The sequence below is a fragment of the Serratia ureilytica genome (assembly GCF_013375155.1).
Lineage (GTDB): Bacteria > Pseudomonadota > Gammaproteobacteria > Enterobacterales > Enterobacteriaceae > Serratia > Serratia ureilytica.
In genome coordinates, this window is the sequence record NZ_JABXOF010000014.1 from 56,015 (window position 1) to 112,628 (window position 56,614).

Sequence of the window (56,614 nt, forward strand, 5' to 3'; positions counted from 1 at the left end):
CGTGCAAAAACACCAGATATTGACCGGCATCGACCGGCGGCTGGCTGAGAAAACGCGCGGCGATGGCATAGTCGCCGTAGCTGCCCGGTTTATCGTAGCCGAGGCTTTTGGCGAACAGCTCGCGCGTGCGTTCCACCGCGTGCTGCCGTTTGTCTATCTCATGGCGCACGTTGTAGAACCAGCTGGCGAACGGTTCGCGCGCGCTTTTGCAGTCCGGGCCATGTTTGCTGCCCTTGGCGACGCGCGTGATCAGCGCGGCGCTTTTCATCAGGCCCTGCGCGTCGATCACCACGTCGTAACGGCGTTCTTGCAGCGCGCGCTTGAAGTCGCAGCGCTGCTGTCGGGTGTCGCTGCCGAACCAGTTTTTGCGCCAGCGGCGAATGGCCACCGGGATCACGCGATCCACCGCCGGGTGCCAGGTGGGGATTTGGCTGAAACCTTCTTCCACTACCCAGTCGAAGCGGATATCGGGAATGGCCTGCAGCGCATCGGTCAGGGCGGGCAGCGTATGCAGCACGTCTCCCATCGAGGACGTTTTTACGATTAACACCTGCATGACTATTCCTCGCTGGCGACAAGCAACGGCGTCAGCGCATCCAACACTTGCTGCGGCTGAATATCGATCAAACTTTGGTGATACCCCTGTTCGGCATCGCCCTTACGCACCTTGTGGTAGCCGCTGATCAAGCGAATCACCCGCGCCTTGTCGGAGAGCGGCGGCGTGAAGTCGGGGCTGCTTGGGCCGTACAAGGCTATCAGCGGTTTGTTCAACGCTGCGGCAACGTGCATTAAACCGGAGTCGTTGCTGACCACCGCCCGGCAGGCCGCGATCAGGATCACCGCCTGCTCCAGCTGGGTTTTTCCGGCCAGATTAAGGCAGAAATCGCGCGCGTCGTCCTGCAACGCGGCGCGGATCTGTTCGCCGGCCTCATGGTCTTTTGCCGAACCGAACAGCGCGATTTGATAGCCGCTCTCGATCAGCCGTTGAGCCAGCGCCGCGTAGTGATAGTGCGGCCAGCGCTTGGCGGGGCCGAACTCCGCGCCTGGGCAGAAGCCGACGATCGGGCGGCTGTCGGTCAGGTTGAAGGCCGAGGTGGTTTCGGCGATCTCTTCGTCGCTCACCCGCAGCTGCGGCCACAGCAGCGGCTGCGGCAGATCGTCTGCGCGCTGAACGCGGCCTTTGTCATAGGCCAGCGCCACATAGCGCTGCACCATCAGCGGGAAAGCCGCCTTGTCGAGCACGCGCACGTCGTTCAGCAGGCCGTAGCGCATTTCGCCCCGCCAGCCGGTGCGCTGCGGGATATCGGCGAAGAAAGGCACCAGCGCGGATTTGAACGAGTTGGGCAGAACGTAAGCGCGATCGTAACGGTTGGCGCGCAGAGCGCGCCCCAGGCGGCGGCGCTCGCCGAGCCCCAGCGCGCCGTGGCCCAGCGGCATCGCCAGCGCCTGATTGACTTCCGGCATGCGCGCCAGCAACGGGCGGCACCAGGCCGGCGCCATCACATCGATCTCCGCCGACGGGTATTCGGCCTTCAGGGTGCGATAGAGACTTTGCGACATCATCATGTCGCCAACCCAAGAAGGGCCGATAACCAGTATTTTCATACCCAGCGTTAATTCCTTCAGCTTATGCGGTGCGGTTCAACCAGGCCATGTACTCTTTCACGCCTTCGGCGACCGTTTTGAACGGTGCGTCGTAGCCGGCGGCGCGCAGCTTGGTCAGATCGGCCTGGGTGTACGCCTGATAGCGGCCCTTCAGCTTCTCCGGGAACTCGATGTATTCCACCGCGCCTTGCTGATGGAAGTCCACCACCGCGTCAGCCACCGCCTGGAAGGTTTCCGCCCGACCGGTGCCGCAGTTGAAGATGCCGGATTTGCCGGTTTCCCAGAACCACAGGTTGACCGCCGCCACGTCGCCGACGTAGATGAAGTCACGCTTGAAGTTTTCGCTGCCGGCGAACAGTTTCGGGTTTTCGCCGCGGTTGATCTGGGTGTTCAGGTGGAAGGCGACGCTGGCCATGCTGCCTTTGTGGCCTTCGCGCGGGCCGTAAACGTTGAAGTAGCGGAAGCCGCAGATCTGCGAGTCCGCTTCCGGCAGGATCTCACGCACGTACTGATCGAACAGGAATTTGGAATAGCCGTACACGTTGAGCGGCGCTTCATACTGACGCTCTTCGATAAACTCTTCGCGGCCGCCGTAAGTGGCGGCGGAGGAGGCGTACAGGAACGGAATTTCGCGATCCAGGCAGTAGTGCAGCAGGTCTTTGGAGTACTGATAGTTGTTGTCCATCATGTACTTGCCGTCCCACTCGGTGGTCGCAGAGCAGGCGCCTTCGTGGAACACCGCTTCGATCTCGCCCAGATCGTCGCCGGCCACGATGCTGGCGATAAAGTCTTCTTTATCGATATAGTCGGCGATGTCCAGATCGACCAGGTTGACGAACTTGGTGCCGTCTTTCAGGTTGTCCACCACCAGGATATCGCGATATCCCTTGTCGTTCAGTGCCTTAATGATGTTGCTGCCGATCATGCCGGCGCCGCCAGTAACGATAATCATTGGGTTACCCCTGCTAAGCTGCCTGGTGGGGCACAATGCCCCACGCTCAATGGCGGTTATCATAGCATTTCATGCCGCGGCAAACAGCGGAAGGGCTCCGAATATCCCGCATTGCCATTGAAGTCCGCCGTTTGCCGTGATATCTGCTGCAATTTTAATATTCTCTCCCGCGCATTCTCGTCAGTTTGGTTACAAATCAGTAAAATATGCCGCAATTAGCCCAATCCTGGAGATAACCGAATGTCAGCGTCTTTTTATCAGCAGTTGGAACAACAGCTTGCCGCCACGCGCAGTGAAGGGCTGTTCAAGGAAGAACGCATCATTACCTCCGCGCAACAGGCGGACATCGCCGTCGCCGACGGCAGCCATGTGATCAACTTCTGCGCCAATAACTACCTGGGCCTGGCCAACCATCCGGCGCTGATCGCCGCCGCCAAATCGGGGATGGACAGCCACGGTTTCGGCATGGCGTCGGTGCGCTTCATCTGCGGCACCCAGGACAGCCACAAGCAGCTCGAACAGAAACTGGCGGCCTTTTTGGGCATGGAAGACGCGATCCTGTACTCCTCTTGCTTCGACGCCAACGGCGGGCTGTTCGAAACCCTGCTCGGCCCGGAAGACGCCATTATCTCCGATGCGTTGAACCATGCGTCGATCATCGACGGCGTGCGGCTGTGCAAGGCCAAGCGCTATCGCTACGCCAATAACGACATGGCCGAGCTGGCCGCGCAGCTGAAACAGGCCAAAGCCGACGGCGCGCGCCACATTCTGATCGCCACCGACGGCGTGTTCTCGATGGACGGCGTGATCGCCAACCTGAAAGAGGTTTGCGATCTGGCGGACGAGTATCAGGCGCTGGTGATGGTGGATGACTCCCACGCGGTGGGCTTTGTCGGCGCCAACGGGCGCGGCACCCATGAATACTGCGAAGTGATGGGCCGCGTCGATATCATTACCGGTACGTTAGGCAAGGCGCTGGGCGGCGCGTCCGGCGGCTACACCGCCGCCAAGAAAGAAGTGGTGGAGTGGCTGCGCCAGCGTTCGCGCCCGTACCTGTTCTCCAACTCGCTGGCGCCGGCGATCGTCGCCGCGTCGATCAAAGTGCTGGAACTGTTGGAAGAGGGCGATGCGCTGCGCGATCGCCTGTGGGCCAACGCGCGTCTGTTCCGCGAAAAAATGACCGCCGCCGGCTTCACCCTGGCCGGCGCCGATCACGCCATCATCCCGGTCATGCTGGGGGAGGCGAAGCTGGCGCAGGAATTCGCCAATGCGTTGCTCAAGGAAGGCATCTATGTGACCGGTTTCTTCTATCCGGTGGTGCCGAAAGGCCAGGCGCGCATCCGCACCCAGATGTCCGCCGACCACACCCCGGAGCAAATCGAACGCGCAGTGGCGGCGTTTACACGTATCGGTAAGGATCTTGGCGTTATTGCATAAGGTAAAACCATGAAAGCACTGTCAAAACTGAAAGCGGAAGAAGGGATTTGGATGACCGACGTGCCTCAGCCGGAGCTGGGCCACAACGACATCATGATCAAAATCCGCAAAACCGCGATCTGCGGCACCGATGTGCATATCTACAACTGGGACGAGTGGTCGCAAAAAACCATTCCGGTTCCGATGGTGGTCGGCCATGAATACGTGGGCGAAGTGGTGGCGATCGGTCAGGAAGTCAAAGGCTTCAGCATCGGCGATCGCGTGTCCGGCGAAGGCCACATCACCTGCGGCCACTGCCGCAACTGCCGCGGCGGCCGCACGCACCTGTGCCGCAACACCATCGGCGTGGGCGTGAACCGTCCGGGCAGCTTCGCGGAATATCTGGTGATCCCGGCGTTCAACGCCTTCAAGATCCCGGATAACATCTCCGACGAACTGGCTTCGATCTTCGATCCGTTCGGCAACGCGGTGCATACTGCGCTGTCGTTCGATCTGGTCGGGGAAGACGTGCTGGTGTCCGGCGCCGGTCCGATCGGCATCATGGCGGCGGCGGTGTGCAAACACGTCGGCGCCCGTCATGTGGTGATCACCGACGTTAACGAATACCGTCTGGAACTGGCGCGCAAGATGGGCGTGACCCGCGCGGTGAACGTCAGTAAGGAAAACCTCAACGACGTGATGGCCGAGCTGGGTATGACCGAAGGATTCGACGTCGGTCTGGAAATGTCCGGCGCGCCGCCGGCGTTCCGCACGCTGCTCAATGCCATGAACCACGGCGGACGCATCGCCATGCTGGGCATTCCGCCTTCGGATATGTCGATCGACTGGAACCAGGTCATCTTCAAAGGGCTGTTTATCAAAGGGATTTACGGCCGCGAAATGTTCGAAACCTGGTACAAGATGGCGGCGCTGATCCAGTCCGGCCTGGATTTGACCCCAATCATCACCCACCGTTTCTCGATCGACGAGTTCCAGCAGGGCTTCGACGCCATGCGCTCCGGCAAGTCGGGTAAAGTGGTGCTGAGCTGGGATTAATCTCGGCAGACGTGAAAAAGGCCGGAATTCCGGCCTTTTTTTATGCTTGCGGTTTGGCTTGCGTCCAGTGTTGCCAATGACGCTTGATGAAGGTCACCGGCGGCGAGGTGGCAATGCTGTCGGCGATGACGCCCAGCGCGGTGCCGGCGTTGGCTTTTTCCTTCGGCGGTTTGACCTTGCACTGCTTGATGCCGCCGCTGAACGGATTTTTCGGCTGCGGTTTTTGCGGTTTGACCGGCGGTGGGACGTAGCTGCCGCCGCCGTTGCCCTGTGGTTCGTTCAGCAGCGCGCTCGGTTTGACCAGCACGATATCGGCGGGCAGCGACGGCAGCATCTGCTGCAGCACTTTCACCGTCGCCGGGCGTGGGTGGCCGATGGCGATGGCGGAGCCGTTGCGCCGCGCCAATTCGACCGCGCGGTTGAACTGGCGGCGGATGTCGGCTTCGTTCGCGGTATCGTCGAGGAACACCTTGCGTTTGATCACCTTCACGCCGGTGCCGGCCGCGGCGCGGGTCGCCTGGCTGTTACCGATGGTCATGCTGTCGAGGAAGTACAGGCGGTAGCTTTCGAGCGCCTGCATCACTTTCTGCATGCCCGGCAGGCTGGAGGTCATGGCGCTGCCCATGTGGTTGTTCATGCCGACCGCGTAGGGCACGTTGTTCACCGCGTTGCGGATGATGCGCTGGATCTCGTCGCTGCTCATGGAGGGCTGCAGGGTATCGCGTTCCAGCGGCTGCTTGCTGAGCGGCGCCATCGGCATGTGGATCAAGACTTCGCGGCCCTGGCTGTGGGCGCGGGTGGCCATCAGGCGGGCATGCGGCGCGTTGGGCAATACCGCGACCGAGATCGCCGTCGGCATTTGCAGCACCGCGTTTTCTTCGTGAGGGCGGTAGCCCACGTCGTCGATGACGATGGAGAGTTTCCCTGCCTGCGCAGCGTAAACCTGCAGCAGACAGCCTATTAACAGAGCTGTACGGGTTTTGACATAGCGCAAATCTATCTTCCCAACCACGGCAGTGGGTTAACCGCCTGTCCCTGACGACGGATTTCGAAATAGAGCGACGGCGTTCCCTGGCCGCCGCTGGTGCCGACCAGAGCGATCGGCTGGCCGGCGCGCACCTGCGCCCCGACGTTGACCAACGCGCTTTGGTTATAGCCGTACACGCTCATGTCGCCTTTACCGTGTTCGACCACCACCATCAGGCCATAGCCTTGCAGCCAGTCGGCCAGCAGCACGCGGCCATCGGCGACGGCTTTCACTTCGCTGCCTTCGCGGGCTTCGATCACCATGCCTTTCCAGCGTAGCTCGCCCTGCTGCTGCTCGCCAAAGCCGTGCAGCGTGCGGCCGCGCACCGGCCACATCAGCTGGCCGGCCGGACGGCCGAGGCCGCCGGTTCGCGCCATCAGCGAGCGATCGGCTTCGCTAGGTTTGTAGGTGGTGCCGGTTTTCTTCGCCTGCTGTTCCTTGATGCGCACCTGTTCGCGCACCTTGGCCGCTTCACGCGCTTCGCGTTCGGCGCGCGCACGGGCTTCGCGCTCCGCCCGGGCGATCTTGTCGCGCATGCGGGCTTCGTTTTGGCGCAGTTCCACCAGGCGTTGTTGGTCTTTTTCCAGCGAGGCTTCCAGCGCGGTCAGCGTTTTCTTGCGGGCGCCGCGCGCCTGCTCCAGCTTCTGCTGCTGCGTCTGTTGTTCGCTCAGTAAGGATTTTTGCTGGCCCTGTTTGGCCACCAGCGTGGTTTTTTGCTTCGCTAGCTCGGCGCGGGTCTGTTTCAGCTCTTCGATGGTTTTCTGGCGCGCTTCGTTCAGATAACCGAAATAGGCCAGAATACGTTCGCTGCGCTGGCTTTCTTCACCGCTGAGGATCAGCTGCACGGCGCTGTGCTGCCCTTGCCGGAAGGCGGCGTCGAGCTGTTTGGCGAGGAGGTTTTGCTGGGTCGATTGCTGCTTTTGCAGCTTGGCGATCGAGGCGTTCAGGCCGGAAATGTCCTTGCCCAACTGGGTGAGCGTGCCCTGGGTGTCGCGCAACTGGCGGCTGGCCTGAGCGATGGTTTTTTCCTGCTGCCGCAGCTGATCCTGCAGCGAGCTGCGCTGCTGTTGCTGCTGCTTCACCGCTTTTTCTTTCTCGGCGATGCTCTGCTGAATGTCTTTCAGCTGGGATTTATTGTCTTCCGCCGCCTGGCCGGCGAGCGGCAACAGCAAGACGCCAGCGCAAAATACGCTGGCGCACATGGCGGTGAACGTCCTTGGCGCGGTGCGTTCAGGCAGCGGCCGGCTGCCTGCGTTTGCGCTTCGGGTTACCCTTGATAGTGCAAAAAACGCCTTCTCCCTCATGGAGAAGGATTATTCCACGATGAACAGCGGCTTACCAGTCATCTCTTGCGGGATTTCCATTCCCATCAGCGTTAACAGGGTTGGCGCGATGTCCGAAAGCTTGCCGCCTTCGACCGCCTGCGCCGGTTTGCCGACGTAAATTAGCGGCACCGGCAGGCTGGTGTGTGCGGTATGCGCCTGGCCGGTGGCCGGATCGCGCATCTGCTCGGCGTTGCCGTGATCGGCGGTGATCAGCAACTGACCGTCGACGTCGCGCACCGCGTCAACCACCTGGGCGATGCAGGCGTCCAGCGTTTCCACCGCTTTGACCGCCGCTTCATACACGCCGGTATGCCCCACCATGTCGCCGTTCGGGTAGTTGCAGATAATGGCGTCGTATTTGCCGCTGCGGATGGCGGTCAACAGTTTGTCGGTCAGCTCGGCGGCGCTCATCTCAGGCTGCAGATCGTAGGTGGCGACCTTCGGTGAATTGACCAGCACGCGGTCTTCGCCCTTGAACGGCGCTTCCACGCCGCCGTTATAGAAGAAGGTGACGTGGGCGTATTTTTCGGTTTCCGAGATGCGCAGCTGGGTTTTGTCGTGCTTCATCAGCCATTCGCCGAAGGTGTTGGCCAGCGACGCCGGCGGATAGGCGCAGGCGGTGTCGATGTCGGCGGCGTACTCGGTCAGCATCACGAAATCGCCGAACTGCACCTGTTTGGCGCGTGGGAAACCGTCGAAATCCGCGTTCACGAAGGCGCGGGTGATCTGGCGCGCGCGGTCAGCGCGGAAGTTCATGAAGATCAACGCATCGCCGTCCTGCATCGCGGCATCGGCCTCGCCGGCGGCGCGAATGACGGTCGGTTTGACGAACTCGTCGTTTTCACCGCGCTGGTAGGCGGCCTGCAAACCGGCTACCGCATCGTCGGCCACGTAGTCGCCTTTGGCCGCGGTCAGCAGGTCATAGGCCAGCTGCACGCGATCCCAACGGTTGTCGCGATCCATGGCGTAGTAGCGCCCAATGAGTGAAGCGATGCGCCCGACGCCCAGCGTGGCGAAGGCCTCGCGGCAGCGCTGCAGCGGGGCTTCGGCGCTGCGCGGCGGCGTGTCGCGTCCGTCGAGGAAGGCATGCAGATAGACGGCTTTGGCGCCGCGCCGGGCGGCCAGTTTAATCATGGCCAGGATGTGCTCGTCGTGGCTGTGCACGCCGCCCGGCGACAGCAGGCCCATGATATGCACCGCTTTGCCGGCCGCCACGGCCTTATCGACGGCGGCGGTCAGGACCGGATTGGCGAAGAAGTCGCCGTCGGCGATCGCTTTGTCCAGCCGGGTCAGATCCTGGTATACGATGCGCCCGGCGCCCAGGTTGACGTGGCCGACTTCGGAGTTGCCCATTTGGCCGTCGGGCAGGCCGACATCCAGCCCTGAAGCGGCGATCAGCGTATGCGGCTGTTCCCGCCACAGGCGATCCATCACCGGGGTGCCGGCGTTCAGGATCGCGTTGTCCTGCCGCTCTTCACGGTGGCCGTAACCGTCCAGGATCACCAGTACCATCGGTTTTTTGTTGCTCGACATTGCATTGACCTCTTATGAACTTTTTAAGCTGCGAACAGCCATGCGCCCGCCGGAAGCATGGCTGTTCGCCCTCGAAAAACCGGCTGATTTTACACCGCCGCCGGCGATAAATAGCCCAAAGAGATCAAGGTTGCGGCGAATCGCGCGGGCTTTTATGCTCTGACCTCGGGAATTTCTCAGCGCAGCCCGCAGTTTCTACAATCGCGCTTGCTTATTGGCTGTATTTGCCGCACTCGGCAGGTATACTCTGGAACCTTGACTTATTTATCCCTTAACTGACGGGAGTTGTTACACCCCATGCTGCAAGAAATTATGCCATTCGTAAGCAGACACCCTATTCTGAGCCTGGCTTGGATCGCTCTGCTGGTCGCCGTGATCGTCATGACCTTCAAAAGCCGTTTCTCCAAGGTCAAAGAGATCGCTCGCGGTGAAGCTATCCGCCTGATCAACAAAGAAGATGCCGTGGTGGTCGACACCCGCAGCCGCGACGATTTTCGCCGTGGTCACCTGGCCAGCGCCATCAACCTGACCGCCAGCGAAATCAAAAGCGGCAGCCTGGGCGAGCTGGAAAAACACAAAGCGCAGCCGATCATCGTCGTGTGCGCCAACGGCACCGCCTCCCGCGAGCCCGCGGAGAACCTGAGCAAGGCCGGTTTTGAAAAGGTGACGATGCTGAAAGACGGCATCGCCGGCTGGAGCGGAGAAAACCTGCCGCTGGTGCGCGGCAAGTAACCGTTAAACCTATTTTAGGTGGCAATCCATGGCTAACATTGATATCTACACCAAAGCGACTTGCCCGTTCTGCCATCGCGCCAAGGCGCTGTTGAACAGCAAGGGCGCGGCGTTTAACGAGATCGCCATCGATGGCGATAACGCCAAGCGCGAAGTGATGATCGAGCGCAGCGGGCGCACCACCGTGCCGCAGATTTTCATCGACGGCCGGCATATCGGCGGCTGTGATGATTTATATGAACTCGATGCTCGCGGCGGCCTGGATCCGCTGCTTTAAGCAGCTTGCCGGTTCACCGAGTGTCAATAAGGACGTTTAACCAAGGGTATTACTCACATGTCAGAACAAAACAGCACTGAAATGGCTTTCCAGATCCAACGTATTTATACCAAGGACATCTCCTTCGAAGCGCCGAACGCGCCGCAGGTTTTCCAGCAGGAATGGCAGCCGGAAGTTAAACTTGATCTGGATACCGCGTCCAGCCAACTGGCTGACGAAGTGTATGAAGTGGTACTGCGCGTAACCGTGACGGCGACCCTGGGCGAAGAGACGGCGTTCCTGTGCGAAGTGCAACAGGCGGGCATCTTCTCGGTAGCAGGCATCGAAGGCACGCAGCTGGCGCATTGCCTGGGCGCATACTGCCCGAACATCCTGTTCCCGTATGCGCGCGAGTGCATCACCAGCCTGGTTTCCCGCGGCACATTCCCGCAGCTGAACCTGGCACCGGTCAACTTTGACGCGCTGTTCATGAACTATCTGCAGCAGCAGGCGGAAGGCGAAGGTGCCGCACCACATCAGGATGCCTGATGAACACCGTCAATGCTTCAATGACTGTCATCGGTGCCGGCTCGTACGGCACCGCATTGGCCATCACGCTGGCGCGTAACGGCCACACCGTGGTGTTGTGGGGGCATAACCCCGCGCAAATTCAAACGTTGCAGCGCGATCGCTGCAATCAGGCGTTTCTGCCCGACGTTCCTTTCCCCGATACCCTGCTGCTTGAAGCCGATTTGGCGCGTGCGCTGGCCGCCAGCCGCGACGTGCTGGTGGTGGTGCCGAGCCATGTGTTCGGCGACGTGTTGCGCCAGCTGAAGCCGCATCTGCGCCCGGACGCCCGCATCGTGTGGGCCACCAAGGGATTGGAAGCGGAAACCGGTCGGTTGCTGCAGGACGTGGCGCGTGAGGCGTTGGGCGAGGCGATCCCGCTGGCGGTGCTCTCCGGGCCGACGTTCGCCAAAGAGCTGGCCGCCGGCCTGCCGACGGCGATTGCGCTGGCGGCGACCGATGCGCAGTTCGCCGACGATCTGCAACAGCTGCTGCACTGCGGCAAGAGCTTCCGCGTCTACAGCAATCCCGACTTCATCGGCGTTCAGCTTGGCGGCGCGGTGAAGAACGTGATCGCCATCGGCGCCGGCATGTCCGACGGCATCGGTTTCGGCGCCAACGCCCGCACCGCGTTGATTACGCGTGGGCTGGCGGAAATGAGCCGTCTGGGTTCTGCGCTGGGCGCCGACCCTTCGACGTTCATGGGCATGGCGGGGCTGGGGGATCTGGTGCTAACCTGCACGGACAACCAGTCGCGCAACCGCCGCTTCGGCATTATGCTGGGGCAGGGCAAAGGCGTGCAGGAAGCGCAGGACAGCATCGGTCAGGTGGTCGAGGGCTATCGCAATACCAAAGAGGTGTTGGCGTTGGCGCAGCGGCACGGCGTTGAAATGCCGATCACCGAACAGATCTATCAGGTGCTTTACTGCCACAAGGACGCCCGCGAAGCGGCGCTGAGCCTGCTGGGGCGAGCCCGAAAGGACGAAAAACCCAGCGCGTGACATAAAACGATATGTCGGGGCAGCGGAATGCTGACCCCGCAAATGACCTGGGCCGCTCCGCGCCACCGTGTGAAGCGGCCCGTTTGGCAAGGTAAAGGGGTATGTGATGTCGTCAGAAGAGTTGGAGCAGGTCTGGAACAGCATTAAATCAGAAGCGCGAGCACTGGCTGATTGTGAACCGATGCTGGCCAGCTTTTTCCATGCGACGTTGCTCAAGCATGAGAACCTGGGCAGCGCGCTCAGCTATATGTTGGCCAACAAGCTGGCGACGCCGATCATGCCCGCCATCGCGGTGCGCGAGGTGGTGGAAGAGGCCTACAAGTCCGACAATCAGATGATCGTTTCGGCGGCGCGCGATATTCTCGCGGTGCGGCTGCGCGACCCGGCGGTCGATAAATACTCCACGCCGCTGCTTTACCTGAAAGGGTTCCACGCGCTGCAGGCTTACCGCATCGGCCACTGGCTGTGGCAGCAAGGGCGGCAAGCGCTGGCGATCTACCTGCAAAATCAAATTTCCGTCGCCTTCGGCGTAGACATCCACCCGGCGGCGACCATCGGCTGCGGCATCATGCTCGACCACGCCACCGGCATCGTGATTGGTGAAACGGCGGTGGTGGAAAACAACGTCTCTATTCTGCAGTCGGTCACCCTGGGCGGTACCGGGAAAACCAGCGGTGACCGTCACCCGAAAATTCGCGAAGGGGTGATGATTGGCGCCGGCGCCAAAATTCTCGGCAATATCGAAGTGGGCAAGGGCGCCAAGATCGGCGCGGGCTCGGTGGTCTTGCAGGCGGTGCCGCCGCACACCACCGCCGCCGGCGTACCGGCGCGCATCGTCGGGCGCCCGGAGAGCGATACGCCGTCGATGGATATGGATCAATACTTCAACGGCACCAACCACGGATTCGAGTACGGCGACGGCATCTAAGCCGTGCCTGCGGGTCCATTCAGGGGGAGCTTCGGCTCCCCCTGTGTTTTTCAAGCGGCGGTCAGCCCTGTTTCGGGAACTGGGTGATATCGGTAACGATATCGTCGATCGCCGCCTTGACGTCATCCGCCGTGACCGGCGTGCTGTCGTTGTTGACGGTTTTACCGTAGGCCTTGCGCACCACTTCCATCACCGTTTTACCGGTATCCTGGTCGATCAACTCGCCTTCGATATACAGCGCGGTATTTTGCGTCCGGTGCCCGGTAGCCGCCATGGTGCTGGCAACCACCGCAGCGACCGGCACCACCTCATAGAACTTCATGTCTTCGTTTTCGGCCGAAACGGCGGTGATGGCGAGTTTGGCCACCAGCACGCGCGAGCCCGCCGGGCTTGGCAGAATGGTAAAGCGGTTCTGCAGCGCGGTTTTGATCCGCTGGGTCGCGTAGGCCTTAATCTTGTTCAACGTGTCCTGACTGACGCGCGCCGTGGGTTTCTCCGCCGGGAAATAGACCACCGGTTGGAAATAGATGCCGCGATAGTTGGATTCCTTGTAACTCGGATCTACCCAGCGCAGCGTTTTATGACCGCTGGGCGAGGTGGTTTCCTGCAGTTTGCTGTAATCGGACAAGAAGCCCGAATATTGCGACGTTTGGGTGACTTTGGACGAACAGCCCGCCAGCAACAGGCCCGCTGCCAGAACGGCCATGGCAACGCTCAAGCGTTGTTTTTTCATGTGGTTTCCTATGATGAGTGGTGATTACCCTTACAAAACATAGCGCATTATCTGCGGCGTAGCGGGCATTTTCGGGGCCGGGCGTGCCCTGTCGCGGCCTTTTTTCAGGATCGTGATGCGCCGTCGGTTTTTGTCGCCAGCGCCGGTGATAAGGCGGCGAGTGAGGCATCCGCTCTGGCCAGCGTCAGGCATAGCTCAGCTTGCCACTGTGGCAACAATGGCCAGAGATCCGCCTGATGTTCGGCTTGCAGGCACCAAACCTCCCGGTCGTGCCAATCACCGAGGGCATTTTGCGCCGCTTTCAGGCTCGCCATCGCGGCGGGAGAAAGGGGAAGGCGTTGCGGGTAGGCTTCGGCCGCGTAACGCAGGCGTTTAACCAGCAGCCGCAGACGGTGGCGATCGTAGCCGGTATCAGCCAATGCCCGGCGCAATTGCCGCTGCTGGCGCTGCAGGCGTCGGTTCACACGGTGTTTGGCGGCGCGTTGCGCGGTGCGGCGAAAGCGGTGCGGCCAGGCGTGCAATAGCGAAGGGAAGCTGATGAGCTGCGGGTTGGCGAGCAGTTGGCGGCAGCGGGCCTGAAAATCGCTCTGGCGCACGTTGGCCTGCCAATCCAGATGATGGTGCGCCAGTTCAGCGATCAGCACCTCGAGATCGCGCAGCGGCGTCGTGAGCCTGCCCAATTCGGCGGCGGCCCGATCGAGCCGCGTTGCGCCGGGGCAACCGTGCAACGGGCGCAGCAGGCTGCGGATACGGCGCAGACTGACGCGCAAATCGTGCAGCGCTTCGCTGTCCGGCGCCTGTTGCAGCCGCTGTAGCGCCTCGTTCAGCGCCGACTCGAGCCGGCGAAGCGGGGTGACAATATCCTCGACGAAAGCCATGTGCCGTTCCTGGAGAGAGCATCGCAACGATGCCTCCTTCAGTATGGCGCGTCGTTGCGGATTACGCCTTGATCAGCGCGCCGGCATAGTCCAGCTGCCGCCAGGCTTCATAAACCACCACCGCGACGGCATTCGACAGGTTCATGCTACGGCTTTGCGCCTGCATCGGGATGCGGATTTTTTGCTGCGCGGGCAGCGCATCGAGGATGTCGGCGGGCAACCCGCGCGTTTCCGGGCCGAACAGCAGGTAGTCGCCGGCCTGATAGCTGACGGCGCTGTGCGCCGGCGTGCCTTTGGTCGTGAGAGCAAACAGCCGTTGCGGATCCTCGGCGGCGAGAAAAGCGGCGTAGTCGGCATGACGGCGGACGCGGGTGAACTCATGGTAATCCAGCCCGGCGCGGCGCAGACGCTTGTCGTCCCACGGAAAACCCAGCGGTTCGATCAGATGCAGATTAAAGCCGGTATTGGCGCACAGGCGGATGATATTGCCGGTATTGGGTGGAATCTCGGGTTCAAATAAAACGATGTTCAGCATGTTGCAGGCCCCTCGTGAACGAGGGGCGCAGGATAGCAAACTCTTACTGTTCTGTCTTAGACGATAGGCGTTGATGATGCAGCGGCAGCCACAGCACCAGCCGCAGGCCGCCGAGCGGGCTGTCTTCGGCCTTCACCCAGCCGCGATGCTGATTGACCGCCGCCTCGACGATCGCCAGACCAAGGCCGGTGCCGCCGGACTCACGGTCGCGCGCCTCATCGGTGCGGTAGAACGGGCGGAAAATCTGCTCGCGATCTTCGGCGCTGACGCCGGGGCCGTCGTCGTCAACCTGGATGGTCACGCCCTGATTGTCGGCGCTGAACGCCACGGCGATGCGGGTGTGCGAATAACGCAGGGCGTTGCGCACGATGTTTTCCAACGCGCTGTCCAGCGCGCTCGCGTTGCCGAACAGCGTCCACGGGCCGGGAGGCGCAGCGATCTCCAGCTGCTTGCCCATCTGTTCCGCTTCGAAACGGGCGTTGTCCAGCACGTCGGCCCACAGTTCGTTGGCCTTCAACTGCTCGCGCGCCAGCTCGCCCTTCTGCTGCCCGCGCGACAGCGCCAGCAGATCGTTGATCATCGAATCCAGCCGCTGCGCTTCGGTTTCGATGCGCGCCAGTTCGTGGCCTTCGCCGTGGCGGCGGCGCATCAGCGCGGTGGCCAACTGCAGGCGAGTCAGCGGCGTGCGCAGCTCGTGCGAGATGTCCGAGATCAGCCGCTGCTGCGCGTTCATCATGCGCTCCAGCGCGCTGACCATTTGGTTGAAGCTGGCACCGGTAGCCAGGAACTCCTGCGGACCGGCCTCCAGCTCCGGATGCTGCTTCAGGTTGCCGCGCGCCACGTCATCGGCGGCGTTCTTCAGCTTGCGCGCCGGCTTCGCCAGGCTCCAGGCCAGCCACAGCAGCAGCGGGGCGCTGATCAGCATGGTGACGATCAGCAGCAGCAGCGGCCGGTCGAACATCAGGTTGATGAAATCGGATTGCGGGCTGTTGGCGGGACGGATCAGGTACAGCTGGTAGTTGTCTTCGCCGTCGCGCACCGCGAACGGCCCGACCAGCTCGACGCGGCCGTATTTTTTCTTCTTCGGATGATCCGAGTTATCGGATTGGCCGATGAAGTTGCGGACTATCTGCATTTCGTTGCGCTGCGCGCCGATCACCCGGCCTTCGCTGGTGACCAGCAGCAGGCGTTGGCCCGGCGGTGCCCATTTGTCGATGGCGCGGAACAGGCGGCGCCACCACATCAGATCGTTGGCCGGATCGTTTTGCAGCTCGGCCTCGACGTGCTGTTCCAGCATCAACCCCTGCCGCTGCTCGCTGTCGAGCAGCGAGGTCATTTGGCGGGAGTCGAGCTTGGGCACCATCAGCACCAGCATTAGCACCAGGGCTAACGTGAACCAGAAAATGGCGAAGATGCGTGCCGTCAAACTGTTGATCATGTTGCAGATACCATCAAATAACCACGCCCGCGCAGGGTTTTGAACCACGGATGCCCGTCTTTGCGATCCGGCAGCTTACGCCGCAGGTTGGAGATGTGCATGTCGATAGCGCGATCGAACGGAGTCAGGCGTTTGCCCAGCACTTCCTGGCTCAGCAGTTCGCGCGACACCACCTGGCCGAGATGCTGCGCCAGCAGATACAGCAGGGTGAACTCGGTGCCGGTCAGATCCAGCACCTGGCCGTCGAAGCTGGCCTCCTGGCGGCCGGGGTTCAGCTGCAGGCCATCGACATCCAGCGTCGGGGCGCCGCTGTCGACCTGTTGCTGCTGTTCGCTCCAGTTAGAACGGCGCAGAATGGCGCGAATGCGCGCGACCAGCTCGCGATCGTTGAAGGGTTTCGGCAGGTAATCATCGGCGCCCAGCTCCAGGCCCAGCACGCGGTCCAGCTCGCTGCCGCGCGCGGTCAGCATGATGACCGGCGTTTGGTGATGTTGGCGCAGTTCTTTCAGCGTATCGATGCCGTTTTTCTTCGGCATCATGATGTCGAGCAGCAGCAGATCGACGGAGCTGTCCAGCAGCGACAACGCCTGCTCGCCATCGTGCGCGACGACGATATTAAAACCTTCCATTTCAAGCAGTTCTTTTAACAGCGAGGTCAACTCGCGGTCGTCGTCAACTAACAGAATCTTGTTCATTATGATTTACCTCCAGACGCAAAATACGTCATCAACTGTTGCCATTCCATGACTTTACGTAGTTTTACATGCACTGACGCAGGTTTTCAGGTGTGGCGGTACACTGCTCCTCGTTGATTCGCAAAGTGAGAAAGCTTGAGGAGTTGAAATGCGTAAGGTGACCGCATTAGTTATGGCATCACTGCTGGCAATTGGTTCGACCGCTGCCTTCGCTGCCGACACTATACCGGACACAGCCCAACCTCCCGGCAACGACGCGATGACCCGAATACCCGGCCAGCACCATATGTTCGACGGTGTCAGCCTCAGCGAACAGCAGCGCCAGCAAATGCGCGATTTGATGCGCCAGGCCCGGCACGATCTGCCTGGTGTCAATGTAGCTGAAATGGAAGCCATGCATAAACTGGTGACCGCAGAGAAATTTGACGAAGCCGCCGTGTACGCCCAGGCGGAAAAGATGGCCCAACAGCAGGTCAAGCGCCAGGTCGAAATGGCCCGGGTGCGCAACCAAATGTATAACCTGCTGACGCCAGAGCAAAAAAGTGTTTTAGACCAGAAACATCAGCAGCGCATGCAGCAGATGGAGCAACAAATTTCTGGTTTGCAGCAAGCTTCTGCCCAGAAGTGAAGTACGACTGAGTAGTCCCCTGTTTTTCCTTGCCATAGACACCATCCCTGTCTTCCCCGCCATGATGGCGGGGTTTTTTTTATCCGACATTTCGCTATATTGAGCGCCACACCTTTTGGCCGGGGCCCCTTATGGAACAGCGCTATGCACGCCTGGTAAAGTCCGCCGCGTTGGCCGCAACCGCGCTGGCGTCGTCGCTGCTGTTGATCAAAATCGTCGCCTGGTACCACACCGGTTCGGTCAGCCTGTTGGCGGCGCTGGTGGATTCGTTGGTCGATATCGCCGCCTCGCTGACCAACCTTCTGGTGGTGCGCTATTCGCTACAGCCGGCCGATGCCGAGCACACCTTCGGCCACGGTAAAGCGGAATCGCTGGCGGCGCTGGCGCAGAGCATGTTTATTTCCGGCTCCGCCCTGTTTTTGTTCCTCACCGGCTTCCAGCACTTGTATGCGCCGCAAACGCTGCGCGATCCCGGCGTCGGGGTCGTGGTGACGGTGATCGCGTTGGTCAGCACGCTGATTCTGGTCACCTATCAACGCTGGGTGGTCAGAAAAACGCGCAGTCAGGCCGTACGCGCAGATATGCTGCATTATCAGTCAGATGTCATGATGAATGGTGCTATTCTTATCGCTCTTGGGCTAAGCTGGTACGGCTTCCAACGGGCGGATGCGTTGTTCGCGCTGGGCATCGGCGTTTACATCCTCTATAGCGCGTTGCGCATGGGCTATGAAGCGGTGCAGTCGCTGTTGGATCGGGCGTTGCCGGATGACGAGCGCCAGGCGATTATCGCCGTGGTTTCCTCCTGGCCCGGCGTGAAAGGCGCACACGATCTGCGCACGCGTCAGTCGGGGCCGACGCGTTTCATCCAGCTGCATCTGGAGATGGAGGACACGCTGCCGCTGCGCGAGGCGCACCGGTTGGCCGATCAGGTGGAACAAGCCCTGCGGCAACGTTTTGCGGGGGCGGACGTCATCATTCACCTGGATCCGTGCTCCGTGGTGCCGCCGGGTAGGCAGGGGCATTGGGAGCTATAATCATATAGAGGCATAGCGCAACGTATTATCATGAATATCTGAGTTAGCTCAGCGTGCCATGCGGTGTTTTAACCGTTATATTGCGTGACTTGAATCAATTCAGCTGGGTGTTTTTGATATAATATCCAGCAATAAGCCGTAAAGCTGGTTTTCTGCAGCCGGAGAGGTTTCAAGACGATCGGCGGAGACAGAATTCTTAAGAAATTGCATCTACACAGTTCAGAGGTAGTCATGATCAAGAAAATCGGTGTACTGACGAGCGGCGGTGATTCGCCGGGTATGAACGCTGCAATCCGCGGCGTTGTGCGTTCTGCGCTTTCAGAAGGTCTGGAAGTTTTTGGTATTTACGATGGCTACCTTGGCTTGTACGAAGATCGCATGGAGCAGTTGGACCGCTATAGCGTGTCCGACATGATCAATCGCGGCGGCACCTTCCTCGGCTCTGCCCGCTTCCCGGAATTCAGGGATGAAAACGTGCGCGCCAAGGCGATTGAAAACCTGAAGAATCGCGGTATCGACGCGCTGGTGGTGATCGGCGGCGACGGTTCCTACATGGGCGCCAAACGCCTGACGGAAGAAGGCTTCCCGTGCATCGGCCTGCCAGGCACCATCGATAACGATGTCGCAGGTACCGACTACACCATCGGTTACTTCACCGCGCTGGAAACCGTGGTGGAAGCGATCGACCGCCTGCGCGATACCTCCTCGTCGCACCAGCGCATCTCTATCGTGGAAGTGATGGGCCGTTACTGCGGCGATCTGACGCTGGCGGCGGCGATTGCCGGCGGCTGCGAATTCATCGTGCTGCCTGAAATCGAATTCAATCGCGAAGATCTGGTGTGCGAAATCAAGGCCGGTATCGCCAAGGGCAAAAAGCACGCCATCGTAGCGATCACCGAGCACATCTGCGACATCGATGAGTTGGCGCGCCACATCGAGCAGGAAACCAAGCGTGAAACCCGCGCTACCGTGCTGGGCCACATTCAACGCGGCGGTTCACCGGTCGCCTATGACCGCATCCTGGCCTCGCGCATGGGCGCCTACGCCATCGAACTGCTGCTGCAGGGTTACGGCGGCCGCTGCGTCGGTATCCAGAACGAAAAGATGGTGCATCACGACATCATCGACGCGATCGAAAACATGAAGCGTCCGTTCAAGGGCGACTGGCTGGAAACGGCGAAAAAGCTGTACTGATTCGCCGCTCACCGCGCGCTGAAAGCCTCCGCTTGCGGGGGCTTTTTTATGCTCGCCGGCGACATATTCCAGAATCATCTAGCCCAAAATTTTTTATTCTTTAATTGCCGGGAAAGTTTCTGGCAGGCTCTGATGCTAAATCAACCGATTGAGGTTGCGTTAATTTTCTGGGAGAGCCTGTCGATGCGTAAATGGGGTGTAGGTCTGACATTGGTGCTGTTGGCGTCCGGCGCCATGGCGAAGGATATTCAGTTGCTGAACGTGTCATACGATCCGACGCGCGAGTTCTATCAGGCTTACAACACGGCATTCAGCAAGCACTACCAGGCGGAAACCGGCGACAAGGTGACGGTGCGTCAGTCGCACGGCGGCTCCGGCAAACAGGCGACTTCGGTGATCAACGGCATCGAGGCCGACGTGGTGACGCTGGCGTTGGCCTATGACGTCGACGCCATCGCCGAACGCGGGCGCATTGAGAAAGACTGGATAAAACGCCTGCCGGACAACTCGGCGCCTTACACATCGACCATCGTCTTCCTGGTGCGCAAAGGCAACCCGAAACAAATTCATGACTGGCCTGACTTGATCAAGCCGGGCGTGTCGGTGATCACCCCGAATCCGAAAACCTCCGGCGGCGCCCGCTGGAACTACCTCGCCGCCTGGGGCTACGCGTTGCATCACAACAACAACGATAAGGCCAAGGCGCAGGCGTTCGTCAAAGACCTGTACAAGAACGTAGAAGTGCTGGATTCCGGCGCGCGCGGCTCGACCAACACCTTCGTTGAGCGCGGCATCGGCGACGTGCTGATCGCCTGGGAAAACGAAGCGCTGCTGGCGGAGAAAGAGCTGGGCAAAGACAAGTTCGAGATCATCACCCCGAGCGAATCGATTCTGGCCGAACCGACGGTGTCGGTGGTGGATAAGGTGGTCGATAAACGCGGCACCCGCGACGTGGCGACCGCCTACCTGAAGTATCTGTATTCGCCGGAAGGGCAGACTATCGCGGCGCAGCACTATTATCGCCCGCGCGATGCGGCGGTGGCGGCCAAGTTCGCCGGCCAGTTCCCGCAGCTGAAGCTGTTCACCGTGGATGACACCTTCGGCGGTTGGACCGAAGCGCAGAAGGTGCACTTCGCCACCGGCGGCGTCTTCGACGAGATAAGCAAACGCTGATCCCGTTTGAGCGGCAATAAAAAACCCCGGCTTGCCGGGGTTTTTTTATGGCAAGCCTAAGACAATCAGGCTTTTTTCGCTGCGGCAGCGGCTTTGACGATCACGGCGAAAGCGTCGGCTTTCAGCGAGGCGCCGCCCACCAGCGCGCCGTCGATGTCCGGCTGGGAGAACAGCTCTGCGGCGTTCTTGTCGTTCACCGAACCGCCGTACTGGATGATGATTTCAGCGGCGACCGCGGCATCGTGTTTGGCGATGTGATCGCGGATAAATTTGTGCACGGCCTGCGCTTGCGCAGGGGTGGCGGATTTGCCGGTACCGATGGCCCAGACCGGCTCATAGGCGATCACGGTGCCTTTCATCGCCGGTGCGCCCAGCGTTTTCAGTACGGCGTCGATCTGGCGCGCACACACTTCTTCGGTTTTGCCCGCTGCGTTTTCCGCTTCGGTTTCACCGATGCACAGCACCGGGATCAGACCGGCTTCTTTCAGCACGGCGAATTTCTCGGCGATCACTTCGTCGCTTTCTTTGTGGTAGGTGCGACGCTCGGAGTGGCCGATGATGATGTACTGAGCGCCGACGTCTTTCAGCATGTTGGCGGAAACTTCACCGGTGAAGGCGCCGGACAGGTTAACGTCCACGTTCTGCGCGCCCAGCGCGATGCGGCTGCCGGCCAGCGCGTGCTTGGCCTGATCCAGATACATCACCGGCGGGGCGATGGCGACGCCACAGCCGTCAACGCTGCTCAGCTCATTGCGCAGACCGGCGATCAGTTCGTTGACCATGTGGGTGCTGCCGTTAAGCTTCCAGTTACCCATAACTAATGGATGACGCATGTTTTTTCCTCCAACTAGGGAACGCGAGAGTCGAAATGACAACTGCCGGACCGGCAGTTTACCTGCCCAACAGTATAGAGATCATTAAGCGCGAAGGCTTTGCTTTTCGTCATTAAATGCCGCGCCGTTACGGCTCGGAAAGCGCCAGCTTAATCGGTTCAACCGCGAAGGTGACCCCTTTATCGCCGTTGTCCGAGACGACATAGCGAATGGCGCCGACCTGCTGTTGGTAAAAACGCGAGCCTTTGCCTTTTTCCAGCAGGCTGTTCACCTTGTTCTGACTCTGTTCCACCGTCAGCGCCGGTTCGAACTGACGCATCAGCGCCGCCATGTAGTTGATGGCGATGGCGCGCGCGGCTTTTTCTTCATTGGCCTGCTGCAGCGGCAGATGTGTGATCTGCAACGTTTTGATTTTACCGGTACCTTTCTCCAGTGCGGTGGAGGCGTACAGGTTTTCGTTGAGTTTACTGGCGGCGCGCGTCAGCAGCGGCGAATCGTCTTCGGCGGCGGGAATGGCGCGGAATTCGCCAATCGGCAGCTTCGGGTTATCGCGGTTGTACTTTTCGCGGAATTTAATCACCGTCAGGTCGAACGTCGGCGCGCCGGCCAGCAGGTAAGGCGCGGTCGGTTTCGCTTCGGCGGCGGGCGGTTCGGCCCAGGCGCTGGCGGCGGCCTGCAGCAGGCAGGCGATGGCGAGGGTTTTTCTCAGCATGGCGTATGGCATCAAGGACAAAGATGGCTCCGATTAAAGCGATAACCCGCAGGCCTTGTCAAAGATCCCACGCCATTATCGGTTCGCTGACGAGAAAGCTGTGCGGCGCGCCGCGTTATGCGAGGCGGAAAACTCGGCCCGGCAGCGCCTATGTTACACTGCGGCGCAGAATATGGGCAGGCTTAGAGCGCAGGAATCGATGACGTTACAACAGTGGTGTTTTTCTTTTAAGGGCCGCATCGGGCGGCGCGACTTCTGGATCTGGATGGGGCTGTGGCTGGTGTTGATGGCGGCGGCGTTTACGCTGGCCAACTATCAGCTGATCGCCATCCAATCCATCGCTTTCTTTATCGTGGCGCTGCTGTGGCCGACGGCGGCGGTGCTGGTCAAGCGCCTGCACGATCGCAACAAGGCCGGCTGGTGGGCGCTGCTGCTGATCCTGGCGTGGATGCTGGCGGCGGGGAACTGGCAGATGCTGGCGCCGATCTGGCAATGGGGCGTCGGGCGTTTCATTCCGACGCTGATTATCGTGATGATGATGATCGATTTGGGCGCCTTCGTCGGCACGCCGGGAGACAATCGGTTCGGCCCGGAAGCCGAACCGGTGAAGTTCCGCTGATCCCCGCCGGGTTACCAGTAGTGTTCGCTGGTGATATGGCCCGGCTTGCGGCGCAGGTGCTTGCGCATCTGGTGTTGGTCTTTCAGCGTTTGCTGCGTATCTCGCACCATTTGCGGGTTGCCGCACAGCATCACGTGGCTGGTTTCGGCGTCGATGGTCAAGCCGATCGCCGCTTCCAGTCGGCCGTCCTCGATCAGCGCCGGCACGCGGCCGGTCAGTGAGCCGGGCGTCTCTTCACGGCTGACGACGGTCTGGATACGCAGCTTGCCGTTGTAGCGTTGCTGCAGTTGCTGCATCAGCGGCAGGTAGCTCAGGTCGCGCGCAAAACGCGCGGCGTGCACCAGCACCAGGTTGTTAAAGCGCTCAAGGCCGGCGCCTTGCTGCAGAATCGATAAATAGGGGCCGATGGCGGTGCCGGTCGCCAGCATCCACAGCGTGTCGCAGTCGGGCACCTCGTCCAGCACGAAGAAGCCGGCGGCTTCTTTGGTCACCATCAGGTCCGATCCCGGCTGCAGCTGATTGAGGCGCGGGCTCAGTTTACCTTCCGGCACCGTGACCAGATAGAACTCCAGGTTGGCGTCATCGGGGGCATTGACGTAGGAGTAGGCGCGCTGCACCCGTTCACCGTCGATCTCCAGCGCCAGCTTGGCGAATTGCCCGGCGGTGAAAGGATCGATGGGGGCATTGACCACCAGGCTGAACAGCCCGTCGGTCCATTGTTTTACCTGCGTAACCTTGCCGTTTACCCATTCAGCCATACTCTAAAGCTCCCGTGGTCGAATCAAATAAGCACAATGTCGTGAGCCGGAAATGGCGTGCGCGGTGCGCTCTACCCGGTAGTCGTTGCCGAACAGCCGGTGAAACAGCTGCAGCTCGGAATTGCACAGGCTGCTGCAGTTGGAACCGGCCACGCCGATCGGACAGTGGTTTTCCACCAGCAGCGCACCGTGCGGATGATCGAGCAATTCGGCCATGTAACCGTCGTGTTGCCGCAGGCGAACCAGGCGGATTAGCCGATCCTGATGGCTGCGCTCGGCGGACAGCTCTTCGGCATAGCGCAGATAAAGCTGCTCTTCGCGCGCGGTGAGCAACGGTTCCACGCCGGCACAGCCAAACAGCTGCAGCGCGGATTCCCGCAGTCGCTCCTGATCGTCGGCCGTGTAGGCGTGCCCCCGCTCGGTCAGCGACCAGTAGCGCGTCGGACGGCCGACCTTGCTGCGCGCTTCTTCGTAACAAACCAGCTCACGTTTTTCCAGGGATTGCAGATGTTGTCGGATGCCCATCGGCGTGATGTCCAGACGCTCCGCCAGCATTTTGGCAGAGTGCGGGCCGAGAGCCTTTAACTGCAATAAAATCAGCTCAGGTGTTTTCATGAACCAAATCCCTATGGTGTTATTTTATTTCAAGTTGATGAAAATAATTATCGATTAAATGCTAAAGCGCAGCTACTGCAAACGCGCTAATTTTTACCCCCAAAGCGTTAGACGTACAGTTTAATTTACGAGCCTGGTCGGGTTTGCTGCCAGTGTGACCTGGATCAATATTTGTCTGAAACTCGCTAAAAAAATCAGATTTGATTAGCTTATGCCGCCATAGAGGGCTGCTCGCCGTTCTGGCTGCTGCAACGGCCATACCGGGACGCTGTGACGAGTTGAAACGTTAACGAAGATAATGAGAAAACTAGAGAACTTTCACCTGCTGGTGATGCTTATCCTGTTGGTCGCCGTCGGTCAGATGGCGCAAACCATTTATGTTCCCGTTATTGCTGACATCGCTCACGATCTGTCGGTGCGCACCGGCGCCGTGCAGCGGGTGATGGCGGCGTATTTGCTGACCTACGGTTTCTCCCAGCTGATTTACGGGCCGATATCGGATCGTATCGGGCGCCGTCCGGTGATCCTGACCGGCATGATGATCTTCCTGGTGGGGGCGCTGGGCGCGCTGCTGTCCACCAACCTGACGATGCTGGTCGCCGCCAGCGCCATCCAGGGCATGGGCACCGGCGTGGCGGGCGTGATGGCGCGCACCATGCCGCGCGATTTGTATGCCGGCACCGCGCTGCGCTATGCCAACAGCCTGCTGAATATGGGGATTTTGGTCAGCCCGCTGTTGGCGCCGGTGATCGGCGGCGCGTTGGCGATGGTGTTCGGCTGGCGAGCCTGCTATGCCTTCCTGCTGGCGCTGTGCGCCTGCGTCGCCTTCGCGATGTTCCGCTGGCTGCCGGAGACCCGTCCGGTCCAGACGGAAAAACGCCGCATGCTGGCTAGTTTCCGCCAGCTGCTGAGCGACAGCACCTTCAGCTGCTATCTGGTGATGCTGATCGGCGCGCTGGCGGGGATTGCGGTATTTGAAGCCAGCTGCGGCGTGTTGATGGGCGGTGTGTTGGGGCTGAGCGGCCTGACCGTCAGTATCCTGTTCATTCTGCCGATCCCGGCGGCGTTTTTCGGCGCCTGGTACGCCGGGCGCGACGGCAAGACCTTCCACACCCTGATGTGGCATTCGGTGCTGAGCTGCCTGCTGGCGGGAGCGATGATGTGGATCCCGGGCTGGTTCGGCGTAATGAACATCTGGACGCTGATCGTGCCGGCTGCATTGTTCTTCTTCGGCGCCGGCATGCTGTTCCCGCTGGCGACCACCGGGGCGATGGAGCCGTTCCCCTATCTGGCCGGCGCGGCGGGCGCGTTGGTGGGCGGCATGCAGAACATGGGCTCCGGTCTGGCGACCTGGCTTTCCGCCATGCTGCCGCAAACCGGGCAGTTCAGCCTCGGCTTGCTGATGTTCGCGATGGCGGTGCTGATCCTGCTGTGCTGGTGGCCGCTGTCCAACCGGATGCAGCATCAGGGACACACCGCATAACGACAGGGCGCCATTCGGCGCCCTCATACCGTTGACAAAGGGAAGAAAAAGCGTGGTTTTTCCCCCTTTGCGGGGAGCAGCCGAAAATCAATAAATTGATTTTCCTTGTTTTCTATTCGCTGCTCTCTGCCAACCCGGCAAGGGCATGAGGTTTGTCATCAATCATCAGGGCGCCCTTCGGCGCCCTGTTTCGTTACAGCAGAAACTCGTGCAGCGCCGGGTCCTTGCGATCCAGATAGTGGGTCGAACGGATACGGCGAAGGGTGCGTGACTTGCCGCGGATCAGTAACGTTTCGGTCGTGGCCATGTTGCCCTTGCGGCTGATGCCCTCCAGCAAATCGCCCTTGGTGATGCCGGTGGCGGAGAAGATGACGTTGTCGTTGCGCGCCATCTGGTCCAGGCGCAAGACCTGACCGGCCTCGATGCCCATCTCACGGCAGCGCGCCAGCTCCTGCTCGCCGAGGCGGCGGTTCTCGGGGCTGTCGCCTTTCACTTCATGGCGTGGCAGCAAACGCGCCTGCATGTCGCCGTCCAGCGCGCGGATCACCGCGGCGGAGATCACCCCTTCCGGCGCGCCGCCGATGCCGTACATCACATCGACTTCGCTTTCCGGCATGCAGGTGAGAATGGAGGCCGCCACGTCGCCGTCAGGAATGGCGAACACCCGCACGCCCAACTGCTGCATCTGCGCGATGACGCCGTCGTGGCGCGGTTTGGCCAACACGATGACCGTCAGCTGTGACAAGGGTTTGTCCAGCCGCGCGGCGACGTTTCGCAGGTTCTCCGCCAGCGGCAGATTGAGATCGATGGCGCCGCGCGCCGCCGGGCCGACCACCAGCTTCTCCATATACATGTCCGGCGCGTGCAGGAAGGTGCCGCGATCGCCCACCGCCAAGACCGCCAGCGCGTTGGACTGGCCCATGGCGGTCATGCGGGTGCCCTCGATCGGATCGACCGCGATGTCGACCGCGTCGCCCTGGCCGCTGCCGACCTGCTCGCCGATATACAGCATCGGCGCTTCGTCGATCTCGCCTTCGCCAATCACGATGCGGCCATCGATATCCACCTTGTTGAGCATGATGCGCATGGCGTGGACCGCCGCGCCGTCGGCGGCGTTCTTGTCGCCGCGCCCCAGCCATTTGTAGCCCGCCAGCGCGGCGGCTTCGGTAACGCGGGAAAATTCGATGGCTAATTCACGTTTCATGGCAAACCTGTCTGTGAGAAAGGGAAGAAAATATCGGCAAAGTCTATCACAGCGCGGCGGCGGCGGGGCGGGGCAAAAAAAAGCGCCGCCCGCAGGCAGCGCAATTTGGGGGTAACGGCAAGGCTGGGTTTAATCGTGATCTTCCCACGCCTGCGCGCGAGCCACCGCTTTTTTCCAGCCGCTGTAGCGGTAGTTGCGTTCGGTGGTTTCGATGCTTGGGCGGAATTCACGCTCAATCACCGCTTTGCTCTTCACTTCATCCAGATCGTTCCAGTAGCCGATGGCCAGGCCCGCCAGGAACGCGGCGCCCAACGCCGTCGATTCACGCACTTCAGGGCGCTCTACGCGGGTGCCGAGGATATCGGACTGGAACTGCATCAGGAAGTTGTTGGCGACCGCGCCGCCGTCCACGCGCAGCGATTGCAGGCGGGTGTTGGCGTCGGCCTGCATGGCGTCCAGCACGTCGCGCGTCTGGAAGGCGATGGATTCCAGCGTGGCGCGGATGATGTGGTTACTGTTGGCACCGCGGGTCAGGCCGAAGATGGCGCCGCGGGCATACGGATCCCAGTAGGGCGCGCCCAGGCCGGTGAAGGCCGGCACCACATAGACGCCGTTGCTGTCTTTCACCTTGGTGGCGAAATATTCGGAGTCGGCGGCGTCGCTGATCAGTTTCAGCTCGTCGCGCAGCCACTGGATAGACGCACCGCCGATGAACACCGCGCCTTCCAGCGCATAGTTCACTTCGCCGCGCGGGCCGCAGGCGATGGTGGTCAGCAAACCGTTTTTCGAGCGCACCGCTTCTTTGCCGGTGTTCATCAGCAGGAAGCAGCCGGTGCCGTAGGTGTTCTTCGCCATGCCCGGTTGAACGCACAGCTGGCCGTACAATGCCGCTTGCTGGTCGCCGGCGATACCGGCGATAGGAATACGCGTGCCGCCCTTGCCGCCGATGTTGGTCTGGCCGTATACCTCGGAGGAAGGACGGACTTTCGGCAGCATGGCGCGCGGAATGTCCAGCACTTCCAGCATGCGTTCGTCCCAGTCCAGCTCGTGGATGTTGAACATCATGGTGCGTGAGGCATTGGTGTAATCGGTGACGTGTACGCGCCCCTGGGTCATCTTCCACACCAGCCAGGTATCGACGGTGCCGAACAGCAGTTCGCCGCGCTTGGCACGCTCGCGGGCGCCTTCGACGTTGTCCAGGATCCATTTCACCTTGGTGCCGGAGAAGTAGGGGTCAACCACCAGGCCGGTGTTGTGACGGATGTACTCTTCCAGGCCGTCGCGCTTGAGCTTCTCGCAGATGTCGGCGGTGCGGCGGCACTGCCAGACGATGGCGTTGTAGACCGGCTTGCCGGTCTCTTTTTCCCAGACGATGGTGGTTTCGCGCTGGTTGGTGATGCCGATGCCGGCGATCTGATCGGAATTGATGTCGGCCTTCGCCAGCACTTCTACCAGCGTCGAGCTTTGCGACGCCCAGATCTCCATCGGGTCGTGCTCAACCCAGCCGGCCTTTGGATAGATCTGCGGGAATTCGCGTTGCGATACCGCAACGATGTTGGCGTCGTGATCGAGCACGACGGCGCGTGAGCTGGTGGTCCCTTGGTCGAGTGCGACAATGTATTTTTTTTCTACAGTCATGGTAATTATCCTGCTGTTGTTAACCGTTTAAAACTGCACCCATCACGCTTTACGCTGCTGGGTCTTGGCGTCGGGCTCTTCTTCCGTCACGCAGACGTCGCACGGCAGGTGGCGGCCAATCAGCGCGCGGTAACCGAAAGCGCCCAGGCCACAGCCGACGATAGGGGCGAAGATCGGCACCAGGAAGTACGGGATGTCGCGCGCGCCGGTGAAGGCGACTTTGCCCCAGCCGGCCAGGTAGGCGAACAGTTTCGGCCCGAAGTCACGCGCCGGGTTCAACGCAAAGCCGGTCAATGGTCCCATGGAGGCGCCGATCACGGCAATCAGAATACCGATCAGCAGCGGCGCCAGCGGGCCGCGCGGAATGCCGTTGCCGTCGTCGGTCAGCGCCAGGATCAGGCACATCAGGATCGCAGCGATCACCATTTCTACCAGGAAGGCCTGGCCGACGGAGATGTGCGCGTTAGGGTAAGTCGAGAAGATGCCGGCCAGTTCAAGGCTTTCGTTGCTGCCGCGCACCATATGGTGAGCCGCTTCGAAGTCGAAGAACAGGTTGTAGTACAGCCCGTAGACCAGGGCGGCGGCGCAGAAGGCGCCGGCGATCTGCGCAATGATGTAAGGCACCACTTTGCGCCCGTCGAAGCAGGCGAACAGCCACAGGGCGAGGGTGACCGCCGGGTTGAGATGCGCGCCGGAAATGGCGGCGGTCAGATAGATGGCCATGGCGACGCCGAGGCCCCAAATGATGCTGATTTCCCACTGGCCGAAGCTGGCGCCCGCCAGTTTCAGTGCGGCAACGCAGCCTACGCCAAAGAAGATCAGCAGCGCCGTGCCGAGGAACTCGGCGATGCACTGGCCTTTTAATGTCGGACTGGTGGTTTGGCTCATAATGTTGGTGTCCTGCAAAACGGCGGTTGTTGGTTTATAGGCTCAGCCAGGTATACATCTGACCTATGGGCACAGTTTTTTTCATCTCGTCCAATTATTGAATGAGGACGTGATGTAAATTTATCGTTAACGAACATAAACGAGAAATAGCGAAATCAAAATGTGTGTGGCGCGTCATAAAATTGAGCGATTTCGCGTCGTTCAGTGTTCTTTCTGAGCCATAAAAGTGTGATCTGACCAGTGGTTTGGCGAGGGGCGTTAACAACTCGCGGCGGCGGCGGCGGGGATTTTCAGTTTTTACTGATGGCGAGGGCAGGAAAATTGCAACAGACTGCGCGATGATCCGGTATGTTGCTAGACAGGCGGAGACTGGCTACTTACAATCGTTTTTAACGAGTCGAGACTGGCGCGCCTTCCGTAACGGCGCGCGTCACTGAGCGCGATGCAATATTCGCAGTAGCTGCAGCCGACGTTGCGGCCGCTACTTATAGATGTACGCCTTGCTATCATGAGGGGACTGAAGCATGTCATTTGAAGTATTTGAGAAACTGGAAGCAAAAGTACAGCAGGCGATTGATACCATCACCTTGTTGCAGATGGAAATTGAAGAGCTGAAAGACAAAAACAACTCTCTGTCGCAGGAAGTGCAGGCTGCCTCCGGCAACCACGAAGCGCTGGTGCGCGAAAACCAACAGCTGAAAGAAGAACAGCACGTATGGCAAGATCGCCTGCGCGCGCTGCTGGGCAAAATGGAAGAGGTTTGATTCCTTACGCCATGCAGCAACGAAAAGGGCGCCTGAGGCGCCCTTTTTCATGTCCGAAAATCACTCGATGTCGAGCGGGTCTTCGGAGAGGATGATGCCGGTGTTGTCGGCATACAGGTGGTCGCCGGAGAAGAAGGTGACGCCACCGAAGTTGACGCGGATATCGCTTTCGCCCACGCCTTCGCTTACGGCACCCGCCGGGATCGCCGCCATCGCCTGAATGCCGATGTCGAGCTCTTCCAGATCGTCCACCTGGCGCACCGCGCCGTACACCACGATGCCTTCCCATTCGTTCTGGGCGGCCAGGCGCGCCAGTTCAGCGTTGATCAGCGCCCGGCGTACCGAACCGCCGCCGTCGACCAACAGCACGCGGCCGCGACCGTTTTCTTCAAGCAGATCGAATAACAGGCCGTTATCCTCAAAGCATTTCACCGTGGTGATCTGCCCGCCAAATGAAGTACGCCCGCCAAAATTGGAGAACAGAGGTTCAACAACGTTCACCTCTTCATGATAGATGTCGCAAAGTTCGGAAGTATCGTATTTCATAGGATTTTACGTCTGTTTGCCGCAGGAATGTTCAGTATATCCCTTTATTCGCCCTGTTGGCAAAATCATCAGTTTTTAACTGAGCGCCACGCCGATGGCGAACAGCAGGTTGGCCAGCAACGCCGCCTTGACCATATGCTCCAGCATCGGCCGCATGCCGACCGGCGTCGGATCGCGCAGCACGCGCAGGCCGTGGCGCACCAGCAGCGGGATCGCCAGCACGAACAGCCAACCCCACAGGCTGTGGAGGTTGAACAGCGTAAACAGCGCGAAACACAGCACCGCGCCGCCGAGCAGCAGGGCGTGGTAAATGCGCGCCTTGTGCGGGCCGAGACGCACCGCCAGCGTATTCTTGCCGTTTTCGCGATCGCTTTCGATATCGCGCAGATTGTTGATGTTGAGTACCGCCGTCGCCAGCAGGCCGCAGGCGGTGGCCGGTAGCATCACGACGCTGTCGAAGGTGTGCGTCTGCAAATAGTAGGTGCCGGCCACGCTCAGCCAGCCGAAGAACACCAGCACCGAGATGTCGCCCAGCCCCAAATACCCGTAGGGTTTGTTGCCGACGGTGTAGGTGATGGCCGCCACGATAGACAGCCCGCCCAGCACCAGGAAGCCCACCACGTCGCTGGGTTGCTCGCAGGCGACGGCGATCAGCGAACAGCCGGCGATGGCGATCAGCACTACCGTCACCACCAGCGCCCGTTTCATCTGCGCCTGGGTGATCATGCCCTTTTGCATGCCGCGCAACGGCCCGATGCGATCTTCTTTGTCGCTGCCTTTGACCGCATCGCCGTAGTCATTCGCCAGGTTGGAGAGGATCTGCAGCAGACCGGCGGTCACCAGCGCCAGCAGCGCCACTTCAGGTTTCAGGCTGCCGTGCCAGGCGGCGATCGCCGAGCCGACCACGATGGAGGCAAAGGCCAACGGCAGGGTGCGGGGGCGTAGACTTTCGAGCCATGCGGAAATCGGGGTGGTGGAGGTTGATGAGCTCATGTTTCGCTTCTGTCAGTAAGTTGCGGTGTCCGTTAGAAATAATTGTGGGAGGCAATGCCTCCCACACAGATGACTGACAAGACAATGATTGAGCGATTATAGGATAAAACGACTCAAATCTTCATCCGCCACCAGTTCATCCAGATGACTGCGCACGTAATCCGCATCAATTGTAATGGATTGGCCATTAATTTCACTCGCATCGTAGGAAATATCTTCCATCAGACGCTCCAGCACGGTGTGCAGACGACGCGCGCCGATGTTCTCGGTGCTTTCGTTGACCTGCCACGCGGCTTCGGCGATGCGGCGGATGCCGTCGGCGGTGAACTCGATATTGACGCCTTCGGTGCCCATCAGCGCTTTGTACTGTTCGGTCAGCGACGCGCTCGGCTCGGTCAGGATGCGCTCGAAGTCTTCGGTGGTCAGCGCCTGTAGCTCAACGCGGATCGGCAGACGGCCCTGCAGTTCCGGGATCAGATCCGACGGATTGGCGGTCTGGAACGCGCCGGAAGCGATGAACAGAATGTGGTCGGTTTTCACCATGCCGTGCTTGGTGGACACGGTGCACCCTTCCACCAGCGGCAGCAGATCGCGCTGCACGCCTTCGCGGGAAACGTCCGGGCCGGAGCTTTGGCCGCCGCGCTTACAGATTTTGTCGATCTCATCGATAAACACGATGCCGTGCTGCTCAACCGCTTCGATCGCCTGCTCTTTCAGCTCTTCCGGGTTCACCAGCTTGGCGGCTTCTTCTTCCACCAGCAGCTTGAAGGCTTCTTTGATCTTCAGCTTGCGCGGTTTTTGCTTTTGGCCGCCGAGGTTCTGGAACATCGACTGCAGCTGGTTGGTCATCTCTTCCATGCCCGGAGGCGCCATGATTTCCACGCCCATCGGCGCGGCGGCCAGATCGATTTCGATCTCTTTGTCATCCAGCTGGCCTTCGCGCAGTTTCTTGCGGAATGCCTGGCGGGCGGCGGACGGTTCCTGGCCTTCTTCCGGCTGGCCCCAGTTGTTTTTGGCCGGCGGGATCAGCACGTCGAGAATGCGCTCTTCGGCCAACTCTTCGGCACGGGTGCGATTTTTCTCGATCGACTGCATGCGCACCATTTTGATGGCGGCATCGGTCAGATCGCGAATGATGGAGTCCACTTCTTTGCCCACATAGCCCACTTCGGTGAACTTGGTGGCTTCAACCTTGATGAACGGCGCGTTGGCCAGCTTCGCCAGACGGCGGGCGATTTCGGTTTTACCGACGCCGGTCGGGCCGATCATCAGAATGTTTTTCGGGGTCACTTCGTGACGCAGCATCTCGTTGAGCTGCATCCGGCGCCAGCGGTTGCGCAGGGCAATGGCGACAGCGCGTTTGGCCTTGTTTTGGCCAATGATATAGCTGTCCAGTTCGCTGACGATCTCGCGCGGGGTCATTTCAGACATGGTATTCGATCCTTACGCTTTGGAAGGCAATTCTTCAATGGTGTGGAAATGGTTGGTGTAAATACAGATGTCGCCGGCGATGTTGAGGGATTTCTCAACGATGTCGCGGGCGCTCAGCTCGGTATTTTCCAACATGGCGCGGGCGGCGGCCTGGGCGTACGGGCCGCCGGAGCCGATGGCGATCAGATCGTTTTCCGGCTGCACCACATCGCCGTTGCCGGTGATGATCAGCGAGGCGGTTTCATCGGCGACCGCCAGCAGCGCTTCGAGCTTGCGCAGCATGCGGTCGGTGCGCCAGTCTTTCGCCAGCTCGACGGCGGCTTTCACCAGGTGGCCCTGATGCATTTCCAGTTTGCGTTCAAACAGTTCAAACAGCGTGAAGGCGTCAGCGGTGCCACCGGCGAAACCGGCGATCACTTTGTCGTTATACAGGCGACGCACTTTCTTGACGTTACCCTTCATCACCGTATTACCCAGGGTTGCCTGGCCATCACCACCGATGACGACCTGGCCGTTGCGGCGTACGCTTACAATTGTTGTCACGAGCAGACCCTCGTTAAAGACGGAAAGAAGTCCCCGCAGCGCCTGCTTTCGCAGACGCTACGAGGCATATTGAGAGTATAGATGGGGGGGGATTGACGCTTTTCAACCCCCAACGGAGAGGGGAATGCAACTCGACATGCCGACGCCCTTCAGGCGCGAAAGGGTTTTGTCCGCTGCGGCGCGGCTGCTGTAGGGGCCGAGCACCACGCGATTCCAACCGCCACCGGCGGTGATGCGGCTCTCGATGCCCTCGAACGCCAGGCGCGCACGCACGGATTCAGCCTGATCGGTGGCGCGGAACGAACCGCATTGCACCATCCACTTCTGTTTCGATTCCGGTTTGGTGTCCTGCTTGGCCGTTTCCTGTTTCACTTCCGGTTTGGGCTCCGGCTTCGGTTGCGGCTTCGGCTCAGGCTGTTTCACCTGCGCCGGCGGCGGGGTGACTTGCTTCGGCTGCTGGTGCTGCTGCACCGGCGCGGTGGTGGCCCCGTTGTTGAACGGGTTGCGCGGCGCCTGAGTGACCTGCTGCTGTTGCTGTACCGGCTGCTGCTGCATTTGCGGTTGTTGCATCTGCTGCTGGCGGTTGCCGCGCGCGTTGGCCTGGCCCGGATCGTTATACGGCACTTCATTCAGCTGCGTCGGGCGCTGTTGCATGTCGGCCTGCATCTGCTCCAGCAGTTGCCGTTGTTCGGCGGTCAGCTGAGTTTTGGAATTGAGCTCGCCGCCGGCCGTCGGTTCGGTCGGGGTTTGCACGCCGATCTGTCGGTTTTCCAGCTCTTTGATATAGCGCCAGCGCTCTTCCGGCTTCGGCGGCAGGCCGTTGCCTGGGCGAGTGGTGTGCGCAGGCAACAACGGCGCGTCTTCCGGCTTGTTGTGCGTAATGAAATAGAGGCCACCGACAAAGACAACCAGCAACGCGACGGCTAACGCCAGCACGGTTTTGGAAACCTTCGGAGAACTGCGTTTTTTACGGCTGGGGGTTTTGCGCTTAGCTCCTGCTGCGCGCCCACGGCTTACATAGTCTTTTTGTGCCACTATTATTCCGCTGTGTCCTGATGAGAGGATAAGTCCGTCATGTTACTGAACCCTAAAATATTTGACTAGCGTTTCGGAGCAGCGGTGCTGCCTCTGATAATCAATTCACTGTCCAAGAGTCGGGAGCCGCTGGCCACCGTCTGGCCGTTCAACTGCTCCAACAGCAACAACATCGCCTGCTGGCCGATCTGGAAGCGCGGCTGCGCCACCGTGGTCAGCGGCGGATCGCAATACTGCGCCAGCTTGAGGTCGTCAAAGCCGACGATCGACAGATCCTGCGGTACCCGCAGCCCCATTTTCTTCGCCTGGGACAGCACGCCGATCGCCATGACGTCGCTGTGGCAGAACACCGCCGTCGGCGGTTTCGGCTGAGCCATCAACTGGGTCAGCGCTTGCGCGCCGGCTTCGTAGGTAAAATCACCCCGGGTAATATAGCTGCTTTCGACGGTAATGCCATTACGGCGTAGCGCTTGAACATAACCTTGCAGCCGATAATGGCTCAGCGGCATCTGTTCCGGCCCGGCGACGCAGGCGATCTGCCGGTGGCCCAATTGATGCAAATAATGCACGGCTTCAAAGGCGGCGGTCAGGTTGTCGATATGCACCGTCGGCAGTTCCAGCTCGGGCGCGAACTCATTGGCCATCACCATCGGCGGCAGGTTGCGCTGCTCTTCCTTGCTGGCGTCGAACGGTAGATTAGAGCCCAGCAGCAGCATGCCGTCGATCTGTTTGGTGATGATCAGATTGACGAAGGTGCGTTCTTGCTGGTTCTGCTGCGCGCAGTCGCCGATCAGCACCAGATAGCCTTGTTGGGCGGCGGTCTGTTCGATCCCCTGGATCACATCCGCGAAAAACGGATCGCAGATGTCGGGCACGATCACCAGGATGGTGCGAGATTCGTTGCGTTTGATATTGCGTGACAGAGCATGAGGAGAATAACCCACGGCCAGCACGGCCTGTTCCACTTTCTGACGCGTTGGCGTTGACACCTTTTCCGGATTCATCAGCGCACGCGATACGGTAGCCGTTGAAACGCCCGCCATTTCGGCGACGTCTTTCATGGTCGCCATGGATAACTCTTTCTTGTGTTCCAACGCCTTTCTCCTTGCGTCAGCCCCATGCCGACGCCACTACTGCTGTTTGCTCACAATGTCCGGCATGCGGTGGCGGGATTGTTGTCATTGAGCGCCACTCGCGTTCGAGCACTCCGTCGCGCTGCGATGTGGCGACAAAATTTGCCCTCGCAGACATTCTAAACAGAATACGCCCCGCCTTTGTTACCTAATTTGCATAAAAAATGTGACCTGAGAAGGTTTTTTAGCGTTCACTCGCAATTTAAAGGGTAAACGTTTGCATGACGGCAGCTAAATCGGACTTTTCCGGGATCAGCTGTCGATCGGATCGACATCCAGCGTCCATTTCACCTTGCGCGTTTGCGGCAGGGTGCCGATCAGCGGCAGCGAGCTTTTCATCAGCTGTTGCAGGACGCGCCGTGTCGGATGCTGCAGCAGCAGCTGCCAGCGGAAACGGCCACCGCGTTTGGACTGCAGCGCCGGCACCGGGCCCATCACCCACAGCGAATCGTCCTTAAGCGGACTGGCTTCCAACAGATTGCGCAGCTGCTGCAGGAACAGCGGGGCCTGTTGGTTATCGTGATCTTCGGCGCGCACGATGATGTGGCTGGTGTAGGGCGGTAGAAACACGCTGTTGCGCTCCGCTAGCGTCTGTTTGGCGAAGGCGTCGTAACCTTGTTGCAGCAGCACCTGCAATAACGGGTGCTCCGGGTGGTGGGTTTGCAGCAGCACTTCACCCTGTTTGCCCGCTCGCCCCGCGCGCCCGGAGACCTGGGTATAGAGCTGAGCAAAACGCTCGGCGGAGCGGAAGTCGGCGGAGAACAGCGCGCCGTCCACGTCCAGCAACGCCACCAGCGTGACGTCGGGAAAATGGTGGCCCTTGGCCAGCATTTGCGTGCCGATCAGAATGCGCGCTTCGCCGCGATGAATATCCGCCAGATGCTGCTCCAGCGACCCTTTGCGGCTGGTGGTGTCGCGATCGATGCGGGTGATCGGCGTGTCGGGGAACAGCGGCGCCAGCTCATGTTCCAGCTGTTCGGTGCCGACGCCGACCGATACCAGGTGGGTGGAGCCGCACTGCGGGCATTGGTGCGGCACCGGTCGCTGGCTGTCGCAGTGGTGACAGCGCAGCTGGCGCTGATGCTGGTGGAAGGTGTAATAGTGATCGCAGCGCTGGCACTCGGCGATCCAGCCGCACTCGTGGCACAGCAGCGCCGGGGCGTAACCGCGGCGGTTGAGGAACAGCATCACCTGATTGCCGGCTTTTAAATGGTGCTGCATGCTTTTCAAAAGCGGCTGCGACAGGCCGACCTTCAGCGGCAACCCTTTCAGATCGATCAGATGCTGCGCCGCCGGTTTGGCGTTGCCCGCGCGTTGGGTGAGCTTCAACTGGCGATATTTGCCCAGCTGCACGTTGTGCAGCGTTTCCAGTGCCGGCGTGGCGGAGCCCATCACCATCGGGATATCTTCTTCCCGGGCGCGGAACACCGCCAGATCGCGGGCGTGGTAGCGCCAGCCTTCCTGCTGTTTATAAGAGCTGTCGTGCTCTTCGTCGATGATGATAACGCCCAGTTGCCGGAACGGCGTGAACAGCGCCGAGCGGGTGCCGATGACGATCGCGGCTTCGCCGCTGCGCGCGCGCAGCCAAACCGCCAGCCGTTCGCTGTCGTTCAGCCCGGAGTGCAGCACGTCCACCGGCGCGTTGAAGCGCTCGCGAAAGCGGGCGATGGTTTGCGGCGTCAGGCCGATTTCCGGCACCAGCACCAGCGCCTGCCGGCCTTTGGCCAACACGTTTTCCAGCACGCTGAGATACACCTCGGTCTTGCCGGAGCCGGTGACCCCGGCCAGCAGCCAGGCGGCAAACTGCTCATCTTCGCTTCGGATCGCCCCGACGGCGGTGGCCTGTTCGGTATTCAGCCGCAGCCGCTCGCCGAGCACCGCAAAGTTGGGGCGCCAGTCCTGCGTGGCCGCGACCTGAGCGCGCAGATCGATCAGCCCTTTGGCGCGCAGCGCCTGCAGGGCGCTTTCCGTCAGCTCAAGCTGGCTGACCTGATGGCGATAGACCGGGCGTTGCAACAGCGCCGCCAGCGCCTGCTGCTGTTTCGGCGCGCGTTTCAGGCTTTCGGGCGGCGTGGCGCGCCCCTCTTCGGTGGCGAACCACTGCCACAGCGGCGCGGCCTCGGCCGGTTTGCCTTGGCGCAGCAGGATCGGCAGCGCGTGGAACAGCACTTCGCCGATGGGATAGTGGTAGTAATCGCTGGCCCAGCGCAGGATGCGCCACAGGCTGGGGGAGAACAGCGATTCCGTGTCGATCACGCTGTCGATCGGTTTGAGCTTGTCCAACGGCAGTTCGCTGGTGTCGCTGCAGCCGGTGACGATGCCGATTGCATGCTGCTTGCCCCAGGGCACGCCCACGCGCGCGCCGGCCACCGGCTGCATGCCGGGCGGCAGCAGATAGTCGAAGGTGCGGGCGAGGGGGACCGGCAAAGCAACGTGTACGACGGGCATGATCTCATCCAAATTGAAAAAAAGTGGGCATCAGTTTACACGGCGCATCGGCAAATGTACGGTTCCGATTGCGCGCCCCGACTAATGCTGTATAATTTGCCGCCTTTGGTATAATTCGATACCAAAATTCTATTATCAACCACGTGTGGTGTCTGGCGAAACAGGGCTGGATAGCGACACGGCCTTAACTGAGGTTTCCCATGAAACAAGGTATCCACCCAAAATACGAAGAAGTTACTGCTAACTGCTCTTGCGGTAACGTGATGAAGATCCGCTCCACCGTGGGCCACGATCTGAACCTGGACGTTTGTGGCGCATGCCACCCGTTCTACACTGGCAAGCAGCGTGACGTTGCTACCGGTGGCCGCGTTGACCGCTTCAACAAGCGTTTCAGCGTACCAGGCGCTAAGAAATAAGATTTCTTATCGACCGATGAAAAAGGCGCCCTGGGCGCCTTTTTTCTTTTCTGCCGCCGGCGTTCGCCGGGCGGTTCTCAATATTCCCAGGTATCGGGATCGACACCCAGTTCGCGCATCAACGCTTTTGCGGCTTCCGGGATTTCATCGCTGCGCTCTTTGCGCAGGTCTTCATCGTTCGGCAGCGGCTGGCCGGTAAAGGCATGCAGAAACGCTTCGCACAGAAGTTCGCTGTTGGTGGCGTGGCGCAGGTTGTTCACCTGGCGACGGGTCCGTTCGTCGGTGAGGATTTTCAGGACCTTCAGCGGAATGGATACCGTGATCTTTTTGACTTGCTCGCTTTTTTTACCGTGTTCAGCGTAAGGGCTGACATACTCGCCGTTCCACTCAGCCATGGGACACCTTAACTTTGTCAGAAAAATTACAAAATTCTAAAAACCGGCCAATTATGCCCGATCTTCACTGTTCTCACTAAATAAATGTCAATTTTACGCGACCAGGGTCACTGAATGCCCCGCTTCGGCCAGGCATTGCCGCTTAACATCTTATCGTCATGTCATATCGGCATAATTTTAGCGGGTATTGTGTCATTGCTCAATCTATACGCAAAGAAGTTTAGATGTCCAGATGTATTGACGTCTATCAATCCTGCGATTACTCTTTAGGCCTCATTCACCGAACCGAGAGCCGAGCGAGCCCATGACGCGTAAACCAGCCACGATTGCCGTACGCAGCGGCCTGAACGACGACGAACAGTACGGCTGCGTTGTCCCGCCGATTCATCTGTCCAGCACCTATAACTTTACCGACTTCAATCAACCCCGAGCTCATGACTACTCGCGCCGCGGCAACCCGACGCGCGACGTGGTGCAGCGCGCGTTGGCGGAGCTGGAAGGCGGCGCCGGCGCGGTGATGACCGGCAGCGGGATGTCGGCGATCCATCTGGTGACCACCGTACTGCTGAAGCCCGGCGATCTGCTGGTGGCGCCGCACGACTGTTACGGCGGCAGCTATCGGTTATTCGACAGCCTGAGCAAGCGCGGCGCTTATCGCGTGCTGTTCGTCGATCAAGGCAATGAGGCCGCCCTGCAACAGGCGCTGGCGCAAAAGCCGAAGCTGGTGTTGATAGAAAGCCCCAGCAATCCGCTGCTGCGGGTGGTGGACATCGCGGCGATCTGCGCTGCCGCGCACGCGGCGGGCGCGTTGACGGTGGTGGACAACACGTTCCTCAGCCCGGCCCTGCAACAGCCGATCGAACTCGGTGCCGATCTGGTGGTCCATTCTTGCACCAAATACCTGAACGGGCATTCGGACGTGGTGGCCGGCGCGGTGATCGCCAAAGATCCTGAGCTGGCGGTCGAGCTGGCCTGGTGGGCGAACAACATCGGCGTGACCGGCGGCGCGTTCGACAGCTATCTGTTGCTGCGCGGCATGCGCACGTTGTCGCCACGCATCAAGGCGGCGCAACAAAACGCTGAAGCGATTGTTGACTATTTACAGCAGCAACCGCTGGTGAAAAAGCTGTATCATCCTTCCCTGCCGGAGAATCCGGGGCATGAGATCGCCCGTCGTCAGCAGCGCGGTTTCGGCGCGATGCTGAGTTTTGAACTGGACGGCGATGAAGCGGTGCTGCGCCGTTTTCTCTCTGCCCTTGAGCTGTTTACTCTGGCAGAATCGTTGGGCGGCGTAGAAAGCCTGATCTCGCATGCAGCGACCATGACTCACGCCGGCATGGCGGCGGAGGCGCGGGCAGCGGCCGGCATCTCCGAGAGCCTGCTGCGCATTTCCGTGGGTATTGAAGACAGTGAAGATTTGATTGCCGATCTGGAACGCGCTTTCCAGGCGGCGGCAACGAGGTAAGCATGAATGCAATTGCTGTAGCAGGGCCGGTGAGCGGGCGTCAACTGCACAAGTTTGGCGGCAGCAGTCTGGCGGATGTGAAGTGTTATCTGCGTGTGGCCGGGATTATGGCGGAATACAGCCAGCCGGGCGACATGATGGTGGTATCGGCCGCCGGCAGTACCACCAACCAGTTGATCAACTGGCTGAAGCTCAGCCAGAGCGATCGCCTGTCTGCGCACCAGGTGCAGCAGACGTTGCGTCGTTATCACAGCGATCTTATCAGCGGCCTGTTGCCGCCGGAAAGCGCCGAGCCGCTGATCGCCGAGTTCATTCAGGATCTGGAACGCCTGGCGGCGCTGCTGGACGGCAATGTCGACGAGGTGTGCTACGCCGAAGTGGTCGGGCACGGCGAGATTTGGTCGGCGCGCCTGATGGCGGCGGTGCTCAACCACCTGGACATGCAGGCGGCCTGGCTGGATGCGCGTGACTTCCTGCGCGCCGAGCGCGCCGCGCAGCCGCAGGTGGATGAAGGCCGTTCTTACCCGCTGTTGCAACAATTGATGGCCCAACACCCGGGTAAACGCCTGGTGGTGACCGGGTTCATTTCGCGCAACGACGCCGGGGAAACCGTGCTGTTGGGGCGTAACGGCAGTGACTACTCCGCTACTCAGGTCGGCGCGCTGGCCGGCGCTGCGCGCGTCACCATCTGGAGCGACGTGGCCGGGGTTTACAGCGCCGATCCGCGCAAGGTGAAAGACGCCTGCCTGCTGCCGCTGCTGCGTCTGGACGAAGCCAGCGAGCTGGCGCGTCTGGCTGCGCCGGTGTTGCACACCCGTACCCTGCAGCCGGTCTCCGGTAGCGATATCGATCTTCAGCTGCGCTGCAGCTATCAGCCGGAGCAGGGCTCGACGCGCATTGAGCGCGTATTGGCTTCCGGCACCGGCGCCAAGATTGTCACCAGCCACGACGATGTGTGCCTGATTGAACTGCACGTTGCCGCTCAGCATGACTTCAAACTGGCGCAGAAAGAGTTGGATCTGGTGCTCAAGCGCGCGCAGATCAAACCGCTGGCGGTGGGCATCCACCCAGACCGCAACCTGGTGCAGCTGTGCTACACCTCCGAGGTGGTCAACAGCGCGCTGGCGACGCTGCAGGCCGCGGTGCTGCCAGGCGAGCTGCGCCTGCGCGAAGGGTTGGCGCTGGTGGCGATGGTCGGCGCCGGGGTGTGCAAGAACCCGCTGCACAGCCACCGTTTCTATCAGCAGCTGAAAGATCAGCCGGTCGAGTTTATCTGGCAGGCGGAAGATGGCATCAGCCTGGTGGCGGTATTGCGCCAGGGGCCGACCGCGCTGCTGATCCAGGGGCTGCACCAAAGCCTGTTCCGCGCCGAGAAGCGCATCGGTCTGGTGCTGTTCGGCAAGGGCAATATCGGGTCGCGCTGGCTGGAGCTGTTCGCCCGTGAGCAGACCAATATCTCCGCGCGCAGCGGCTTCGAATTTATCCTGGCGGGGGTGGTGGACAGCCGCCGCAGCCTGCTGAACTATGACGGGCTGGACGCCAGCCGCGCGCTGGCATTCTTTGAGGACGAAGCGCAGGAGCTGGATGAAGAATCGCTGTTCCTGTGGATGCGCGCGCACCCGTTCGACGATCTGGTGGTGCTCGACGTGACCGCCAGCGAAGAGCTGGCCGGGCAGTATCTGGATTTCGCCAGCTACGGTTTCCACGTGATCAGCGCCAACAAGTTGGCGGGGGCCTCGTGCAGCGACAGCTATCGCCAAATACGCGACGCCTTCGCCAAAACCGGCCGCCACTGGCTGTATAACGCCACCGTCGGCGCCGGCCTGCCGGTCAACCACACGGTGCGCGATCTGCGCGACAGCGGCGACAGCATTCTGGCGATCAGCGGCATCTTCTCCGGCACGCTCTCCTGGCTGTTCCTGCAGTATGACGGCACGGTGCCGTTCACCGAGCTGGTGGATCAGGCCTGGCAGCAGGGGCTGACCGAACCGGATCCGCGGGTCGATCTCTCCGGCCAGGACGTGATGCGCAAGCTGGTGATCCTGGCGCGCGAGGCGGGCTACGACATCGAACCGAACCAGGTGCGGGTCGAGTCGCTGGTGCCGGCGGGGTGCGAGCTGGGCTCCGTCGATCAGTTCTTCGAGAACGGTGAGGCGCTGAATCAGCAGATGCAACAGCGCTTTGAGGCCGCCAGCGAAATGGGCCTGGTGCTGCGCCATGTGGCGCGTTTCGACGCCAACGGCAAGGCGCGGGTCGGCGTAGAGGCGGTGCGCCCTGAGCATCCTCTGGCCTCGCTGCTGCCGTGCGACAACGTGTTCGCCATCGAAAGCCGCTGGTATCGCGATAATCCGCTGGTGATCCGCGGGCCGGGCGCCGGCCGCGATGTGACCGCCGGCGCGATCCAGTCAGACCTTAACCGATTGGCGCAGCTGCTTTAATCCTCTGCGGGCGCGGGCTCACCGCGCCCCTTGGCTTTTCCTGCCATACTTATCTTTGTCGCGATCATGAAATTCCCTCGTTGAGCGGGTGAGGATTAATCATCTTATTCCCCTCATTTTCCTGTTGACTCTTTAGCCAACATGCGGCATTTTCTATCTAGACGTCTAAACGTATAGACGCTCATCAAGATGAAATAAAAACAGTGATCGATAAGAGGTGAGCAGGGTATGAGTTTTTTCCACGCAAACCAGCGGGAAGCGCTGAATCAGAGTCTGGCGGAGTTGAACGGCCAGATTAACGTATCATTCGAGTTCTTCCCGCCACGCACCAGCGAGATGGAAGAGACCCTGTGGCAGTCGATCGATCGTCTGAGCATCCTCAAACCTAAATTCGTTTCCGTCACCTACGGCGCCAACTCCGGCGAGCGCGATCGCACCCACAGCATCATCAAAGGGATCAAGGAACGCACCGGCCTGGAGGCGGCGCCGCACCTGACCTGCATCGACGCCAGCCCGGCGCAGCTGCGCGACATCGCGACCGATTACTGGAACAGCGGCATCCGCCATATCGTGGCGCTGCGCGGCGATCTGCCGCCGGGCGGCGGCAAGCCGGAAATGTACGCGACCGATCTGGTGGCGCTGCTGAAAGACGTGGGTGACTTCGACATTTCCGTCGCCGCCTATCCGGAAGTGCACCCGGAGGCGAAGAGCGCCCAGGCCGATTTGATTAACCTGAAACGCAAGATCGATGCTGGCGCCAGTCGCGCGATTACCCAGTTCTTCTTCGACGTTGAGAGCTACCTGCGCTTTCGCGACCGCTGCGTCGCCGCCGGTATCGACGTGGAAATCGTGCCGGGCATTCTGCCGGTGTCCAACTTCAAGCAGCTGCAGCGCTTCGCCACCATGACCAACGTGCGGGTGCCAAGCTGGATGACCAGCATGTTCGAAGGGCTGGACGACGATGCGGAGACCCGCAAAATGGTCGGCGCCAACATCGCCATGGACATGGTGAAGATCCTGAGCCGCGAAGGGGTGAAAGATTTCCACTTCTATACGCTGAACCGCGCCGAGATGAGCTACGCCATCTGCCACACGCTGGGCGTGCGCCCGGTGGCCGCCGCCTGACGGGCTTGCTCCATTGAAAAGGGCGCCGCTTTACCGCGGCGCCCTTTTTTTGTGGGGGAGACATAAAAAAAACGGCCCCGGTAAACGGGGCCGCGATGAGGCTCACTAGCCGGTGTTGCGCATCCCGGCGGCGACGCCGGCGATGGTAACCATCAGCGCCTGCTCCACGCGGGCGTCCGGCTGCTCCTGCTGGCGCGAACGGTGCAGCAATTCGGCCTGCAAGACGTTCAACGGGTCGGTATAGACGTTGCGCAGCGCGATGGATTCGGCGATCCACGGCAGGTCTTCCATCAGGTGCGCATCGTTGGCGATGGTCAGCACCACCTTGATGTCGCTTTCCAACTGATCGCGCAGCTGTTGGCCCAGCGGCCACAGCGATTTATCCACCAGGCGCTGATCGTAGTATTCCGCCAGCCACAGGTCGGCTTTGGCGAACACCATTTCCAGCATGGCGATGCGGGTGGAGAAGAACGGCCAGTCGCGACACATCGCCTCCAGCTCCGCCTGTTTGCCGGCTTTCACCGCTTCCTGCAATCCGGCGCCGGCGCCGAGCCAGGCCGGCAGCATCAGGCGGTTCTGCGTCCAGGCGAAGATCCACGGAATGGCGCGCAGGCTCTCTACGCCGCCGTTCGGCTTGCGCTTGGCCGGGCGTGAGCCCAGCGGCAGTTTGCCCAGCTCCAGCTCCGGCGTGGCCGCGCGGAAGTAAGGCACGAAGTCCGGGTTTTCACGCACGTAGCCGCGATACATTCGGCAGGAGGTCTCGGACAGGTCGTCCATCAGCGCCCGCCATTCTTTCTTCGGTTCCGGCGGCGGCAGCAGGTTGGCCTCGAGGATCGCGCCGGCATACAGCGCCAGGCTGCTGATGGTGACTTCCGGCAGGCCGAACTTGAAGCGGATCATCTCGCCCTGTTCGGTGACGCGCAGGCCGCCCTTCAGGCTGCCCGGCGGCTGCGACAGCAGCGCCGCATGCGCCGGAGCGCCGCCGCGGCCGATGGAACCGCCGCGGCCGTGGAACAGCGTCAGCGCCACGCCGGCCTTTTCACAGGTTTTGATCAGCGCGTCCTGCGCGCGGTACTGCGCCCAGGAAGCGGCCATCACGCCGGCGTCTTTCGCCGAGTCGGAATAGCCGATCATCACCATCTGTTTGCCCTGGATGAAGCCGCGATACCAGTCGATGTTCAGCAACTGGGTCATTACGTCGTCGGCGTTGTTCAGGTCGTCGAGGGTTTCGAACAGCGGGGCGACCGGCAGCGCGAACGGGCAGCCGGCCTCTTTCAGCAGCAGGTGCACCGCCAGCACGTCGGAAGGCGTGCGCGCCATAGAAATCACATAGGCGGCGATCGAGCCCTGCGGCGCTTCGGCAATCACCCGGCAGGTTTCCAGCACTTCCTGCGTGTCGGCGCTCGGTTGCCATTTCAGCGGCACCAGCGGGCGTTTGGAGTTCAGTTCGCGGATCAGGAACGCCTGTTTATCGGCTTCCGACCAGCTTTCATAGTCGCCCAGCCCCAGATAGCGGGTCAGCTCGGCGATGGCTTCGGTATGGCGGGTGCTCTCCTGACGCACGTCGATGCGCACCAGCGGCACGCCGAAGCAGCGCACGCGGCGCAGGGTATCCAGCAGTTGACCATTGGCGATGATGCCCATGCCGCAGGCCTGCAGCGACTGGTAGCAGGCATACAGCGGCTCCCACAGCTGCTCGTTGTTCACCAGCAGGTCGTGCGGTTTCAGCACGCGTTCGCCCTTCAGGCGACCTTCCAGATAAGCCTGGGAACTCATCAGCTGGCTGCGCAGCTGCTTCATGATTTCGCGGTAAGGCTCCTGTACCTCATCGCCGCCGGCGCGGGCGCGCAGCTCAGGGGTGCACTCGGTCATCGACAGCTCGGAGACCAGCACCTGGATGTCGCGGGTAAACAGGTCGCAGGCTTTCCAGCGGCTGAGCAGCAGCACATGGCGGGTAATTTCGGCGGTGACGTTCGGGTTGCCGTCGCGGTCGCCGCCCATCCAGGAGGTGAAGCGCACCGGCACCGCTTCTACCGGCAGGCTGTAATCGATGGAGTTTTCCAGCTGTTCGTTGAATTCGCGCAGGAACGCCGGCACGCCTTCCCACAGGCTGTTTTCCACGACGGCAAAACCCCATTTGGCTTCGTCGATCGGGGAAGGGCGGTGTTTGCGAATTTCATCGGTGTGCCACGACTGGGCTACCAGCTGGCGCAGGCGGCGCATGATCTTGTTGCGCTCGTAGTCGGCCAGATCGTTGTGATCGAGCTGGCTGAGGCAGGTGTTGACCTCCACCAGCTTGTGGATCAGGGTGCGGCGGGTGATCTCCGTCGGGTGCGCCGTCAGCACCAGCTCGATGGAGAGTTGCGACACCGCGTGCTGCAGCTCTTTGTCGCTGAGCTTTTTGTCTTTGAGGCGGCTGAACAGTTGGGCCAGCGCTTCCGGGTTGCTGGCGGCCTCGCCGTTGGGCGAAATGCTGTGATACTGCTCGGCGACGTTGGTCAGGTTGAGGAACTGGCTGAAGGCGCGCGCCACCGGCAGCAGCTCGTCGTTGGACAAGTTCTGCAGGGTAGAAAGCAGCTCCTGGCGATGCGCTTCGTTGCCGGCGCGTGAGGATTTGGAAAGCTTACGGATGGTCTCAACGCGATCGAGAATATGCTCGCCCAGCGCTTCTTTGATGGTATCGCCGAGCAATTTGCCGAGCATACTGACATTACTGCGCATTGCCGAATATTGTTCGTTCATATAACCCCTGACCCAGTTCTGTATGTATGATTTTTATCTTGTAAATAAATTTCACGCGTCAGGCGCAGACCGCCTGCCTGATCCCATCGCGTTCCTGTCCAATCGTCAATTGACACTATTTTTAGCAAAAAAACATCAAAATCGGCGCATTTTCTGAAATTTAATTACGCCGCGTGGGTTATCAGCGTGGCTTATTTCGCTGCTTTCTACTTATTTTGAGTTAGGGGAAGCATAAAGCATTTCCCCTGTTAAATGTCGGGTTTATTGCCGGCAAAAGTGATTGACCAGCTGGCCCAACAGTTTGCGCGTCGGTTCGATAAACGCGGTGTCGATGTATTCGTCCGGCTGGTGGGCCTGATCGATGGAACCGGGGCCGAGCACCAAGGTCGGGCAGACCTGTTGCACGAACGGCGCTTCGGTGCAGTAGTTGACCACCTGCGTGCGGGTGCCCAGCAGCTCCTCGATCACCGCCACCATGCGGTGGTCGGTCGGGCACTCGTAGCCCGGCACCGACGCGTGCAGCTCTTCGATGGTCAGGCGGCCCGGCCAGCGTTGGCTTACCGGCTCCAGCGCCTGATGCATCAGTTCGTTGATGTTGTCGAGCGTCATGCCGGGCAGCGGGCGGATATCCAGGTGCAGTTCGCAACAGGCGCAGATGCGGTTGGCCGCGTCGCCGCCGCTGATATGGCCGAAGTTCATGGTGGGATAAGGCACGGCGAACGCCGGGTTGTTGTAGCGCTCCTGCAGGGTCTTGCGCAGCTCCATCAGGCGGCCGATGGACTCGTGCATCAGATCGATGGCGTTGACGCCGCGCGCCGGATCGCTGGAGTGGCCGGACTGGCCGACGATGCGAATGGCGTTGGCCATGTGGCCCTTGTGCGCGCGCACCGGCTGCAGCGAGGTCGGCTCGCCGATGATGGCGAAATCCGGACGAATGGCGGTAGAGGCGGCGAAGTAACGCGCGCCGGCCATCGTCGTTTCTTCATCTGCGGTGGCTAAAATGTACAACGGCTTGGTCAGCTTGCTCGCGTCGATATCGCGCATCGCATCCAGAATAAAGGCGAAGAAGCCTTTCATGTCGGCGGTGCCCAGCCCGTAGAGCTTGTTGTCGTGCTCGGTCAGGGTGAAGGGATCGCGCGTCCAGCGGCCTTCGTCGTAAGGCACCGTATCGGTGTGGCCGGCCAGCAGCAGGCCGCCGCTGCCTTCGCCGATGCTGGCCAGCAGGTTGAATTTGTGGCGCGACTCCGGCACCGGCTGTACGTCGACGCGAAAGCCCAGGTCGGCAAACCATCCGGCCAGCAAGTTGATTAACGCCTCATTGCTCTGATCGAGGCCGGCATCGGTGGCGCTGATTGACGGAGTGGCGATCAACGCCCGGTACAGCTCAATAAATGGAGGTAATTTCATCTTCACTGTTGACAGCCTTAGGTTAGGATAGTATCAATATTCATGCATTTATTTTGAATAAAAATACAGTAAGCCGAAGCGTAAGGGAACCCGATGCCCGGATGTTTATAAAAGCATCAACGCCTGGCTCCGTGGGTGAACGGCGCAACAACGCTGGCTAGCCCTGTTACCTGGGTCGCAAGCGACCGCACGTCAGTTTAGAAGGTGAAAGGCCACATGTTGAATACGCTGATCGTTGGTGCCAGCGGTTACGCCGGAGCGGAGCTCACGGCTTACCTGAATCGCCACCCACACATGAACATAACCGCTTTAGCGGTTTCAGCGCAAAGTGCAGATGCAGGAAAGTTGCTTTCCGATCTCCATCCCCAGTTGAAAGGCATCGTCGATCTGCCGCTGCAGCCGTTGACTGACGTCGCCAAGGCGGCGCAGGGCATTGACGTGGTGTTCCTCGCCACCGCCCATGAAGTCAGCCACGATATCGCACCGGCTTTCCTGGCGGCGGGCTGCGTGGTGTTCGATCTGTCCGGCGCCTTTCGCGTGCAGGACGCCGGTTTTTATAGCCAGTACTACGGTTTCGAGCATCAGCATGGCGCTCTGCTGGAGCAGGCGGTGTACGGCCTGGCGGAGTGGCAGAGCGACAAGATTAAACAGGCGCAGCTGATCGCGGTGCCGGGCTGTTACCCGACGGCGGCGCAGCTGGCGCTGAAACCGTTGATCGAAAAACAGCTGCTGAATCTGGATCAGTGGCCGGTGATCAACGCCACCAGCGGCGTTAGCGGCGCCGGGCGCAAGGCCAGCATGACCACCAGCTTCTGCGAAGTGAGCCTGCAGCCGTACGGTATTTTCACTCATCGGCACCAGCCGGAGATCGCCGCACACCTGGGCGTGCCGGTCATCTTTACGCCGCACCTGGGCAATTTCCCGCGCGGCATCCTTGAAACCATCACCTGCCGTCTGAAAGCCGGCGTGACCGCGCAGGACGTCGCGGCCGCCTATCATGCCGCCTATGACGACAAGCCGCTGGTGCGGCTGTACGACCAGGGCGTGCCGGCGCTGAAATCGGTGGTGGGGCTGCCGTTCTGCGACATCGGTTTTGCGGTGCAGGGCGAGCATCTGATCGCCGTGGCGGTGGAAGACAATCTGCTGAAAGGCGCGGCGGCGCAGGCGGTGCAATGCCTGAATATCCGTTTCGGCTTCCCGGAAACCCAATCACTCCTTTAAACCAGCGTGAGTAAACAGCAATGAACCCGTTAATTATCAAGTTAGGTGGCGTGTTATTAGACAGTGAAGAAGCGCTGGAGCGTCTGTTTACCGCGTTGGACAGCTATCGGCAGCAGCACCAGCGCCCGCTGGTGATCGTGCACGGCGGCGGCTGCGTGGTGGACGAGCTGATGAAGCAGCTCGCTTTGCCGGTGGTGAAAAAGAACGGCCTGCGGGTCACGCCGGCCGATCAGATCGACATCATCACCGGGGCGCTGGCCGGCACCGCCAACAAAACGCTGCTGGCGTGGGCGATTAAACACCAAATCAACGCCGTCGGCCTGAGCCTGGCGGACGGCGGCAGCGCGGTCGTGACCCCGCTCGATCCGGCATTGGGCCACGTCGGCAACGCGCAGCCCGGTTCGCCCGCGCTGCTCAATACCCTGCTGGGCGCCGGCTACCTGCCGGTTGTCAGCTCCATCGGCATCACCGCCGAAGGGCAGTTAATGAATGTGAACGCCGATCAGGCGGCGACGGCGCTGGCGGCGACGCTGGGGGCGGACCTTATCCTGCTGTCGGACGTCAGCGGCATCCTCGACGGCAAGGGCCAACGCATTGCGGAAATGACGGCGCAAAAAGCGGAACAACTGATCGCGCAAGGCATCATCACCGATGGTATGGTGGTGAAGGTGAATGCGGCGCTCGACGCTGCCCGCACCCTCGGCCGCCCGGTGGATATCGCCAGCTGGCGCCATGCCGATCAGCTTCCTGCTTTGTTTAACGGCGTGTCGATTGGCACCCGGATCCTCGCTTAATTTTAGAATTAGAAAGGAATAGACCATGCAAAACCAAGGCATCAAAAAAATCGTTCTGGCGTACTCCGGCGGCCTGGATACCTCGGCCATCATTCCATGGCTGAAAGAGAACTACGGCGGCTGTGAAGTGGTGGCGTTCGTGGCGGACATCGGCCAGGAGCGCAGCGATCTGGAAGGCGTGGAGCAAAAAGCCCTGCAGTCCGGTGCCTCTGAATGTCACGTGGTCGATCTGCGTGAAGAATTTATCCGCGATTACGTTTATCCAGTGCTGCAGACCGGCGCCCTGTACGAGGGCAGCTACCTGCTGGGCACCTCGATGGCGCGGCCGATCATCGCCAAGGCGCAGGTCGAGCTGGCGTTGAAAGTGGGCGCAGACGCGCTGTGCCACGGCGCGACCGGCAAAGGCAACGATCAGGTGCGTTTCGAAACCACCTACACCGCGCTGGCGCCGCAGCTGAAAGTGGTAGCGCCGTGGCGCGAGTGGAACCTGCGTTCCCGTGAAGCGCTGCTGGATTACCTGAAAGAGCGCAATATCCCGACCACCGCATCGCTGGAGAAAATCTACAGCCGCGATGAGAACGCCTGGCACATCTCCACCGAAGGCGGCGTGCTGGAAAGCCCGTGGAACGCGCCAAACAAGGATTGCTGGGTATGGACCGTCGATCCGCAGGAAGCGCCGGACCAGCCTGAGCAGGTGACCGTTACCGTCGAGAAAGGCCGCGTCGTGGCGGTTAACGGTAAAGCGCTGTCGCCGTACCAGTGCCTGGAAACCCTGAACGCGCTGGGCGCCAAGCACGGTGTCGGCCGTATCGACATCGTGGAAAACCGTCTGGTGGGCATCAAATCCCGCGGCTGCTATGAGACCCCGGGGGGCACCATCATGGTGGCGGCGCTGCGCGCCATCGAGCAGCTGGTGCTGGATCGCGACAGCTTCAAATGGCGCGAGCAGCTGGGCCTGGAGATGTCCTATGTGGTGTACGACGGCCGTTGGTTCGCGCCGCTGCGCCGCTCGCTGCAGGCCTCTGCCGAAGCATTGGCTGAAGAGGTGAACGGTGAAGTGGTACTGCAGCTGTACAAAGGCCAGGTGACGGCGACCCAGAAAAAATCCGCCAACAGCCTGTACTCCGAAGAGTTCGCCACCTTCGGCGAAGACGAAGTTTACGATCACAGCCACGCGGGCGGCTTTATCCGCCTGTTCTCTCTGTCTTCACGCATCCGCGCGTTGAACGAGAAAAAGAATAAATAACCGATTGGCGTGACTCTGCAAGGGCGCAGCATGCTGCGCCCTTTCGCATAAAAATTCAGGAGTAAAGGTATGGCACTTTGGGGCGGACGGTTCACTCAGGCGGCGGATCAGCGGTTCAAGCAACTCAACGATTCGCTGCGGTTCGATTATCGCCTGGCGGAGCAAGATATCGTGGGCTCGGTGGCCTGGTCGAAGGCGCTGGTGACCGTTAACGTGTTGACGGCAACGGAGCAACAGCAGCTGGAGCAGGCGCTGAATGCCTTGCTGACGGAAGTCCAGGCCGATCCTTTGGCGATCGTCCAAAGCGATGCCGAAGACATCCACAGCTGGGTGGAGCAGAAGCTGATCGAGAAGGTCGGCGATTTGGGCAAGAAGCTGCACACCGGCCGCAGCCGCAACGATCAGGTCGCGACCGATCTGAAGCTGTGGTGCAAACAGCAGATCGGCGATCTGCATCAGGCGATCGTCCAGCTGCAGCAGGCGCTGGTGGAGACCGCCGAAGCCAACCAGGATGCGGTGATGCCGGGGTATACCCACCTGCAACGCGCGCAGCCGGTGACTTTCGCGCACTGGTGCCTGGCCTATGTCGAGATGCTGGCGCGCGATGAAAGCCGCCTGCAGGATACCCTGAAACGGCTGGACGTCAGCCCGCTGGGCAGCGGCGCGCTGGCCGGCACCGCGTATCCTATCGATCGCGAGCAGCTGGCCGGCTGGCTGGGTTTTGCCTCGGCGACCCGCAACAGCCTGGACAGCGTATCCGATCGCGATCACGTGCTGGAGCTGCTGTCCAACGCCGCCATCAGCATGGTGCACCTGTCGCGCTTCGCCGAAGATCTGATCTTCTTCAACAGCGGTGAGGCGGCGTTTGTCGAGCTGTCTGACCGCGTGACCTCCGGCTCTTCGCTGATGCCGCAGAAGAAAAACCCGGACGCGCTGGAGCTGATCCGCGGCAAGTGCGGCCGCGTACAGGGCGCGCTGACCGGCATGATGATGACGCTGAAAGGCCTGCCGTTGGCGTACAACAAAGACATGCAGGAAGACAAAGAAGGGCTGTTCGACGCGCTCGACACCTGGATGGACTGCCTGCAGATGGCGGCGCTGGTGCTGGACGGCATTCAGGTTAAGCGCCCGCGCTGCCGGGAAGCGGCGGAGCAGGGTTATGCGAATGCCACCGAGCTGGCGGACTACCTGGTCGCCAAAGGCGTGCCGTTCCGCGAAGCGCACCATATCGTCGGTGAGGCGGTGGTAGAAGCCATTCGCCAGGGCAAACCGCTGGAAGCGCTGCCGCTGGCGGATTTGCAGCAGTTCAGCGCGACGATCGGCGACGACGTCTATCCGATCCTGGCGTTGCAATCCTGCCTGGACAAACGTGCGGCCAAAGGCGGCGTCGCGCCGCAGCAGGTGGCCGCGGCAATCGCCGCAGCGAAACAGCGTTTGGCTTGACGACGAGGGCGGCCTGGCGCCGCCCTTGAACGTTTACCCCGCCAGGCGTGCGCAGAGATAACGGTTCAGGCTCGCGCCTTCTTCCATCGCGCCGATCGCCAGCCGGCGATGCTGTTCTGCCGCTGTTGCAAATCAGCGATGTCATCCCTGATCTCGTTCAGTTGCCTTTGTTTTAGTATCGTTATTGATATCACTTCAATATCGAAGCATAAAAAATGAGCGCAGGAGGGCCGTGAGGCAAGAGGAGGGAGGAAAATCTGGAAAGCGCTGCGCAAAAAAACCGGGCCTGAAGGCCCGGTAGGTGTGAACGGATAAGAAGGCGCTATTCGCCCGGACAGCGCTGACAGCGTTCGATTTCGGCCGTGCCGAGTTTGAGCTTCGCCTGCAGGTCGCGCAGCGCAGTGCGCAAGCCTTCTTCGATCACCGGATGATAGAACGGCATGTCCAGCATCTGATCGACGGTCATCTGCTGTTGGTGCGCCCAGGCTAACAGGTGCGCAATGTGTTCGGCGTCCGGGCCGATCATTTCTGCGCCGAGGAAACGGCCGGTGCCTTGCTCGCCGTAAACGTGCAGAACGCCCTTGTTGCGCAGCATCACCCGCGAGCGGCCCTGATTCTCAAACGAGACCTTGCCCACTTCAAAACATCCGCAGGCGCTGAACTTCTCGCTCAGCTCGCGGAAGGTCGAGCCGACCATGGCGATCTGCGGATCGGAGAACACCACCGAAATCGCGCTGCGGCGCAGACCCGGATTGATCTCCGGGAAGCTGCCGGCATTGGCGCCGGCGATGCGTGCCTGATCGCTGGCCTCATGCAACAGCGGCAGTTGGTTGCTGGCGTCGCCGGCGATAAAGATATGCGGCACGCTGGTTTGCATCGTCAGGCGGTCGGCCAGCGGCACGCCTCGAGCGTCGAGCAGCAGGCCGGTGTTTTCAAGACCCAGCCGATCGACGTTGGGGCGGCGGCCGGTGGCGGCCAGCACGTAGTCCACCAGGATCTCCTGCGACTGGCCCTGCAGATCCTGATAGCGGATAAATACGCGGTCGCCTTCGCGCTGCATCATCTCCACTTTCACGTCGGCGTCGAGGTAGAATTCTTCCCCCAGCGCCTTCGCAGCGTAATCGCGCACGGCGCTGTCGGTCAGCGGCCCGACGGCGCCGCCGATGCCGAAGACCTTGGTGTCGACGCCGAGGCGGTGCAGCGCTTGCCCCAGCTCCAGCCCGATCACGCCGGGGCCGAATACCGCCACGGACTGCGGCAAGTCATCCCAGTTGAACAGATCGTCGTTGACGATCAGGCGATCGCCCAATTCATTCCACGGCGCCGGCCAACTGGGGCGAGAGCCGGTGGCGATCACGATGCGCTGCGCCACGATGCGCGTATGGTCATCGACCTGCAGCGTGTTGTCGTCGATAAAGCGGGCATAGCCCTGAATTTTGTCGGCGGCCGGGATCTCGTCCACGCTTTCCAGCACGAAGCCGACGAAACGGTCGCGCTCGCGTTTGACACGCGCCATCACCTCGCGTCCGTCGATACGCGTTTTGCCGGTTGGGTGCACGCCAAAGCCCGGCGCACGTTCGATTTGATGCACCGCTTCGGCGGCGGCGATCAGTAATTTGGATGGCATGCAGCCAACGCGCGCACAGGTGGTGCCGTAAGGCCCGCCTTCAATCATCACCACGCTGGGGGTAGACAGTTTGGCCGCGCGATAGGCGCCGAGCCCTGCGGTGCCGCCGCCGATGACCGCGACATCAACGTTCAACAGTTTCATATCCGCTCCTGAAAGGTAAAAAAAGGGCGGGCCGTAGCCCGCCAAAGTTCACGTTGGCTTTGTTATTACTTATTAAGCTGACAGGAATGTTTCCAGATCGTCGCTGCCGCCAATGTGACGGCCGCCGATGAAGACCTGCGGCACCGTGGCGCGGCCGCTGACGGCGCGCAGGCTGACGGTGGTGGCGTCTTTGCCCAGCACAATCTCTTCATACTGAATGCCGCGCTCTTGCAGCATCTGCTTGGCTTTGGCGCAGAATGGGCAGCCCGGTTTGGTGAACAGGGAGACCGATTCCTGCACTTTGAATTCCGGAGCCAGGTATTTCAGCATGGTGTCGGCGTCGGACACTTCGAACGGGTCGCCCGGCTTGTTCGGTTCGACGAACATTTTCTCGACCACGCCGTCGCGCACCAGCATCGAGTAGCGCCATGAACGCGGTCCAAAGCCCAGATCCGCTTTCTCGACCAGCATGTTCATGCCTTTGGTGAATTCACCGTTGCCGTCCGGCACGAAGGTGATGTTTTCCGCATGTTGGTCGGCTTTCCAGGCGTTCATGACGAAGGTGTCGTTCACGGAAACGCAAAGAATGCTGTCGACGCCGTGCTGCTTGAATACGCTGGACAGTTCGTTGTAGCGCGGCAGGTGGCTCGAAGAACAGGTCGGCGTGAACGCGCCCGGCAGCGAGAAAACAATGACGGTTTTGTTTTTGAACAGGTCATCAGTGGTCACATCAATCCATTGGTCGCCCTGACGGGTGTGGAAAGTAACCTGAGGAACTTTCTTGCCTTCTTGACTGGTAAACATTGATTAACCCCTTAATTAGGAAAAGTAATTTTTAGCATTTAGCGCGATATCGCTTCGTTGGGACACATTATTGTCGCTGGGGCTTGATAGATCTAATCGCTCATTGCTATCTTATCTATCGCCATGAGCTATCATGGAATGGAGGGAAACAATGAATATTCGTGATTTAGAGTATCTGGTCGCCTTGGCCGAGCACCGGCACTTCCGCCGCGCGGCCGATTCATGCCATGTAAGCCAACCCACGCTGAGCGGGCAGATCCGCAAGCTGGAAGACGAGTTGGGCGTCATGCTGCTCGAACGCACCAGCCGCAAGGTGCTGTTCACCCAGGCGGGTCTGTTGCTGGTGGAGCAGGCGCGTACTGTGCTGCGAGAAGTGAAAGTATTGAAGGAGATGGCCAGCCAGCAGGGCGAAGCCATGTCCGGGCCGTTGCACATCGGCCTGATCCCGACCGTGGGGCCTTATCTGCTGCCGCAGATCATCCCGACGCTGCACAAAACGTTCCCGAAACTGGAAATGTACCTGCACGAAGCGCAAACCCATCAGCTGCTGGCGCAACTCGACAGCGGCAAACTGGACTGCGCCATTCTGGCATTGGTTAAGGAAACCGAGGCGTTTATCGAAGTGCCTTTGTTCGATGAACCGATGAAGCTGGCGGTGTACTCCGATCACCCGTGGGCGCAGCGCGAGCGCGTGCCGATGCCGGATTTGGCGGGTGAGAAACTGCTGATGCTGGAGGATGGCCACTGCCTGCGCGATCAGGCGATGGGCTTCTGCTTCCAGGCGGGCGCGGACGAAGATACCCACTTCCGCGCCACCAGTCTGGAAACGCTGCGCAATATGGTCGCGGCCGGCAGCGGCATTACCCTGCTGCCGTCACTGGCGGTACCGCCGCAGCGCGAACGCGACGGCGTCTGCTATCTGGATTGCTACAAGCCGGAGCCGAAGCGCACCATCGCGCTGGTGTACCGCCCCGGCTCCCCTTTGCGCAGCCGTTATG

The 56,614-nt window shown here is 60.7% G+C and carries 53 protein-coding genes (2 of these 53 cut by a window edge); 23 read left to right on the forward strand and 30 right to left on the reverse strand.

Annotation, left to right across the window (positions count from 1 at the left end; genetic code table 11):
* The 3 genes in view from rfaC to rfaD are tightly spaced (at most 22 nt apart) and all read right to left on the reverse strand, a layout consistent with a single transcriptional unit that may run on beyond the window.
* On the reverse strand, positions 1–556 hold the 5' portion of the coding sequence (gene rfaC / locus HWW83_RS22800) for a lipopolysaccharide heptosyltransferase RfaC (RefSeq protein WP_047025855.1). It extends 410 nt beyond the left edge of the window; the window shows 556 of its 966 coding nt (coding positions 1–556); it begins with the start codon at positions 554–556; its stop codon lies off the left edge, out of view.
* A 2-nt stretch (positions 557–558) separates the two neighbouring features.
* Positions 559–1,605: an ADP-heptose--LPS heptosyltransferase RfaF gene (gene rfaF / locus HWW83_RS22805; RefSeq protein WP_047025854.1), complete on the reverse strand. Its 1,047-nt coding sequence runs from the start codon at positions 1,603–1,605 to the stop codon at positions 559–561.
* Positions 1,606–1,627: 22 nt separating this feature from the next.
* Positions 1,628–2,557, reverse strand: coding sequence for an ADP-glyceromanno-heptose 6-epimerase (rfaD, locus tag HWW83_RS22810; RefSeq protein WP_033645196.1), 930 nt, complete (start codon positions 2,555–2,557; stop codon positions 1,628–1,630).
* A gap of 240 nt (positions 2,558–2,797) precedes the next feature.
* Here rfaD and kbl point away from each other — a divergent pair, with 240 nt between their 5' ends.
* Complete coding sequence (gene kbl / locus HWW83_RS22815; protein ID WP_176589567.1) at positions 2,798–3,994, forward strand: glycine C-acetyltransferase; 1,197 nt, start codon at positions 2,798–2,800, stop codon at positions 3,992–3,994.
* Positions 3,995–4,003: 9 nt separating this feature from the next.
* A complete protein-coding gene (gene tdh, locus HWW83_RS22820) occupies positions 4,004–5,029 on the forward strand; it encodes an L-threonine 3-dehydrogenase (protein ID WP_033645198.1) in 1,026 nt (341 codons plus the stop codon).
* Between the two features lie 40 nt (positions 5,030–5,069).
* On the opposite strand, the gene HWW83_RS22825 is transcribed toward tdh, so the two are convergent.
* The 3 genes from HWW83_RS22825 to gpmM are packed head-to-tail and all read right to left on the reverse strand — an operon-like array spanning position 5,070 to position 8,914.
* The gene (locus HWW83_RS22825) at positions 5,070–6,023 is read right to left on the reverse strand and encodes a divergent polysaccharide deacetylase family protein (RefSeq protein ID WP_046687967.1); all 954 of its coding nucleotides are present in this window, start codon (positions 6,021–6,023) and stop codon (positions 5,070–5,072) included.
* A gap of 2 nt (positions 6,024–6,025) precedes the next feature.
* Entirely contained in the window at positions 6,026–7,360 is a 1,335-nt protein-coding gene (envC, locus tag HWW83_RS22830; RefSeq protein ID WP_028128084.1) for a murein hydrolase activator EnvC, read from the reverse strand.
* 9 nt (positions 7,361–7,369) lie between these two features.
* Complete coding sequence (gpmM, locus tag HWW83_RS22835) at positions 7,370–8,914, reverse strand: 2,3-bisphosphoglycerate-independent phosphoglycerate mutase (RefSeq protein WP_033645200.1); 1,545 nt, start codon at positions 8,912–8,914, stop codon at positions 7,370–7,372.
* Positions 8,915–9,211: 297 nt separating this feature from the next.
* On the opposite strand from gpmM, the gene HWW83_RS22840 reads away from it, so the two are divergent.
* From HWW83_RS22840 to cysE, 5 genes are all read left to right on the forward strand, one after another.
* Positions 9,212–9,646, forward strand: a complete 435-nt coding sequence (locus tag HWW83_RS22840) for a rhodanese-like domain-containing protein (RefSeq protein ID WP_033645201.1) — start codon at positions 9,212–9,214, stop codon at positions 9,644–9,646.
* Positions 9,647–9,674: 28 nt separating this feature from the next.
* Positions 9,675–9,923 (forward strand): glutaredoxin 3, encoded by a 249-nt coding sequence (gene grxC / locus HWW83_RS22845; RefSeq protein WP_004931142.1) that lies wholly within the window; start codon positions 9,675–9,677, stop codon positions 9,921–9,923.
* 57 nt (positions 9,924–9,980) lie between these two features.
* Positions 9,981–10,451, forward strand: a complete 471-nt coding sequence (gene secB, locus HWW83_RS22850) for a protein-export chaperone SecB (protein WP_004931139.1) — start codon at positions 9,981–9,983, stop codon at positions 10,449–10,451.
* Positions 10,451–11,470, forward strand: a complete 1,020-nt coding sequence (gene gpsA / locus HWW83_RS22855; protein WP_033645202.1) for an NAD(P)H-dependent glycerol-3-phosphate dehydrogenase — start codon at positions 10,451–10,453, stop codon at positions 11,468–11,470. Before secB ends, gpsA begins: the two co-directional genes overlap by 1 nt.
* A gap of 106 nt (positions 11,471–11,576) precedes the next feature.
* Entirely contained in the window at positions 11,577–12,398 is an 822-nt protein-coding gene (gene cysE / locus HWW83_RS22860) for a serine O-acetyltransferase (RefSeq protein WP_025304676.1), read from the forward strand.
* A gap of 61 nt (positions 12,399–12,459) precedes the next feature.
* Here the strand turns inward: cysE and HWW83_RS22865 are convergent, their stop codons facing one another.
* From HWW83_RS22865 to cpxR, 5 genes are all read right to left on the reverse strand, one after another.
* Complete coding sequence (locus HWW83_RS22865) at positions 12,460–13,131, reverse strand: DUF3313 domain-containing protein (protein WP_033645203.1); 672 nt, start codon at positions 13,129–13,131, stop codon at positions 12,460–12,462.
* 104 nt (positions 13,132–13,235) lie between these two features.
* Entirely contained in the window at positions 13,236–14,009 is a 774-nt protein-coding gene (locus HWW83_RS22870; protein WP_176589568.1) for a CHAD domain-containing protein, read from the reverse strand.
* 61 nt (positions 14,010–14,070) lie between these two features.
* Positions 14,071–14,544, reverse strand: coding sequence for a tRNA (uridine(34)/cytosine(34)/5-carboxymethylaminomethyluridine(34)-2'-O)-methyltransferase TrmL (trmL, locus tag HWW83_RS22875; protein ID WP_176589569.1), 474 nt, complete (start codon positions 14,542–14,544; stop codon positions 14,071–14,073).
* A 43-nt stretch (positions 14,545–14,587) separates the two neighbouring features.
* On the reverse strand, positions 14,588–15,982 hold the full coding sequence (gene cpxA, locus HWW83_RS22880; protein WP_015379421.1) for an envelope stress sensor histidine kinase CpxA: 1,395 nt from the start codon (positions 15,980–15,982) through the stop codon (positions 14,588–14,590).
* Complete coding sequence (gene cpxR / locus HWW83_RS22885; protein ID WP_004931124.1) at positions 15,979–16,677, reverse strand: envelope stress response regulator transcription factor CpxR; 699 nt, start codon at positions 16,675–16,677, stop codon at positions 15,979–15,981. Before cpxR ends, cpxA begins: the two co-directional genes overlap by 4 nt.
* A 148-nt stretch (positions 16,678–16,825) precedes the next feature.
* Between cpxR and cpxP the strand changes: the two genes are divergently transcribed.
* The 4 genes from cpxP (at position 16,826) to HWW83_RS22905 (ending at position 20,706) form a co-directional block, all read left to right on the forward strand.
* Complete coding sequence (cpxP, locus tag HWW83_RS22890; protein ID WP_004931122.1) at positions 16,826–17,305, forward strand: cell-envelope stress modulator CpxP; 480 nt, start codon at positions 16,826–16,828, stop codon at positions 17,303–17,305.
* A 131-nt stretch (positions 17,306–17,436) separates the two neighbouring features.
* Positions 17,437–18,339 carry a CDF family cation-efflux transporter FieF gene (fieF, locus tag HWW83_RS22895; RefSeq protein WP_033631333.1) on the forward strand — a complete coding sequence of 301 codons (903 nt, stop codon included), beginning with the start codon at positions 17,437–17,439 and terminating at the stop codon, positions 18,337–18,339.
* A 231-nt stretch (positions 18,340–18,570) separates the two neighbouring features.
* Positions 18,571–19,533: a 6-phosphofructokinase gene (gene pfkA / locus HWW83_RS22900; protein ID WP_004931116.1), complete on the forward strand. Its 963-nt coding sequence runs from the start codon at positions 18,571–18,573 to the stop codon at positions 19,531–19,533.
* A 183-nt stretch (positions 19,534–19,716) separates the two neighbouring features.
* Positions 19,717–20,706, forward strand: a complete 990-nt coding sequence (locus HWW83_RS22905) for a sulfate ABC transporter substrate-binding protein (protein WP_033645235.1) — start codon at positions 19,717–19,719, stop codon at positions 20,704–20,706.
* A 65-nt stretch (positions 20,707–20,771) separates the two neighbouring features.
* Here HWW83_RS22905 and tpiA read toward each other — a convergent pair whose 3' ends face one another.
* Together tpiA and HWW83_RS22915 are read right to left on the reverse strand one after the other, a co-directional pair.
* On the reverse strand, positions 20,772–21,539 hold the full coding sequence (tpiA, locus tag HWW83_RS22910) for a triose-phosphate isomerase (RefSeq protein WP_004931113.1): 768 nt from the start codon (positions 21,537–21,539) through the stop codon (positions 20,772–20,774).
* 127 nt (positions 21,540–21,666) lie between these two features.
* Positions 21,667–22,251, reverse strand: a complete 585-nt coding sequence (locus HWW83_RS22915) for a DUF1454 family protein (RefSeq protein ID WP_033645207.1) — start codon at positions 22,249–22,251, stop codon at positions 21,667–21,669.
* Between the two features lie 199 nt (positions 22,252–22,450).
* On the opposite strand from HWW83_RS22915, the gene HWW83_RS22920 reads away from it, so the two are divergent.
* Positions 22,451–22,870, forward strand: a complete 420-nt coding sequence (locus HWW83_RS22920; RefSeq protein WP_016929710.1) for a DUF805 domain-containing protein — start codon at positions 22,451–22,453, stop codon at positions 22,868–22,870.
* A gap of 11 nt (positions 22,871–22,881) precedes the next feature.
* Here the strand turns inward: HWW83_RS22920 and fpr are convergent, their stop codons facing one another.
* Positions 22,882–23,628 (reverse strand): ferredoxin--NADP(+) reductase, encoded by a 747-nt coding sequence (gene fpr, locus HWW83_RS22925; RefSeq protein ID WP_176589570.1) that lies wholly within the window; start codon positions 23,626–23,628, stop codon positions 22,882–22,884.
* Between the two features lie 3 nt (positions 23,629–23,631).
* Positions 23,632–24,243 (reverse strand): helix-turn-helix transcriptional regulator, encoded by a 612-nt coding sequence (locus HWW83_RS22930; RefSeq protein ID WP_122004610.1) that lies wholly within the window; start codon positions 24,241–24,243, stop codon positions 23,632–23,634.
* A gap of 298 nt (positions 24,244–24,541) precedes the next feature.
* Here HWW83_RS22930 and emrD point away from each other — a divergent pair, with 298 nt between their 5' ends.
* Positions 24,542–25,726: a multidrug efflux MFS transporter EmrD gene (gene emrD / locus HWW83_RS22935; protein ID WP_042785565.1), complete on the forward strand. Its 1,185-nt coding sequence runs from the start codon at positions 24,542–24,544 to the stop codon at positions 25,724–25,726.
* A 193-nt stretch (positions 25,727–25,919) separates the two neighbouring features.
* Here emrD and glpX read toward each other — a convergent pair whose 3' ends face one another.
* The 3 genes from glpX to HWW83_RS22950 form a co-directional block, all read right to left on the reverse strand.
* A complete protein-coding gene (gene glpX / locus HWW83_RS22940) occupies positions 25,920–26,930 on the reverse strand; it encodes a class II fructose-bisphosphatase (RefSeq protein WP_033645210.1) in 1,011 nt (336 codons plus the stop codon).
* A 129-nt stretch (positions 26,931–27,059) separates the two neighbouring features.
* Positions 27,060–28,568 carry a glycerol kinase GlpK gene (gene glpK / locus HWW83_RS22945; RefSeq protein WP_025304664.1) on the reverse strand — a complete coding sequence of 503 codons (1,509 nt, stop codon included), beginning with the start codon at positions 28,566–28,568 and terminating at the stop codon, positions 27,060–27,062.
* 42 nt (positions 28,569–28,610) lie between these two features.
* Positions 28,611–29,456 (reverse strand): MIP/aquaporin family protein, encoded by an 846-nt coding sequence (locus tag HWW83_RS22950; RefSeq protein ID WP_004931095.1) that lies wholly within the window; start codon positions 29,454–29,456, stop codon positions 28,611–28,613.
* 524 nt (positions 29,457–29,980) lie between these two features.
* Between HWW83_RS22950 and zapB the strand changes: the two genes are divergently transcribed.
* A complete protein-coding gene (gene zapB, locus HWW83_RS22955) occupies positions 29,981–30,220 on the forward strand; it encodes a septal ring assembly protein ZapB (RefSeq protein WP_004931092.1) in 240 nt (79 codons plus the stop codon).
* 60 nt (positions 30,221–30,280) lie between these two features.
* Here zapB and rraA read toward each other — a convergent pair whose 3' ends face one another.
* The 7 genes from rraA to priA form a co-directional block, all read right to left on the reverse strand.
* Positions 30,281–30,766, reverse strand: coding sequence for a ribonuclease E activity regulator RraA (rraA, locus tag HWW83_RS22960; protein ID WP_004931090.1), 486 nt, complete (start codon positions 30,764–30,766; stop codon positions 30,281–30,283).
* A gap of 75 nt (positions 30,767–30,841) precedes the next feature.
* Positions 30,842–31,759 (reverse strand): 1,4-dihydroxy-2-naphthoate polyprenyltransferase, encoded by a 918-nt coding sequence (locus HWW83_RS22965; protein WP_033645211.1) that lies wholly within the window; start codon positions 31,757–31,759, stop codon positions 30,842–30,844.
* A gap of 96 nt (positions 31,760–31,855) precedes the next feature.
* Positions 31,856–33,190 (reverse strand): ATP-dependent protease ATPase subunit HslU, encoded by a 1,335-nt coding sequence (gene hslU / locus HWW83_RS22970; protein WP_033645212.1) that lies wholly within the window; start codon positions 33,188–33,190, stop codon positions 31,856–31,858.
* A 12-nt stretch (positions 33,191–33,202) separates the two neighbouring features.
* Positions 33,203–33,733: an ATP-dependent protease subunit HslV gene (gene hslV, locus HWW83_RS22975; protein WP_004931085.1), complete on the reverse strand. Its 531-nt coding sequence runs from the start codon at positions 33,731–33,733 to the stop codon at positions 33,203–33,205.
* A gap of 102 nt (positions 33,734–33,835) precedes the next feature.
* Positions 33,836–34,768: a cell division protein FtsN gene (ftsN, locus tag HWW83_RS22980; protein ID WP_033645213.1), complete on the reverse strand. Its 933-nt coding sequence runs from the start codon at positions 34,766–34,768 to the stop codon at positions 33,836–33,838.
* Between the two features lie 65 nt (positions 34,769–34,833).
* Positions 34,834–35,862, reverse strand: coding sequence for a DNA-binding transcriptional regulator CytR (gene cytR / locus HWW83_RS22985; RefSeq protein WP_025304661.1), 1,029 nt, complete (start codon positions 35,860–35,862; stop codon positions 34,834–34,836).
* A 291-nt stretch (positions 35,863–36,153) separates the two neighbouring features.
* Complete coding sequence (gene priA, locus HWW83_RS22990) at positions 36,154–38,349, reverse strand: primosomal protein N' (RefSeq protein ID WP_033645214.1); 2,196 nt, start codon at positions 38,347–38,349, stop codon at positions 36,154–36,156.
* Between the two features lie 200 nt (positions 38,350–38,549).
* Here priA and rpmE point away from each other — a divergent pair, with 200 nt between their 5' ends.
* Positions 38,550–38,765: a 50S ribosomal protein L31 gene (gene rpmE, locus HWW83_RS22995; protein WP_004931078.1), complete on the forward strand. Its 216-nt coding sequence runs from the start codon at positions 38,550–38,552 to the stop codon at positions 38,763–38,765.
* Positions 38,766–38,842: 77 nt separating this feature from the next.
* Here rpmE and metJ read toward each other — a convergent pair whose 3' ends face one another.
* Complete coding sequence (gene metJ, locus HWW83_RS23000) at positions 38,843–39,160, reverse strand: met regulon transcriptional regulator MetJ (RefSeq protein WP_004931076.1); 318 nt, start codon at positions 39,158–39,160, stop codon at positions 38,843–38,845.
* 304 nt (positions 39,161–39,464) lie between these two features.
* Between metJ and metB the strand changes: the two genes are divergently transcribed.
* From metB to metF, 3 genes are all read left to right on the forward strand, one after another.
* On the forward strand, positions 39,465–40,625 hold the full coding sequence (gene metB, locus HWW83_RS23005) for a cystathionine gamma-synthase (protein ID WP_033645215.1): 1,161 nt from the start codon (positions 39,465–39,467) through the stop codon (positions 40,623–40,625).
* 2 nt (positions 40,626–40,627) lie between these two features.
* Positions 40,628–43,063, forward strand: coding sequence for a bifunctional aspartate kinase/homoserine dehydrogenase II (locus HWW83_RS23010; protein WP_033645216.1), 2,436 nt, complete (start codon positions 40,628–40,630; stop codon positions 43,061–43,063).
* 228 nt (positions 43,064–43,291) lie between these two features.
* On the forward strand, positions 43,292–44,188 hold the full coding sequence (metF, locus tag HWW83_RS23015) for a methylenetetrahydrofolate reductase (RefSeq protein WP_033645217.1): 897 nt from the start codon (positions 43,292–43,294) through the stop codon (positions 44,186–44,188).
* A gap of 105 nt (positions 44,189–44,293) precedes the next feature.
* Here metF and ppc read toward each other — a convergent pair whose 3' ends face one another.
* Positions 44,294–46,930, reverse strand: coding sequence for a phosphoenolpyruvate carboxylase (gene ppc, locus HWW83_RS23020; protein WP_004931070.1), 2,637 nt, complete (start codon positions 46,928–46,930; stop codon positions 44,294–44,296).
* Positions 46,931–47,191: 261 nt separating this feature from the next.
* Positions 47,192–48,337, reverse strand: coding sequence for an acetylornithine deacetylase (gene argE, locus HWW83_RS23025; protein WP_047575442.1), 1,146 nt, complete (start codon positions 48,335–48,337; stop codon positions 47,192–47,194).
* 216 nt (positions 48,338–48,553) lie between these two features.
* On the opposite strand from argE, the gene argC reads away from it, so the two are divergent.
* From argC to argH, 4 genes are all read left to right on the forward strand, one after another.
* Positions 48,554–49,558 (forward strand): N-acetyl-gamma-glutamyl-phosphate reductase, encoded by a 1,005-nt coding sequence (gene argC, locus HWW83_RS23030; protein WP_047025846.1) that lies wholly within the window; start codon positions 48,554–48,556, stop codon positions 49,556–49,558.
* 20 nt (positions 49,559–49,578) lie between these two features.
* Positions 49,579–50,352 (forward strand): acetylglutamate kinase, encoded by a 774-nt coding sequence (gene argB / locus HWW83_RS23035; protein WP_033645219.1) that lies wholly within the window; start codon positions 49,579–49,581, stop codon positions 50,350–50,352.
* Positions 50,353–50,377: 25 nt separating this feature from the next.
* Positions 50,378–51,598 carry an argininosuccinate synthase gene (locus tag HWW83_RS23040; protein WP_004931061.1) on the forward strand — a complete coding sequence of 407 codons (1,221 nt, stop codon included), beginning with the start codon at positions 50,378–50,380 and terminating at the stop codon, positions 51,596–51,598.
* A 69-nt stretch (positions 51,599–51,667) separates the two neighbouring features.
* Positions 51,668–53,041 carry an argininosuccinate lyase gene (gene argH, locus HWW83_RS23045; protein ID WP_004931059.1) on the forward strand — a complete coding sequence of 458 codons (1,374 nt, stop codon included), beginning with the start codon at positions 51,668–51,670 and terminating at the stop codon, positions 53,039–53,041.
* A gap of 322 nt (positions 53,042–53,363) precedes the next feature.
* Here argH and HWW83_RS23050 read toward each other — a convergent pair whose 3' ends face one another.
* Positions 53,364–54,812, reverse strand: a complete 1,449-nt coding sequence (locus tag HWW83_RS23050; protein WP_176589571.1) for a dihydrolipoyl dehydrogenase — start codon at positions 54,810–54,812, stop codon at positions 53,364–53,366.
* A gap of 72 nt (positions 54,813–54,884) precedes the next feature.
* Positions 54,885–55,616: a glutathione peroxidase gene (locus HWW83_RS23055; RefSeq protein WP_004931051.1), complete on the reverse strand. Its 732-nt coding sequence runs from the start codon at positions 55,614–55,616 to the stop codon at positions 54,885–54,887.
* Between the two features lie 151 nt (positions 55,617–55,767).
* Here HWW83_RS23055 and oxyR point away from each other — a divergent pair, with 151 nt between their 5' ends.
* A protein-coding gene (gene oxyR, locus HWW83_RS23060) for a DNA-binding transcriptional regulator OxyR (RefSeq protein WP_033652202.1) crosses the window boundary here: on the forward strand, positions 55,768–56,614 show its 5' portion. The gene runs 71 nt beyond the window's last position; the window shows 847 of its 918 coding nt (coding positions 1–847); its start codon is at positions 55,768–55,770; the stop codon falls past the right edge of the window.

Excerpts from the sequence above, each read along its gene's own strand:
- rfaF (WP_047025854.1), bottom strand. The coding sequence starts at position 1,605 with ATGAAAATACTGGTTATCGGCCCTTCTTGGGTTGGCGACATGATGATG.
- rfaD (WP_033645196.1), bottom strand. The coding sequence starts at position 2,557 with ATGATTATCGTTACTGGCGGCGCCGGCATGATCGGCAGCAACATCATT.
- kbl (WP_176589567.1), top strand. The coding sequence starts at position 2,798 with ATGTCAGCGTCTTTTTATCAGCAGTTGGAACAACAGCTTGCCGCCACG.
- tdh (WP_033645198.1), top strand. The coding sequence starts at position 4,004 with ATGAAAGCACTGTCAAAACTGAAAGCGGAAGAAGGGATTTGGATGACC.
- envC (WP_028128084.1), bottom strand. The coding sequence starts at position 7,360 with ATGAGGGAGAAGGCGTTTTTTGCACTATCAAGGGTAACCCGAAGCGCA.
- gpmM (WP_033645200.1), bottom strand. The coding sequence starts at position 8,914 with ATGTCGAGCAACAAAAAACCGATGGTACTGGTGATCCTGGACGGTTAC.
- HWW83_RS22840 (WP_033645201.1), top strand. The coding sequence starts at position 9,212 with ATGCTGCAAGAAATTATGCCATTCGTAAGCAGACACCCTATTCTGAGC.
- grxC (WP_004931142.1), top strand. The coding sequence starts at position 9,675 with ATGGCTAACATTGATATCTACACCAAAGCGACTTGCCCGTTCTGCCAT.
- secB (WP_004931139.1), top strand. The coding sequence starts at position 9,981 with ATGTCAGAACAAAACAGCACTGAAATGGCTTTCCAGATCCAACGTATT.
- gpsA (WP_033645202.1), top strand. The coding sequence starts at position 10,451 with ATGAACACCGTCAATGCTTCAATGACTGTCATCGGTGCCGGCTCGTAC.
- cysE (WP_025304676.1), top strand. The coding sequence starts at position 11,577 with ATGTCGTCAGAAGAGTTGGAGCAGGTCTGGAACAGCATTAAATCAGAA.
- HWW83_RS22865 (WP_033645203.1), bottom strand. The coding sequence starts at position 13,131 with ATGAAAAAACAACGCTTGAGCGTTGCCATGGCCGTTCTGGCAGCGGGC.
- HWW83_RS22870 (WP_176589568.1), bottom strand. The coding sequence starts at position 14,009 with ATGGCTTTCGTCGAGGATATTGTCACCCCGCTTCGCCGGCTCGAGTCG.
- trmL (WP_176589569.1), bottom strand. The coding sequence starts at position 14,544 with ATGCTGAACATCGTTTTATTTGAACCCGAGATTCCACCCAATACCGGC.
- cpxA (WP_015379421.1), bottom strand. The coding sequence starts at position 15,982 with ATGATCAACAGTTTGACGGCACGCATCTTCGCCATTTTCTGGTTCACG.
- cpxR (WP_004931124.1), bottom strand. The coding sequence starts at position 16,677 with ATGAACAAGATTCTGTTAGTTGACGACGACCGCGAGTTGACCTCGCTG.
- cpxP (WP_004931122.1), top strand. The coding sequence starts at position 16,826 with ATGCGTAAGGTGACCGCATTAGTTATGGCATCACTGCTGGCAATTGGT.
- fieF (WP_033631333.1), top strand. The coding sequence starts at position 17,437 with ATGGAACAGCGCTATGCACGCCTGGTAAAGTCCGCCGCGTTGGCCGCA.
- pfkA (WP_004931116.1), top strand. The coding sequence starts at position 18,571 with ATGATCAAGAAAATCGGTGTACTGACGAGCGGCGGTGATTCGCCGGGT.
- HWW83_RS22905 (WP_033645235.1), top strand. The coding sequence starts at position 19,717 with ATGCGTAAATGGGGTGTAGGTCTGACATTGGTGCTGTTGGCGTCCGGC.
- tpiA (WP_004931113.1), bottom strand. The coding sequence starts at position 21,539 with ATGCGTCATCCATTAGTTATGGGTAACTGGAAGCTTAACGGCAGCACC.
- HWW83_RS22915 (WP_033645207.1), bottom strand. The coding sequence starts at position 22,251 with ATGCTGAGAAAAACCCTCGCCATCGCCTGCCTGCTGCAGGCCGCCGCC.
- HWW83_RS22920 (WP_016929710.1), top strand. The coding sequence starts at position 22,451 with ATGACGTTACAACAGTGGTGTTTTTCTTTTAAGGGCCGCATCGGGCGG.
- fpr (WP_176589570.1), bottom strand. The coding sequence starts at position 23,628 with ATGGCTGAATGGGTAAACGGCAAGGTTACGCAGGTAAAACAATGGACC.
- HWW83_RS22930 (WP_122004610.1), bottom strand. The coding sequence starts at position 24,243 with ATGAAAACACCTGAGCTGATTTTATTGCAGTTAAAGGCTCTCGGCCCG.
- emrD (WP_042785565.1), top strand. The coding sequence starts at position 24,542 with ATGAGAAAACTAGAGAACTTTCACCTGCTGGTGATGCTTATCCTGTTG.
- glpX (WP_033645210.1), bottom strand. The coding sequence starts at position 26,930 with ATGAAACGTGAATTAGCCATCGAATTTTCCCGCGTTACCGAAGCCGCC.
- glpK (WP_025304664.1), bottom strand. The coding sequence starts at position 28,568 with ATGACTGTAGAAAAAAAATACATTGTCGCACTCGACCAAGGGACCACC.
- HWW83_RS22950 (WP_004931095.1), bottom strand. The coding sequence starts at position 29,456 with ATGAGCCAAACCACCAGTCCGACATTAAAAGGCCAGTGCATCGCCGAG.
- zapB (WP_004931092.1), top strand. The coding sequence starts at position 29,981 with ATGTCATTTGAAGTATTTGAGAAACTGGAAGCAAAAGTACAGCAGGCG.
- rraA (WP_004931090.1), bottom strand. The coding sequence starts at position 30,766 with ATGAAATACGATACTTCCGAACTTTGCGACATCTATCATGAAGAGGTG.
- HWW83_RS22965 (WP_033645211.1), bottom strand. The coding sequence starts at position 31,759 with ATGAGCTCATCAACCTCCACCACCCCGATTTCCGCATGGCTCGAAAGT.
- hslU (WP_033645212.1), bottom strand. The coding sequence starts at position 33,190 with ATGTCTGAAATGACCCCGCGCGAGATCGTCAGCGAACTGGACAGCTAT.
- priA (WP_033645214.1), bottom strand. The coding sequence starts at position 38,349 with ATGCCCGTCGTACACGTTGCTTTGCCGGTCCCCCTCGCCCGCACCTTC.
- rpmE (WP_004931078.1), top strand. The coding sequence starts at position 38,550 with ATGAAACAAGGTATCCACCCAAAATACGAAGAAGTTACTGCTAACTGC.
- metJ (WP_004931076.1), bottom strand. The coding sequence starts at position 39,160 with ATGGCTGAGTGGAACGGCGAGTATGTCAGCCCTTACGCTGAACACGGT.
- metB (WP_033645215.1), top strand. The coding sequence starts at position 39,465 with ATGACGCGTAAACCAGCCACGATTGCCGTACGCAGCGGCCTGAACGAC.
- HWW83_RS23010 (WP_033645216.1), top strand. The coding sequence starts at position 40,628 with ATGAATGCAATTGCTGTAGCAGGGCCGGTGAGCGGGCGTCAACTGCAC.
- metF (WP_033645217.1), top strand. The coding sequence starts at position 43,292 with ATGAGTTTTTTCCACGCAAACCAGCGGGAAGCGCTGAATCAGAGTCTG.
- ppc (WP_004931070.1), bottom strand. The coding sequence starts at position 46,930 with ATGAACGAACAATATTCGGCAATGCGCAGTAATGTCAGTATGCTCGGC.
- argE (WP_047575442.1), bottom strand. The coding sequence starts at position 48,337 with ATGAAATTACCTCCATTTATTGAGCTGTACCGGGCGTTGATCGCCACT.
- argC (WP_047025846.1), top strand. The coding sequence starts at position 48,554 with ATGTTGAATACGCTGATCGTTGGTGCCAGCGGTTACGCCGGAGCGGAG.
- argB (WP_033645219.1), top strand. The coding sequence starts at position 49,579 with ATGAACCCGTTAATTATCAAGTTAGGTGGCGTGTTATTAGACAGTGAA.
- HWW83_RS23040 (WP_004931061.1), top strand. The coding sequence starts at position 50,378 with ATGCAAAACCAAGGCATCAAAAAAATCGTTCTGGCGTACTCCGGCGGC.
- argH (WP_004931059.1), top strand. The coding sequence starts at position 51,668 with ATGGCACTTTGGGGCGGACGGTTCACTCAGGCGGCGGATCAGCGGTTC.
- HWW83_RS23050 (WP_176589571.1), bottom strand. The coding sequence starts at position 54,812 with ATGAAACTGTTGAACGTTGATGTCGCGGTCATCGGCGGCGGCACCGCA.
- HWW83_RS23055 (WP_004931051.1), bottom strand. The coding sequence starts at position 55,616 with ATGTTTACCAGTCAAGAAGGCAAGAAAGTTCCTCAGGTTACTTTCCAC.